The organism is Actinomyces bouchesdurhonensis (assembly GCF_900128465.1).
GTDB lineage: Bacteria > Actinomycetota > Actinomycetes > Actinomycetales > Actinomycetaceae > Pauljensenia > Pauljensenia bouchesdurhonensis.
Window position 1 is genome coordinate 1 of record NZ_LT635863.1, and the last position, 57,671, is coordinate 57,671.

At 62.4% G+C, this 57,671-nt stretch carries 43 protein-coding genes and 8 pseudogenes (1 of these 51 running past the window's edge); 34 read left to right on the plus strand and 17 right to left on the minus strand.

Annotated features, from left to right (window positions below):
- Window positions 1-122 (plus strand): annotated as a pseudogene (locus BQ7477_RS12920) (IS30 family transposase); the annotation flags it as partial.
- 327 nt (window positions 123-449) lie between these two features.
- Here BQ7477_RS12920 and BQ7477_RS12925 read toward each other — a convergent pair.
- A pseudogene (locus BQ7477_RS12925) lies at window positions 450-1,226 on the minus strand (site-specific DNA-methyltransferase); the annotation flags it as partial.
- Window positions 1,227-1,333: 107 nt separating this feature from the next.
- Window positions 1,334-2,254, minus strand: coding sequence for a hypothetical protein (locus BQ7477_RS01065; protein WP_129582455.1), 921 nt, complete (start codon window positions 2,252-2,254; stop codon window positions 1,334-1,336).
- Between the two features lie 299 nt (window positions 2,255-2,553).
- On the opposite strand from BQ7477_RS01065, the pseudogene BQ7477_RS01070 reads away from it, so the two are divergent.
- Window positions 2,554-2,940 (plus strand): annotated as a pseudogene (locus BQ7477_RS01070) (DUF6318 family protein); the annotation flags it as partial.
- 203 nt (window positions 2,941-3,143) lie between these two features.
- Here the strand turns inward: BQ7477_RS01070 and BQ7477_RS01075 are convergent.
- Window positions 3,144-3,389, minus strand: a complete 246-nt coding sequence (locus BQ7477_RS01075) for an Lsr2 family DNA-binding protein (protein ID WP_159430568.1) — start codon at window positions 3,387-3,389, stop codon at window positions 3,144-3,146.
- A 381-nt stretch (window positions 3,390-3,770) separates the two neighbouring features.
- Between BQ7477_RS01075 and BQ7477_RS01085 the strand changes: the two genes are divergently transcribed.
- The 6 genes and pseudogenes from BQ7477_RS01085 (at window position 3,771) to BQ7477_RS01115 (ending at window position 11,378) form a co-directional block, all read left to right on the plus strand.
- On the plus strand, window positions 3,771-6,701 hold the full coding sequence (locus BQ7477_RS01085; RefSeq protein ID WP_073982493.1) for an AAA domain-containing protein: 2,931 nt from the start codon (window positions 3,771-3,773) through the stop codon (window positions 6,699-6,701).
- 288 nt (window positions 6,702-6,989) lie between these two features.
- The gene (locus tag BQ7477_RS01090; protein ID WP_073982494.1) at window positions 6,990-7,874 is read left to right on the plus strand and encodes a DUF6318 family protein; all 885 of its coding nucleotides are present in this window, start codon (window positions 6,990-6,992) and stop codon (window positions 7,872-7,874) included.
- Between the two features lie 523 nt (window positions 7,875-8,397).
- Entirely contained in the window at window positions 8,398-8,850 is a 453-nt protein-coding gene (locus BQ7477_RS12725) for a hypothetical protein (RefSeq protein ID WP_338072936.1), read from the plus strand.
- Window positions 8,851-9,154: 304 nt separating this feature from the next.
- Window positions 9,155-9,433 (plus strand): annotated as a pseudogene (locus BQ7477_RS01105) (hypothetical protein); the annotation flags it as partial.
- A 99-nt stretch (window positions 9,434-9,532) separates the two neighbouring features.
- The gene (locus BQ7477_RS01110) at window positions 9,533-10,420 is read left to right on the plus strand and encodes a DUF6318 family protein (protein ID WP_073982497.1); all 888 of its coding nucleotides are present in this window, start codon (window positions 9,533-9,535) and stop codon (window positions 10,418-10,420) included.
- Window positions 10,421-10,841: 421 nt separating this feature from the next.
- Window positions 10,842-11,378: a hypothetical protein gene (locus BQ7477_RS01115; protein WP_338072937.1), complete on the plus strand. Its 537-nt coding sequence runs from the start codon at window positions 10,842-10,844 to the stop codon at window positions 11,376-11,378.
- Between the two features lie 129 nt (window positions 11,379-11,507).
- Here BQ7477_RS01115 and BQ7477_RS01120 read toward each other — a convergent pair whose 3' ends face one another.
- Window positions 11,508-12,380: an EamA family transporter gene (locus BQ7477_RS01120; protein WP_073982499.1), complete on the minus strand. Its 873-nt coding sequence runs from the start codon at window positions 12,378-12,380 to the stop codon at window positions 11,508-11,510.
- Window positions 12,381-12,526: 146 nt separating this feature from the next.
- Between BQ7477_RS01120 and BQ7477_RS01125 the strand changes: the two genes are divergently transcribed.
- The gene (locus BQ7477_RS01125; RefSeq protein WP_234968607.1) at window positions 12,527-13,537 is read left to right on the plus strand and encodes an EcsC family protein; all 1,011 of its coding nucleotides are present in this window, start codon (window positions 12,527-12,529) and stop codon (window positions 13,535-13,537) included.
- A gap of 126 nt (window positions 13,538-13,663) precedes the next feature.
- Complete coding sequence (locus tag BQ7477_RS01130; protein ID WP_073982500.1) at window positions 13,664-15,151, plus strand: alpha-amylase; 1,488 nt, start codon at window positions 13,664-13,666, stop codon at window positions 15,149-15,151.
- Window positions 15,152-15,250: 99 nt separating this feature from the next.
- Here the strand turns inward: BQ7477_RS01130 and BQ7477_RS01135 are convergent, their stop codons facing one another.
- Window positions 15,251-16,069: a type III secretion system chaperone family protein gene (locus BQ7477_RS01135; RefSeq protein ID WP_073982501.1), complete on the minus strand. Its 819-nt coding sequence runs from the start codon at window positions 16,067-16,069 to the stop codon at window positions 15,251-15,253.
- Between the two features lie 123 nt (window positions 16,070-16,192).
- On the opposite strand from BQ7477_RS01135, the gene BQ7477_RS01140 reads away from it, so the two are divergent.
- A complete protein-coding gene (locus BQ7477_RS01140) occupies window positions 16,193-17,269 on the plus strand; it encodes an EcsC family protein (RefSeq protein ID WP_234968608.1) in 1,077 nt (358 codons plus the stop codon).
- A gap of 37 nt (window positions 17,270-17,306) precedes the next feature.
- Here BQ7477_RS01140 and BQ7477_RS01145 read toward each other — a convergent pair whose 3' ends face one another.
- Window positions 17,307-17,804, minus strand: coding sequence for a hypothetical protein (locus BQ7477_RS01145; protein WP_073982502.1), 498 nt, complete (start codon window positions 17,802-17,804; stop codon window positions 17,307-17,309).
- Between the two features lie 4,339 nt (window positions 17,805-22,143).
- Between BQ7477_RS01145 and BQ7477_RS01160 the strand changes: the two genes are divergently transcribed.
- From BQ7477_RS01160 to BQ7477_RS11810, 3 genes and pseudogenes are all read left to right on the plus strand, one after another.
- The gene (locus tag BQ7477_RS01160; RefSeq protein ID WP_234968609.1) at window positions 22,144-22,776 is read left to right on the plus strand and encodes a GNAT family N-acetyltransferase; all 633 of its coding nucleotides are present in this window, start codon (window positions 22,144-22,146) and stop codon (window positions 22,774-22,776) included.
- 1,493 nt (window positions 22,777-24,269) lie between these two features.
- Window positions 24,270-25,712 (plus strand): annotated as a pseudogene (locus BQ7477_RS01165) (glutamine synthetase family protein); the annotation flags it as partial.
- A gap of 441 nt (window positions 25,713-26,153) precedes the next feature.
- On the plus strand, window positions 26,154-26,375 hold the full coding sequence (locus BQ7477_RS11810) for a hypothetical protein (protein ID WP_159430569.1): 222 nt from the start codon (window positions 26,154-26,156) through the stop codon (window positions 26,373-26,375).
- A gap of 182 nt (window positions 26,376-26,557) precedes the next feature.
- On the opposite strand, the gene BQ7477_RS01170 is transcribed toward BQ7477_RS11810, so the two are convergent.
- Both BQ7477_RS01170 and BQ7477_RS01175 read right to left on the minus strand, forming a co-directional pair.
- Window positions 26,558-27,136: a 1-acyl-sn-glycerol-3-phosphate acyltransferase gene (locus BQ7477_RS01170; RefSeq protein WP_073982506.1), complete on the minus strand. Its 579-nt coding sequence runs from the start codon at window positions 27,134-27,136 to the stop codon at window positions 26,558-26,560.
- Window positions 27,137-27,181: 45 nt separating this feature from the next.
- Entirely contained in the window at window positions 27,182-28,036 is an 855-nt protein-coding gene (locus BQ7477_RS01175) for a D-hexose-6-phosphate mutarotase (RefSeq protein WP_073982507.1), read from the minus strand.
- Between the two features lie 227 nt (window positions 28,037-28,263).
- Between BQ7477_RS01175 and typA the strand changes: the two genes are divergently transcribed.
- A complete protein-coding gene (gene typA / locus BQ7477_RS01180; protein ID WP_073982508.1) occupies window positions 28,264-30,186 on the plus strand; it encodes a translational GTPase TypA in 1,923 nt (640 codons plus the stop codon).
- Between the two features lie 20 nt (window positions 30,187-30,206).
- Here the strand turns inward: typA and BQ7477_RS01185 are convergent, their stop codons facing one another.
- On the minus strand, window positions 30,207-30,482 hold the full coding sequence (locus BQ7477_RS01185) for a putative acetyltransferase (RefSeq protein WP_234968610.1): 276 nt from the start codon (window positions 30,480-30,482) through the stop codon (window positions 30,207-30,209).
- A 103-nt stretch (window positions 30,483-30,585) separates the two neighbouring features.
- On the opposite strand from BQ7477_RS01185, the gene fdxA reads away from it, so the two are divergent.
- Window positions 30,586-30,927 carry a ferredoxin gene (gene fdxA / locus BQ7477_RS01190; RefSeq protein WP_073982510.1) on the plus strand — a complete coding sequence of 114 codons (342 nt, stop codon included), beginning with the start codon at window positions 30,586-30,588 and terminating at the stop codon, window positions 30,925-30,927.
- Between the two features lie 19 nt (window positions 30,928-30,946).
- The gene (gene dapC, locus BQ7477_RS01195) at window positions 30,947-32,089 is read left to right on the plus strand and encodes a succinyldiaminopimelate transaminase (RefSeq protein WP_073982511.1); all 1,143 of its coding nucleotides are present in this window, start codon (window positions 30,947-30,949) and stop codon (window positions 32,087-32,089) included.
- Between the two features lie 65 nt (window positions 32,090-32,154).
- Here the strand turns inward: dapC and dapD are convergent, their stop codons facing one another.
- Window positions 32,155-33,111, minus strand: coding sequence for a 2,3,4,5-tetrahydropyridine-2,6-dicarboxylate N-succinyltransferase (dapD, locus tag BQ7477_RS01200; protein WP_073982512.1), 957 nt, complete (start codon window positions 33,109-33,111; stop codon window positions 32,155-32,157).
- Window positions 33,112-33,155: 44 nt separating this feature from the next.
- Window positions 33,156-33,851 carry a Maf family protein gene (locus tag BQ7477_RS01205; RefSeq protein ID WP_073982513.1) on the minus strand — a complete coding sequence of 232 codons (696 nt, stop codon included), beginning with the start codon at window positions 33,849-33,851 and terminating at the stop codon, window positions 33,156-33,158.
- A 226-nt stretch (window positions 33,852-34,077) separates the two neighbouring features.
- Between BQ7477_RS01205 and BQ7477_RS01210 the strand changes: the two genes are divergently transcribed.
- The 5 genes and pseudogenes from BQ7477_RS01210 to galE all read left to right on the plus strand — a co-directional run bounded on the left by BQ7477_RS01210 (window position 34,078) and on the right by galE (window position 38,682).
- The gene (locus BQ7477_RS01210) at window positions 34,078-35,112 is read left to right on the plus strand and encodes an adenylate/guanylate cyclase domain-containing protein (protein WP_073982514.1); all 1,035 of its coding nucleotides are present in this window, start codon (window positions 34,078-34,080) and stop codon (window positions 35,110-35,112) included.
- A 96-nt stretch (window positions 35,113-35,208) separates the two neighbouring features.
- Window positions 35,209-35,886, plus strand: a complete 678-nt coding sequence (locus BQ7477_RS01215) for a response regulator transcription factor (protein WP_073982515.1) — start codon at window positions 35,209-35,211, stop codon at window positions 35,884-35,886.
- A gap of 23 nt (window positions 35,887-35,909) precedes the next feature.
- Window positions 35,910-37,241, plus strand: a complete 1,332-nt coding sequence (locus tag BQ7477_RS01220) for an ATP-binding protein (protein WP_073982516.1) — start codon at window positions 35,910-35,912, stop codon at window positions 37,239-37,241.
- A gap of 33 nt (window positions 37,242-37,274) precedes the next feature.
- Window positions 37,275-37,535: pseudogene (locus BQ7477_RS11235) on the plus strand (5-(carboxyamino)imidazole ribonucleotide synthase); the annotation flags it as partial.
- Between the two features lie 151 nt (window positions 37,536-37,686).
- Window positions 37,687-38,682, plus strand: coding sequence for a UDP-glucose 4-epimerase GalE (galE, locus tag BQ7477_RS01230; RefSeq protein WP_073982518.1), 996 nt, complete (start codon window positions 37,687-37,689; stop codon window positions 38,680-38,682).
- A gap of 967 nt (window positions 38,683-39,649) precedes the next feature.
- Here the strand turns inward: galE and BQ7477_RS01240 are convergent.
- From BQ7477_RS01240 to BQ7477_RS01250, 3 genes are read right to left on the minus strand one after another with little or no spacing between them, the layout of a single operon-like run.
- Window positions 39,650-40,987, minus strand: a complete 1,338-nt coding sequence (locus BQ7477_RS01240; RefSeq protein WP_200783444.1) for an LCP family protein — start codon at window positions 40,985-40,987, stop codon at window positions 39,650-39,652.
- Window positions 40,980-41,450, minus strand: a complete 471-nt coding sequence (locus tag BQ7477_RS01245; protein WP_073982520.1) for a DUF2304 domain-containing protein — start codon at window positions 41,448-41,450, stop codon at window positions 40,980-40,982. The genes BQ7477_RS01240 and BQ7477_RS01245 overlap by 8 nt, the downstream gene beginning before the upstream one ends.
- Window positions 41,447-42,127 (minus strand): glycosyltransferase family 2 protein, encoded by a 681-nt coding sequence (locus tag BQ7477_RS01250; protein ID WP_200783445.1) that lies wholly within the window; start codon window positions 42,125-42,127, stop codon window positions 41,447-41,449. Before BQ7477_RS01250 ends, BQ7477_RS01245 begins: the two co-directional genes overlap by 4 nt.
- Before the next feature lie 111 nt (window positions 42,128-42,238).
- Here BQ7477_RS01250 and BQ7477_RS01255 point away from each other — a divergent pair.
- Window positions 42,239-42,562: pseudogene (locus BQ7477_RS01255) on the plus strand (LbetaH domain-containing protein); the annotation flags it as partial.
- Window positions 42,563-42,657: 95 nt separating this feature from the next.
- On the opposite strand, the pseudogene BQ7477_RS01260 reads toward BQ7477_RS01255, so the two are convergent.
- Window positions 42,658-43,515: pseudogene (locus tag BQ7477_RS01260) on the minus strand (LCP family protein); the annotation flags it as partial.
- A gap of 48 nt (window positions 43,516-43,563) precedes the next feature.
- Here BQ7477_RS01260 and BQ7477_RS01265 point away from each other — a divergent pair.
- Both BQ7477_RS01265 and BQ7477_RS01270 read left to right on the plus strand, forming a co-directional pair.
- Window positions 43,564-43,782 (plus strand): hypothetical protein, encoded by a 219-nt coding sequence (locus BQ7477_RS01265; protein ID WP_420884427.1) that lies wholly within the window; start codon window positions 43,564-43,566, stop codon window positions 43,780-43,782.
- Window positions 43,779-45,350 carry an aminotransferase class I/II-fold pyridoxal phosphate-dependent enzyme gene (locus tag BQ7477_RS01270; RefSeq protein ID WP_268753690.1) on the plus strand — a complete coding sequence of 524 codons (1,572 nt, stop codon included), beginning with the start codon at window positions 43,779-43,781 and terminating at the stop codon, window positions 45,348-45,350. The genes BQ7477_RS01265 and BQ7477_RS01270 overlap by 4 nt, the downstream gene beginning before the upstream one ends.
- Before the next feature lie 52 nt (window positions 45,351-45,402).
- Here BQ7477_RS01270 and BQ7477_RS01275 read toward each other — a convergent pair whose 3' ends face one another.
- Both BQ7477_RS01275 and BQ7477_RS01280 read right to left on the minus strand, forming a co-directional pair.
- Window positions 45,403-46,986 (minus strand): DUF2142 domain-containing protein, encoded by a 1,584-nt coding sequence (locus tag BQ7477_RS01275; protein ID WP_234968611.1) that lies wholly within the window; start codon window positions 46,984-46,986, stop codon window positions 45,403-45,405.
- Between the two features lie 38 nt (window positions 46,987-47,024).
- Window positions 47,025-48,173 (minus strand): glycosyltransferase family 4 protein, encoded by a 1,149-nt coding sequence (locus BQ7477_RS01280; RefSeq protein WP_129582458.1) that lies wholly within the window; start codon window positions 48,171-48,173, stop codon window positions 47,025-47,027.
- A gap of 91 nt (window positions 48,174-48,264) precedes the next feature.
- Between BQ7477_RS01280 and BQ7477_RS01285 the strand changes: the two genes are divergently transcribed.
- From BQ7477_RS01285 to BQ7477_RS01325, 9 genes are all read left to right on the plus strand, one after another.
- Window positions 48,265-49,383 (plus strand): glycosyltransferase family 4 protein, encoded by a 1,119-nt coding sequence (locus tag BQ7477_RS01285; RefSeq protein ID WP_234968612.1) that lies wholly within the window; start codon window positions 48,265-48,267, stop codon window positions 49,381-49,383.
- Window positions 49,380-50,483 (plus strand): glycosyltransferase family 2 protein, encoded by a 1,104-nt coding sequence (locus tag BQ7477_RS01290; RefSeq protein WP_234968613.1) that lies wholly within the window; start codon window positions 49,380-49,382, stop codon window positions 50,481-50,483. The genes BQ7477_RS01285 and BQ7477_RS01290 overlap by 4 nt, the downstream gene beginning before the upstream one ends.
- A 74-nt stretch (window positions 50,484-50,557) precedes the next feature.
- Window positions 50,558-51,832, plus strand: coding sequence for a rhamnosyltransferase WsaF family glycosyltransferase (locus BQ7477_RS01295; RefSeq protein ID WP_073982522.1), 1,275 nt, complete (start codon window positions 50,558-50,560; stop codon window positions 51,830-51,832).
- Entirely contained in the window at window positions 51,825-52,751 is a 927-nt protein-coding gene (locus tag BQ7477_RS01300; protein ID WP_073982523.1) for an NAD-dependent epimerase/dehydratase family protein, read from the plus strand. Before BQ7477_RS01295 ends, BQ7477_RS01300 begins: the two co-directional genes overlap by 8 nt.
- Window positions 52,741-53,709 (plus strand): glycosyltransferase family A protein, encoded by a 969-nt coding sequence (locus BQ7477_RS01305; RefSeq protein ID WP_073982524.1) that lies wholly within the window; start codon window positions 52,741-52,743, stop codon window positions 53,707-53,709. The genes BQ7477_RS01300 and BQ7477_RS01305 overlap by 11 nt, the downstream gene beginning before the upstream one ends.
- 31 nt (window positions 53,710-53,740) lie before the next feature.
- Window positions 53,741-54,676, plus strand: a complete 936-nt coding sequence (locus tag BQ7477_RS01310; RefSeq protein ID WP_073982525.1) for an ABC transporter permease — start codon at window positions 53,741-53,743, stop codon at window positions 54,674-54,676.
- A gap of 5 nt (window positions 54,677-54,681) precedes the next feature.
- Window positions 54,682-55,851 (plus strand): ABC transporter ATP-binding protein, encoded by a 1,170-nt coding sequence (locus tag BQ7477_RS01315; RefSeq protein WP_234968614.1) that lies wholly within the window; start codon window positions 54,682-54,684, stop codon window positions 55,849-55,851.
- Window positions 55,852-55,977: 126 nt separating this feature from the next.
- Window positions 55,978-56,985, plus strand: a complete 1,008-nt coding sequence (rfbB, locus tag BQ7477_RS01320) for a dTDP-glucose 4,6-dehydratase (RefSeq protein WP_073982527.1) — start codon at window positions 55,978-55,980, stop codon at window positions 56,983-56,985.
- 58 nt (window positions 56,986-57,043) lie between these two features.
- A protein-coding gene (locus tag BQ7477_RS01325) for a glycosyltransferase (protein WP_084795596.1) crosses the window boundary here: on the plus strand, window positions 57,044-57,671 show its 5' portion. Its footprint extends 293 nt past the window's final position; 628 of the gene's 921 nt are visible here — the first part of the coding sequence; its start codon is at window positions 57,044-57,046; the stop codon falls past the right edge of the window.

Consider the following 57,671-nt stretch of genomic DNA (forward strand, 5'->3'; position numbering starts at 1 on the left):
TCACCAGCCACCAACCCTACCTCGACGCCATCGCCTACGAACTGAACAACTGCCCCAGAGCCACCCTCGGCTACCGCACCCCAACAGAAGCATTCAACGAACTCATTGCTACCACCCATTGACACCGCCAAGTCATCGGTTTCGCGCGCAATCTTCTCTCTACTCCATCTATAAGCATGATATTTATGCTTTCCATTGCTATTTGCATGCGGAGGGATCTTTGCGAAACCGGAGTGAAGATGACTGTTGGATACATCTTCGGTTCTTACTTCACCAGTTTCAGGGTTGAAATAGATGTCAAAAACGAGATTCGGGCGAGTCTCTTCGTTAAAAGCAGAATTAGTGTTGTAAAGCTCATTCTTGACAACAAAGGCACCCTTTTCATCAGTTAGCACCTCGTAGTTGAATCCCTTGTAAGTATCTGGCATAAGTCGTTTGAGCTCCTGGCCCGACGCCTTAAATTCAGGTACGAACGAGGCAGACCGCGCATAACACAGGATATACTCCTTGGTTATAGCCGCTCCAGACTTGGAGATTTGTCGACCCTTGAGATTCGACACCCAAGTAAACGTATTGAGACGATTTGCCTCTCCAAATACTTGGTTGCACAGTGAAACCAAGTTCTCAAGCTCATGATCGTCAATAGAGATGAAAATTGCCCCATCCTGCGCAAGAAGATCGCGAGCTAGTTTCAAACGCGGATACATCATGTTGAGCCAGTTCGAGTGAAAACGGCCAGCTGATTCGGAGTTCGTAGAAAGTTTGCCGTGTTCGTCGGCTTGACCCGCAAGCTCCAAGTATGAGCCAATTGAGTCAGAGTAATCATCGCTGTACACGAAATCATTACCCGTGTTGTAGGGCGGGTCGATGTAGATCATTTTGATCTGCCCGTAGTAGTGCTTCTGCAAGACCTTGAGGACTTCGAGGTTGTCACCCTCGATGAACACGTTTTGGGTGGCGTCCCAATCTACAGAGTTCTCTTTGTCGGGCTTCAGGGTTGCCGTCGTCGGTGTTTGCGCTGCACGGATGGCTTGTGCCTTGCCCGGCCAAGTTAGACCGAATCTCTCACGGGCGTCATCAACATCGACTCCGAGGATGGTTTTAAGCTTCTCGATGTCAACTTTTCCGTCCGCCACGACTTCCGGGAACAGTCGAGCGAGTTTGTTCGCCGCCTCTGTCGTGAAATCGGGTGTTGTGCCCGGAACTTGACTGATCGTATCTGACATGAATTGCTCCGTTGTTTAAACGGCTGAAGTCTTGCCCCACTATCATCGCACACGGTTGTCCCCGCGCGGACAGCCGCGCGGGGACAGCACCATGATCGTTGCTAACGCTAGCTAAGCCAGGTCGGCTGAACGTAGCGGAAGAGAACGACAGTCACGGCTGGCACGCAGGCAAGCAGCAGGGCACCCAGAATGTAGTGCCAGCCAGGAACGGGAAGATGATCGATAAGCCAGGCGCTGACGCTACCCGCGCGACTCGTTGCAAGTCGGCGCTCACAGAACTCTCGAATCATCATGCCAAGAGCAAAGAAGCAGAGCACAGCCGTCACGAGCATCGCCATGAAGACCACTGAGACATAGGGGAAGGCACGCTCAGCACTGAGTAGATCGAAAGCCTCAGCGAACGGTACCAGCTTGTCGTCGCCGGTTGCTTCAGACAGCATTCGACTGAGATCCGGGATCGACAGGCTGGACTTTCCTGTAGACAGGATGAAACACGACCAGTAGGTCGCGTAGGTGGACGTAACCGCCAGAAAGCTCGCGACGATGGAGGAGCGAAGAGGCTTCGACACGCGCCTACTCCGCAAGGATAGGCCTGCAGTCAGCAACGACATCGTCATCAAGAACACGGAAGTGATCACGAGGAGACCCACCAGAATCTCGTAGTACCTCATGAGGAAGATAGCAATGACGACGAAGGCAGCAAAGCCAAGCCCAATCATCAGCCACATGTCCCCATCGCTAGTCTCTCTCCCCCGCTGACTATCGCCGGCGACATTCACGTACACAGAGTTGTCGTCGCCAATATGGGCATAGTTCCCATCTCCAGCAACCGTGATGACATCACCATTTGCAGCCATCACCTGTTGGGTTACGGTGCCTCCTCCTGATGCTGTAGGTTCCGGGGCCACAGAGACATCCGGTACCAATCTCGCCAGAATGATCCCGGAGACAACACCGGACACAACACCGATCACAAGTTCAACAATCCAAGACACGATCTTTCCTTTCTTATCGATCACGTTCTTCATCGACAGCATCTGACTGTCAAGCAGAGAGTATGGGTAGCCATGCACATCTGCGTACACGCGTCAAACACCAGGCTTGTACTCGCTGCTCAGCGAGGAGATACCCACGTCCAAAACCAGGAATTTCACTTCCCTCCGCACATCCGTGCGGTTCTGGGAATGCGGGTGGGAGGATTTGCGTGATCGTTACGCAGCATTCTTAGTATTTCGTGTCGGTTCTACGCGTACCCTTATTAGAAGAGGCGCGCTCCCAAGGGTGGGGTCGCGTCGGAGGACACCTCACCGTGGCGGGCACACACACCATGAAGGTCCCACCCCCATCCGAGCAACCCGTCACCGAGGAAGAAGATCAGGCCTTCCTCACCCCATCATCACGCCGCAAGAAGCGCTCCCTAGCAGCCAGGAGAGCAGCACTACGCCCGTGGGTAATGAGTATCGGACTCACCGTACTGGTGGCTGTGGCAGCTGTTGGTGCCTACACGCTGGCTGCGAGCATCGCCTCGTGGAACGATCATCCCAGCACCGTGGCAACACCCACCGTGCGCCCCGCGCCCATGCCGTCAGCATCGAGCGAACCCGCCATGTCGGGCGGCTACGAGATCGGCCCCGACGGAGTCCTCGGGCGCCCCACCGAGTTCGGTGCAGAAACGTACACAAAGTCGGAGCTACCTGAAGAAGCCAAAGAAAACAGGCTCTTCCGAGTTGAGTGTGAGTGACCGGGTGTTCGTCGGGGGTTGCGGGTAGAGGTCGAGGTCCTTGCTGCTGAGCGGACTTCCACCCATGCCGTCATCACAGAACGCGAGCAGATCCCCACAAGAGCAGGCACCAGGCATCGATACGGATTCGCATTCACAGCCGTTCGCGGATTCCGCCATCAAGTAATTGTGGCAGCCTAGTAGCCCCGCGCCCACTCTCGCAGCGCCGCTTCGACAACCTCGGACGCATTGTCGTATCCGTCGTAGGTCGCACGTAGCATCGCCGCCTCGTACACGTCCTCGTCGATGCGCACCGTGACCTCGACGATCGGCACTCGAGGAGCGACTCGCTCCACCGCGTCCGGCTGCTGCCCCAGCCTCGCCCCGACCGTCAGGCCGTTTTCCTCCGCCCACCGCCGGATTTCGGCGTTCTGTTCCGCCATGCTTGTATCGTCACGCTTCGTCATAGTCATATGTGTACACGAGGGTCGAGCATCCGTCTCACGACACACCCAGCACCCCACTCGTCGTCCACGACCCGGGGACCAGCCACGACCTCGTCAATCCTCGTGCGCCTCGGGCTGGCGCTCGACGTCGCGCACCCACTCGCGCACCGCGGCGCGTAGGCCACCGCCCCCACGTACCCGAGCGCAGCGCCCACGACCAGTCCAACCAGGAGAAAAACAAGTGACATACCCATAGCGCCACGATACGGAGCGCCATGCACATCTGCGTCCAGCACGCGTGCCGGGTGGGTGTCCAACAACCTACCGCCCGAGTGATAAGTCACCTATCCTGGACGTAAAACTCACTGGGGGAGGGGCATGAAGTCCGTCGATCCGCGCACAATGCACGTGCTGATTCACGACGAAAACACGCACCAATGGGAGGACCGTACGTGGAAAATCGCGACAGCCAGACGCGAGCGAGACCGAATCGTCATCACGTACACAACCAGCACGCGCGAATACCACTACGGCGAAGACCGGGCACGCCTCTACGACCAAGTCGAACGTCACGACATTGACGCCCTCGACGAGGTCCGCGTGCGCGGCAAGCGCTGGAACAACGTCGAGTCCCTCTGGACACTCCGCCACCCAGGAAACCCGGACGATCCGCGCTACACGCTGGCGTACCGCACAGCCAACGGGGAACTCACCTTTCGACGCTACAGCACCCCCGAAGTGCGTGTCACGTACGCGACCCCACAGGAGCGGCAGCTCGCCGCCACCCTCAACTACGTCCGCGACGAAGTGCGCGCGCAGGCTCGACGCGCCGGGGCGGCACTCGACCCGAACGCCCGGTACCCCAAATGGGTGTGCGCCACAGGCATACTACCCGAAGCGATCCTCGCCAACGTATGGGAATGGCTCAGGCAGGCGCCGCGAGGGTCCGCGCTCGAAGCGTTCCTCGCAGGCACCTGCTCCACGAAAACGGGCGCGAGCGACCGCCTCATCATGCCCTTCCACTCCAACATCGACCAACGCAACGCTATCCGAGCCGCCCTCACCCGGCAGATCTCGATCATTGAAGGCCCACCCGGCACGGGGAAAACACAGACGATCCTCAACCTGATTGCATCGCTCATCGCGCAAGGCAAAACGGTCGGCGTCGTCGCGGGCGCCAACTCCGCGGTGGATAACGTCGTGGACAAACTGACGGAAGAAGGCTACGGATTCCTGGTAGCCAGCCTCGGCTCCAAGGAACGCATCGATGACTTCCACCGGCGCGAGGGTATCCTCGAGCAGAAGCGCGAGGCCTGGATGCAGACGGCGACACACGCGACGGCGAGAGCACCCGCCCGCGTCGACGAGGCTGGGCTGCACGCCGACGAACAACAGCTTCTCGCCCTATGGCAGGACGCGCGCAACATCCCCCAGCTGCGAGCAGACCTGTCCGCGACCCAACGCGAGCACCGTCTCTTCGACGAAAAAGTACGCGAGAGCCGCCACCCGCTCCCCGATATTTCCCGACTGCCTGTCCTGCGGCGTGGCTCCGACACGATTGCCGACCTACTCGCCCTCGCCCGGTGCGCACCGAAGCCCAAGCACAGCCCCCGAGGAATCGTTGAACGGGTCCGCCGCTACTTCACATACGGATCCTTCAAAGGCGTTGACCTGGCAGACACGGATGTGCAGTCAGCGCTCCAAGCAGCCTTCTATCACGCACGCGAAAGCGAACTGACCCACCGTATCGAGGAAGCGGAGGACAGAGTTGCCCGCCACGGCCTCGACGAGGTGAGTGCACGCTACCGTCGCCGCTCCCGCGAGACCCTGGACGCCGCACTCCAGGAACGTTTCGAACGCCAGCGCCCGACCCGCCTGAGTCCAACCGCGCGACTGAACGAGCAAACAGACATCCTCGTGCGCACCTACCCGGTCATCGCATCCACCTGCTTCTCGATCCGCAACAACCTGGCCGAAGAAACGCTGCTCGACTGGATCATCATCGACGAATCCTCCCAGGTCCTGCTCCCCGAGGGCATGGCCGCGCTCAGCAAAGCACGCAACGCCGTCGTCGTCGGTGACGCCAAACAGATCGGCCCGATCTTTCGGGGGTGGGACGAGAGCACGCGCACGCCTCCCGACAAGCGATTCGACGTGCGATCAGTGTCGCTGCTTGATTCCGTCACAATGATGGCACAGTCCGCGCAGGCACCCAGCACCCTGCTCAAGGAACACTACCGCTGTCACCCGGCGATCATCGAATTCTGCAACCGCATGTACTACGGCGGTCAGCTCATCCCAATGCGCGTGCCCAGCGCACACGCACCTGATCCGCTCGCCATCGTGTACGCGGCACCCGGGAATCACGCGCGGCGCGCCCCGCGCGGCAGCGGCTTCTTCTCGCAGCGGGAAATCGAAATCATCGCCCAGCTGGAGGAGATGCACCTCATACGCGAGGGGATCGGCGCAGACGACAAAGACACGTCCGGCGACTTCGTGCTGGGGATCGTGACCCCGTTCCGGGCTCAGGCGACGAACTTGAACAACCGCATCCTGGCGGATGCTGGGGGCGGAGGCCATGCTCGGTGGCTGGCCGAAACCGCGCATAAGTTCCAGGGGCGCGGCGCGGGCACGGTGGTCCTGTCCACTGTCCTCAACTCTGATGACCGGGCGGGAGCGAGCGGGTTTTATGATGCGGACTCCATGACGAACGTGATCGTTTCGCGTGCGAAAGACCGCCTCATCGTCGTGACCGCGCACGGCGGCGTCCGCCTGAGCCGAAACATCAGGACACTGCTCGATTACATCGAAATGTACGACCCAAGCGCCGTCGTCCAGTCCGACATCGTCTCCATTTTCGATGTCCTCTATAACGCCTACAGCGCGTCGCTCGAACGTTACTCGCGCGCCAAGTGGGCCGACCGTCGGCGCTCGCCCGCCGAGAACATTGCCGACCAATGCCTGCGCGAGGTGCTCGCGCAACCTCAGTACGCTCGTTTCTACTTTCATATCGAGGAGTTCCTCAAAGACATTCTGCCCAATACGCGCCGCCTGAATGAGGAACAGCGCGCCTTCGTGTTCACCGATAGTGCGCTCGATTTCAGCGTGTACTCGCGGGTGACGCACAAGCTGGTCCTCGCGATCGAAGTTGATGGCTGGGCGTATCACGGCAACGATGAGGCCCAGCGCAAGCGCGACGCTCTCAAAGATTCGATCATGGGCGCGTACGGTGTGCCCGTCCTGCGTTTGCCGACGAATGGCTCGGGGGAGGAGCGCCTCATCCGCGAGGCACTCGACAAGCTGCTCTGATCGGTGGTCGGCACCCGGTGATCGGTGGTCGGTGTCCGATTGGTGGGATGTGTGACAGCTGCGTTTGCTGCCCTGTGGTTCTCCTGCATCCGCGTTTGACGAGGTCGGGGTTCGGTTGTGGGGGTGGGTGCACGTTCGTGCGGGTGAGGTGGGAGAATGTCCGACTGTAGTTACAACGTATTCTTATTGTTATGTGTTGTCTCCGCACGTAGTCTTGCGTGATAACAGGGCACACTGTCGACGATGGTGGTGTGCCAGAGGACACCTCGTTGTGGAGGTTGAGAGGCCATGATGGTTCCACCCCTCTCGGAGCGTCCCGTCACCGACGAAGACGAGGAACAGTTCCGAGCCGAATCCGCCCCCCGCAAGTACACGCTGCGTCGGCGGTGGGCTGACTACCGCGCCGAGGTCAAAGCGCGGCGCCCCAAGGGCGCGCGGGCCCGCGCACGGGCGTGGCTGCATGTCGAGCCGTTCTATTGGGGGATGCGCGTGGTCTACGTGGCCCTCGCCGCGGGCGCGGTCTTCGCCGTGTACATCAACGGGGTCGCCGAGGGCTGGTGGCCAGCATGGGGCGAAAGGCCAACCGTCGCAGCCACCACCACCCCGCCCATCAACCCCGCACCCACTGCCTCGGCCACGGCCTCCACCGAGGCGGCGATGTCCGGCGGCTACCAAATCGGCCCCGACGGCGTCCTCGTACGCCCCGCCGAACACGCAGCATCCACCTACACCAAACCAGAACTACCCGAGGAGGCCAAAGAGAACACCGAAAGAGGAGCAGAACTCGCAGCCGAGCACTACCACGCGCTCCTCACCTATGCCTGGAATACAGGTGATACGTATCCCCTCGAAGACATGTCCGAAGATGGAGATGATCTGAGGGACTTCTATATCAGTGCAATTCACGAACTATACGATCATGGTTGGGCGTACGACGTGACATCAAAGGTGACAAGTATCGTTTCCGTTGAGCCTATTACGGAAGGGAAACTTGGAGCTCAGGCGAACACCGTCGCAGTGGTATTCGGCGTGACTTCAAGCAATGGGGTCAGATGCGTTGGACAGAAAACTAGCGTCGAGAGCAATGAGTACAATTCGACCTTCGCATACTATGTAACCTGGAAGAATGAGCAATGGGTCATTACTGGCGGGAGTATGGCTCGTGAAGACTAGCAGTAGGACGCGGTTGACGTGTTCATTTCTGGCAGGATTTCTTACTCTTTGCGCAAATGCAAACTCTGCTATGGCAGCAGACATTTTTGCGCCGCCAAGTGCGGGCTGTGACAATCTCATGGGACAAAGTACGAATCTTTGCGTTCAGGGGAATCGAGACACTCTTGGCGTTTATTTGCAAGAAGCGGTCGATGCTCACTCGTCTGGGCAATCGTCGAGTGTTGGTTCGTCGTCTGTGGATGCTCAGCGTAGTCAAAAGACGGCTGATTCTGTGCCTGATCCTCGTGCATTGGCGTATGAGGAGTGGGCGCGATGCAAGGCGTCAGCTCCAGGAACGGGACCTAAGGGCAACGCTGCCTCCAGTACGAACTACGACGACGCGTGTCCTCTCCCTCCAGCAGCACAGCACGGCAACGACCACGACCAAGATCCCGGTCGGCAGCCCACGACGGAAGAGATTCTTTACGCGGCGGCGGCCATCATCCACGCTGACGGGGCCGGAATCCATAAACTTCCCCCCGACGTGTCATATACGAACAGATTCATCCCCACGATCGTCTCGGTCACGAACCCTACCCAGACCCACGTGATTAATCTGTTGGAACGCGATATTCCGATCACGTTGACGGCGACGAACTATGAGTATTCCTGGGGCGATGGGACCCCCAACACGGTGACCACCTCCCCGGGCCTGGCGTGGGAGAAGGGCATTGACCCGAACAATGACCCGCGTCTCATCCGCCACTACTACACCCCACCCCAAGGCTGGCGCTCCATGCTCGATGGCCCCTACCCCCACGAAAACCGAGAAATCACCCTCACCACCACCTGGAGCGGCACAGCTACGAACCCTTTCACGGGGGAGACCCAGACGATCAACGGCCTGGTCACCACCACCGAAACAACAGGCCCCTTCCCCCTATCCCACCTCGTCATCAACAACACCGACACCTGGGAAGAAAAACAAGGACACTAACCAACACCAGTGTTTCACGAGGTGCGCCCCGTGAAACACCAGCTCAGAAACAACACGAGAAACAACACGCGACGCAGGCACAGCAAAGGAGCACACGCCATGATGGTTCCACCCCTCTCACAGCGTCCCGTCACCGACGAAGACGAGGAACAGTTCCGAGCCGAATCCGCCCCCCGCAAGTACACGCTGCGCCAAAGGTGGGCCAACCACCGGGCGCAGGCACGACGCAATCGGCCTGCGGGAGTGAAGGCTCGGGTGCGAGCGTGGATGGACGCCGACATCGTGGACTGGGGCATCCNTGGCGTGGGAGAAGGGCATTGACCCGAACAATGACCCGCGTCTCATCCGCCACTACTACACCCCGCCCCAAGGCTGGCGCTCCATGCTCGATGGCCCCTACCCCCACGAAAACCGAGAAATCACCCTCACCACCACCTGGAGCGGCACGGCCACCAATCCTTTCACGGGGGAGACCCAGACGATTAACGGCCTGGTCACCACCACCGAAACAACAGGACTCTTCCCCCTATCCCACCTCGTCATCAACAACACCGACACCTGGGAAGAAAAACAAGGCCACTAACCAACACCAGTGTTTCACGAGGCGCGCCCCATGAAACACCGGCTCACCGCCAACACGAGAAACAACACGCGACGCAGGCACAGCAAAGGAGCACACGCCATGATGGTCCCACCCCTCTCGGAGCGTCCCGTCACCGACGAAGACGAGGAACAATTCCGCCGCGAGTCGGCGCCGCGTAAGTACACGCTGCGTCGGCGGTGGGCTGACTACCGCGCCGAGGTCAAAGCGCGACGCCCCAAGGGCGCGCGGGCCCGCGCACGTGCGTGGCTGCACGTTGAGCCGTTCTATTGGGGGATGCGCGTGGTCTACGTGGCCCTCTTCGCGGGCGCGGTTTTCGCCGTGTACATCAACGGGGTCGCCGAGGGCTGGTGGCCGGCCTGGGGCGAAAGGCCAACCGTCGCAGCCACCACCACCCCGCCCATCAACCCCGCACCCACTGCCTCGGCCACAGCCCCCACCGAGGCGGCGATGTCCGGCGGCTACCAAATCGGCCCAGACGGCATCCTCGTACGCCCCGCCGAACACGCAGCATCCACCTACACCAAACCCGAACTACCCGAGGAGGCCAAAGAGAACACAGAAAGAGGAGCAGAAGCAGCTGCCGAATACTATCTTGCCGTGGCTACCTATGCCTGGAACACGGGTGATACTGCCTACCTTACCGAGCTTTCAGATCCTGAGAGCGGTTTTGCGCGCTCTCTCATTCAGAAGATTAATAATGACTATGTCAACGGGTGGACATTCGGGCATACGCTCACAATTGAGCATGTCTACATTCTTGAGTCAGTTCCCACCAATGGCGCTGATGTGACTGAGCATACTATTGGGATGAAATTCAGTGCGCGAGCCGTGGATGGTACTAAGTGTATTGGTCAGAAGATCGTGACTAGGAATGATGAGTATCAAACAACTATATCTATTTTGATGACGTGGAGAGACGGTCATTGGATTCAGACGCAGGGAAGGGCTGAAAGTCGTGAAAACTGAGCAAAAATGTCGCAACATGTTGGCTGTTGTGATGGTCTCATTCATGTGTTGTGGTGGTATCGTCCCGGCAGCTATTGCTCATGAGTGGGATGGAATAGGTAATGATTCTGGCTATTCGAACCATGAATGGGATCATCTCGCAGAAACAGACGGAGCTGACGGAGTGAAGGTAACTAATGACGAAAGGTGGGGTGGAGTATCGTCTGCGAATCCTTCAACTAACGCCCAGCAAACGACACTCAGAGACGATGTAGCGCATTACTCAAACGAAACAGAGCCGAGCTCTGATGCGCAGACGTTTATGTCCGGGCGTATCTGCGACGGGCAGGCGCATATGATGGAGATGCCGGATGGGAGGAGCGTTCCGTACGCGTGCACTCCCATGTTCCAGGGGGATAGTGCGCCCGCAGCTCCTCAACAGGTGCCGACGACTAGGGAGCTTTTGTACCACGCTGCGACCGTTGTGCGAGCTGATGGTGCGGGTTTGCGTAAGCGGCCCGACGGTGTGTCGTACACGAACCGGTTCGTCCCCACGATCGTCTCGGTCACCTCCCCTGCTCAGACCCACGTCATTAATCTGCTGGGCCGCGATATTACGATCACGTTGACCGCCACGAACTATGAGTATTCCTGGGGCGATGGGACCCCCAACACGGTGACCACCTCCCCGGGCCTGGCGTGGGAGCAGGGCATTGACCCGAACAATGACCCGCGTCTTATCCGCCACTACTACACACCGCCCCAAGGCTGGCGCTCCATGCTCGATGGCCCCTACCCCCACGAAAACCGAGAAATCACCCTCACCACCACCTGGAGCGGCACGGCCACGAATCCTTTCACGGGGGAGACCCAGACGATCAACGGCCTGGTCACCACCACCGAAACAACAGGCCCCTTCCCCCTATCCCACCTCGTCATCAACAACACCGACACCTGGGAAGAAAAACAAGGACACTAACGGAAGCTTGACGGTGAACCGCGCTACAATCTGCCGCCTCGAATGCGTGAAACACGCGTGAAACAGACGAAGGAGGGCGAGAACGAAACCGCGTGGCCAGGCGACGGCAGCTGAAAGTGCCAGGCGCGCCTATGCGATCACCATGGCTGCCGTACCCGCACACATCAGCACGAGACCACCCAAGTAACGGCGCGTGAAACGCTCGTGAAACATCATGGCGGAGAAGACAACAGTCACCAGGATCGACAGCTTGTCGATGGGCACCACCACGGAGGCTGGCCCCTCTTTCAACGCATGGTAATAGGCAAGCCACGACGCACACGTAGCAGCACCCGAAGCCACAATGAAGGCCAGCTCGCGCACGGGGATCACCCCAACTTCACGAATGCGCCCCTGCCCAACCACTATCACCCACGCCATCGCCAGAACAACGAGCGTGCGCACCGCCGTCCCCAGCGTCGGATCAACCCCCGAAATCCCGACCTTTCCGAGAATCGACGTGAGCGCCGCGAACAGAGCGGACGCGAGCGCGTACACCAGCCAGCTGCCACCCCCGCGCAGCGCACGAGGCAGGCCCGACAGGTCGGAAGGCTCGACCATGAGGAGCGTTCCCACCGTGATCGCCATGATCCCGGCCGCCCCCCACGCGCTCACCGGCTCGCCCAGCAGGACCAGCGCCAGGACGATCGCAAGCACCGTCGACAGCTTGTCGATGGGAGCCACCCGAGACACGTTCCCCCGCGCCAGCGCCGCGAAGTAGCACAGCCACGAGGCGCCGGTCGCCAACCCGGACAACACCAAGAAAACCAGCGAGCGCCCATCAATGAAAGCGACACCGGAGGCTGTGCCGGTCAGCGCCGCCATGCCCCACGCCCCCGCGACCACCACAACCGTGCGCAGCGCCGTCGCGACCGTCGAGTTCGTCGTCGCGACCCCGGCCTTTGCCAGGACGGCAGTCAGCCCTGCGAACAGGGCTGACAGGGAGGCAGCGAGAATCCACATACGACCAGAGTATGTCCGTTCCCGACGTCCTCGCACCCGAGCAAAATGACGGTGTGTCATGCGTGCAAAATCGAAGAAAAAGTAGGTTATAGTTGTCGCGTATCCGGGCCTCGTGGTGAGGTGACAACGGAGTGTAAAGGAACGACATGTGGGGCAGTCCCAACAAACCGGGCTCTCATGGTGAAAACGTTGGAAATGGGGGAGAGCTGCAGCGTGAAACAAGTGGTGGGGAGTTGACGGCAGCTCAACGGAGCGAGGCTGAACAGCATGCGGTCGAATTCCTGAAGAAGGTCGTGCGCGTGCCCGGCGTGCGCATCAATCGCGACGACTTCCTGCGCCAGGAACTGCGTGAGCGTGGCGTGCCCGAAGAAGTGATTCGGAGGGCGATCGATACCAACCCTGCCTTTGCTGGCATCCCGCTAGCTGAACTCGATAGGCTGGCTGAGCAAGTTATCTCCTACGAGACAAACAAGTCCGCAGCAATATCCTTTGCTGCGGGAATTCCCGGTGGATTTGCGATGCTCGGGACGATCCCTGCTGATGTTACGCAGTACTACGTGCATGCTTTCAGGATCGTGCAGAAGCTTGCATACCTCTACGGATGGCGTGAATTACTCGGAGCGAAGGAAGAGGTGGACGAGGAGACGATTGGTATCATCGCCATTTTCTTTGGCGTGATGCTCGACGTTGAAGAGGCAGCTATGTCTCTTTCCTCTTTCGCCAGTTCGACTGTGATGGACACAGTCAAAAAGCAAGTGACCAAGCAGTTCCTGATGAAGACCTCGTGGTATCGGGCTGTCAAAAAGACCCTGCAAATGATCGGCGTCAATCTGACCAAGAAGGCCTTCACTCAGGGATTCTCGAAGGTGCTCCCCGTCATTGGCGGCGTTGTGTCGAGCGGCTTGACTTATATGTCGCTTCAGTCGCAGTCATCTCGACTGAAGAAGCATCTGCGCGAGCTACCTCCTCCCGCAATTGAGGTCGAGATGTGGAAGCGGGCCATCACGACAGCGAACTCTGTTGAACAAGAACAGAGCATCGTGGGCGCTACTGATGCGGCTTTCCAAGGGAGAGTTGGGATTGCTGCGGTTGGTGTGGTGAGCGCAGCATCGGGTGTCACCAGCGGTGTCAAGGGCCTCTTCGGGCGCCGCAAGTAACGACATCACCAACGAGGCCGGGACCGCGCTCAGCGTGACGCTTAGCCACGGCCTCGTCCCGGACGTGTTTAACGCACCACTGTTTACACGACTCGCCCGCCCCGAGGAGGGCAAACCTGCCACCATATGCGGGTGAGCGACACGAAACAGATGCCCCTGCACTCCTCGACGCAAGAGGCAGGGCCCCTGATGCTGCAGGCCTTCGCGTGGGACATGACCCCCGACGCGAGCCACTGGCGCTACCTCGCCCAGCACGCGCAAGCGATCGCGGACCTGGGCGTCACCATCATCTGGCTACCGCCCGCCTACAAAGGAGACTTCGGCCTCGACGACGTCGGCTACGGCGTCTACGACCTGTACGACCTGGGCGAGTTCGACCAGAAGGGCACGATCCCCACGAAGTACGGCACGAGGGACGAATACCTGGCCGCCATCGACGCCCTGCACGAGGCGGGCATCGCCGTGTGTGCCGACATCGTCCTCAACCACCGCATGGGCGCGGACGCGACCCAAACCGTGCGCGCCACCCCGATCAACCCGCAGGACCGCCACCAGGCCCTCGGCGACCCCGAAACGATCCAAGCGTGGACCCGCTTCACGTTCCCGGGGCGCGGCGGCGCCTACTCGGACTTCACGTGGGACTGGACGTGCTTCCACGGCATCGACTGGGATGAAGCCACGCAACGCAAGGGCCTGTGGCTCTTCGAAGGCAAGCACTGGAACGAGTCCGTCAACACCGAGTTCGGCAACTTCGACTACCTCATGGGCTGCGACGTGCACGTCACCGATCCGCGCGTCAGCGACGAGCTGGACCGCTGGGGCCGCTGGTACGTTGAAACAACCGGCGTCGACGCGCTACGCTTGGACGCCGTCAAACACGTCGGCTCTGACTTCTACGCGCGCTGGCTCGAAGACCTGCGTACCTCCACGGGCCGCCTGCTGCCCGCCGTCGGCGAATACTGGAGCGGCGACGTGCGCGAACTCGAAGCCTACCTGCACGAAGTCCCCAACGCCATGCTCTTCGACGTGCCCCTGCACTACCACCTGCACCAGGCCTCGGTCTCGGACGGAAACGTCGACCTGTCGCGCCTGTGGGAGGGCACGCTCACGGCGTCGATCCCCGAACTGTCCGTCACCTTCGTCGAAAACCACGACACGCAGCCCGGACAATCCCTGGCCTCAACGGTCGCCTCCTGGTTCAAAGCCGCCGCCTACGCGCTCATCCTCCTCAACGAGGCCGGGGTGCCCTGCGTCTTCTGGGGCGACCTCCTGGGCACCCCCGAGACCGGCGACCTGCCCGCCGTGCGTGAGCTCCCGATCCTCATGGGCGTGCGCTTCCGCGCCGCGATCGGCCCCCAGCACAGCGCCTTTGACGACCCGGACGTCGTCGGTTTTGCCCGCGAAGGCAGGGCGGACGTGCCCGGCACCGGCTGCGCCGTCATCCTCTCCGACCGCCGCGCCGCCGAGAAAACCCTGTACGTGGGCGCCCACCACGCGGGCGAAGAATGGGAATGCCTCATCGGCGGCCACCCGCCCGTGCTCGTCGCCGACGATGGGACACTCACGGGGGCCGTCAGCGACGGAGGCCTGAGCGTCTACGTCCCGCGAATCTGAACGTCTACGTGCCGCGCATCCCAGCGTTAGGGAACCCCGGCCTCGTCGATGTGACCGGGCCAAGGGTTCGTGACAGTGCGAGCCGACGCGGCACGCGCTCTACTCGCTCGTGCCGCCGAGAGCGGGGATACGCTCAATCTCCTCTTTGAAGAAGGTCTCCGCAGCAGAAATGAAACGCTCAAGACTAATGTCGAGCTGCGCGTCGGTCAAGCCCATGCGCGCGGTCACAAACTGCTCCGCGCACAGGCGCTGGGTACCGTCATCAAGCGATGACACGTAGGCCTTAGGCCAGGTGGTAACACTGTTCCAGTCGTTACACGCCTGAAGCAAACGCGGGCGAAGGTCCATCGACACTTCCTCACGTACAGCACCCCACATACTCACGTCCGTGCCCTCGTTAACAACCGAGAATATGTAGAACCCGTTGCGAAAACCGGTGTGCAGACGGCTGCCGTTGATCTCGTAGGCATAGTCGTTGCGCTTGAAAAAGTCTGTGATCCTCTCAATCGTCACCGGTCGGACGATCCTGCGGCGATCAAGTGCCCGCTTGCACTGGTCAATGAGTTCCGGCGCGTGCTCATTACCGGGGTCCATCGCGATGCACTGCTCGAGGTAAGTGAGCGCGCTCTCTTCCTCATCCAGCCAGTACAGTGCGCAGCCGATGCGGTAGTACCAGACCGGGTCGGCCATCCCCTCCGCTTCAATGCCTCGCAACAGATCAACAGCGTGCGAGATGTGCTCGCGAAAAGAATCCATGTAAGGCTGCGCATAGTTAATGTAAGCGCGCGCGAGAAGGCCTGTCAGCTCGTAGTCAATCGACTCCGGCGGTTGGCGTTCAATGAGCGCAATGATCTTCTGATGTTCGTTCTCTTCGTGCAAATCATTAATTTGCGCGATGAGTTCTGAGCGCGATTCCACGGATGTTCCTCCATCGTGAGGCCACAAATATTGACGCGAACCTAAGCATAACAGGGGTGAACGCAGACACGAGCCGCGTCAATGCTCGTCGCTGTGTAGGGTTACATCGTGAACGAAACCGGCATGAATGACAGCCCGATGAGCAACGAGTCGCGTGCGCGCATGAGCGCCGACGACGCAGCCCAGTGGGAGGAAATTCAACAGTGGAAAGCTGCGCAGGTCCGCCCGACGCGCCCGCGCGTCATTTCCCAGCGGATCCGTTCAACAGCGCTGGCGCCCCTGGGGAAGGTGGCGGCTGTCGCACGTAAGGTTCCCGGTGGGGATGCGATCACTCGGGCGGTTTCGTCTGCCGCGTTGGGCCTGGTGGACCTGGCAGCATCTGCGTCCGAGGCGTCGGTGCGTCGCAGGCGCATCCTGAAGGCGTACCGTTCGGCCGGTTATCGCGTTGAGCGTGTGACGGACATTCGCAGCCTGAGCCTCGCGCAGATTCGTGCCATCAAGCCTCGTCTGAACCTCGCCTACTCGGGTAGCGCAGCCGCTGAGGGCGCGGTTAGTGGCGTGTTCGCGTCGGGCGGTTCAGCTGCTGCTCTCCTCGGCATGGGCGTGGCTTCAGCTCCCGGAGTTGGCGTCACGACCTCCGCGATTGCTCTCGACATCGTCACGTTTTTAGCTGCGGCAACGCGTCTCGTGTCTCACACGGCCGCCTATTACGGCTACGACACCGTTGACCCAGCAGAAAACCTCTTTTCGACGATGGTTCTCTCCCAAGCGATCGACCCGGAGGGGGCGGGACGTGAATTTGTCCTGGAGAAGCAAGCGACGATGCTTGCGTTCAATAAGGTGATGCGTGACCTCGCTAAGCGCGGACCCATGGATTCCGTGGGAAACAGCGCGATTGCCGCCGCGTTGAACTCTTTGTTCTCGGCGTTGGGTGCTCGTCTGGTCGGCAGGAAGCTCGCGCAGATCGTCCCGGTTGCAGGCATCATCGTGGGCGCTGGTCTGAACGCTTCCCTCATGCGCACCATCGGCGACACAGCCGACCACCTGTATCGCGAGCGTTTCCTCGTCGAACGCTACGGGCACATTGACGAGGCCGGGGATACTCCCTCGGGCACCGTGAGCGTCACGCTGGCCGACGACATCAGAGCCGACATTGCCCGCTACGTGGAACTCGCGCAGGCCGAGGGGCGGTCGCGTTAGCGACTGCCCCTCGGCTTTGTTGAGGTGGCCGGTTGAGTTAGCCGCGCGAATTCCAGTTTTGCCAGCCGTTCCAGTCGTCGTCTTGAGCGTCGACAGCGATGATTGGCACGCGTGTGGCTGCGTCGCGTTCGTCCACCTCCGGAAGGGTCGGCTTAGTTTCCTCGTCGCGTTCCTTCTTGGAGTGCCTGGACCAGGGCCAGCGGCGGCGGCGCTTCGTTTCGTGTCCCTGCTCGCGGCGCGCTTCATCGTTCCATGAGAACTCCGTATTCCAGTTTTCCTGGAACGCGGCGGGCATGGGCGGGGCCTGCGGCGGCATCGCTGCGGGGGAAGCGACCTGCTGCGCTTCCTGTGGGGGTGCGATCACGGAATCGAAGTCCTGCAGCTGGGATACAGCGTAATGACCAGCGGGTTCCGTCTCGGTCGCCGGGGCTTCCACGGGTGCGATCGTGTCACTATCCATCTGCTGCTCGGGAACCCGATCGCTGGCCTGGGGCGCATCCCAGTTGAAAGCTGAGAACGTGGGGATCTGCGGCATCTGCGCGGTCGTCGGTTCCGGGTCTTCGACCGGCATCGAGTACGAGGCCTGGGCCGGTTCTGGCTGGCTTGCGACGGTCGGCTCGGGTGCGGGTTGCGGAGCAGCGTACGGCTCCGGCTCGGGTTGCGGAGCAGCGTACGGCTCCGGCTCGGGCTGCGGAGCGACATGCGGCTCGGGCTCGGGCGTGACGATCGGCTCGGGTGCGGGCTGCGGAGCGACATACGGCTCCGGCTCGGGCTGCGGAGCAGCGTACGGTTCCGGCTCGGGTTCGGGTTCTGGCACGATGAATGGCTCTGGTTCCGGCTCGGGCTCGGGCGCGATGGTCGGCTCCGGTGCGGGCGTGACGGTCGGCTCGGGCGCGGGGTGCGGAGCAGCGTACGGCTCCGGTTCGGGTTGCGGAGCGACATACGGCTCGGGTGCGGGTTGCGGAGCGACATACGGCTCGGGTGCGGGTTGCGGAGCAACGTACGGCTCGGGTGCGGGCTGCGGAACGACATACGGCTCCGGCTCGGGTTGCGGAGCAGCGTACGGCTCGGGTGCGGGTTGCGGAGCAGCGTACGGCTCCGGCTCGGGTTGCGGAGCAGCGTACGGTTCCGGCTCGGGTTCTGGCGTGACGGTCGGCTCGGGTGCGGGTTGCGGAGCAGCGTACGGCTCCGGTTCGGGCGCTATGACTGGCTCGGTCTTCGGGATGGTGACCGGTTTAAGTGTCGGGACGGGGATTGACACGGGGGCTTCAGTCGCCTCGGGTGCGGGTTGCGGAGCGACATACGGCTCCGGCTCGGGTTCTGGCGTGACGGTCGGCTCGGGTGCGGGCTGCGGAACGACATACGGCTCCGGCTCGGGTTGCGGAGCAGCGTACGGCTCCGGCTCGGGTTCTGGCGTGACGGTCGGCTCGGGTGCGGGTTGCGGAGCGACATACGGCTCCGGCTCGGGTTGCGGAGCAACGTACGGCTCCGGTTCGGGCGCTATGACTGGCTCGGTCTTCGGGATGGTGACCGGTTTAAGTGTCGGGACGGGGATTGACACGGGGGCTTCAGTCGCCTCGGGTGCGGGCTGCGGAGCAGTGTACGGCTCCGGCTCGTGCGTGACGGTCGGCTCGGGCTCGGGCGTGACGATCCGCTCCGGCTCGGGCTGTGGAGCAGCGTACGGCTCCGGTTCGGGTTCTGGCGCGATGAATGGCTCTGGTTCCGGCTCTGGTGCGGGTTGCGGAGCAGCGTACGGCTCCGGTTCGGGTTCTGGCGCGATGAATGGCTCTGGTTCCGGCTCTGGTGCGGGTTGCGGAGCAGCGTACGGCTCCGGCTCGGGCTGCGGAGCGACATACGGCTCGGGTGCGGGTTGCGGAGCAGCGTACGGCTCGGGTTCGGGCGTGACGGTCGGCTCCGGTTCGGGCGCTATGACTGGCTCGGTCTTCGGGATGGTGACCGGTTTAAGTGTCGGGACGGGGATTGACACGGGGGCTTCAGTCGCCTCGGGTGCGGGCTGCGGAGCAGCGTACGGCTCCGGTTCGGGCTGCGGAGCGACATACGGCTCGGGTTCGGGTTCTGGCGCGATGAANTTGTGAGTCTGTGCGTGGTCCCTTGATCTGTCACGGTGGGGCGTGGGCAGGTCGTTTGCGGCGACGGTATCCACCGTGCCAGGCCACCGGCGCGCCACCGGCTGCGCCAGTGGCTGCGCTACCGGCGGTGCTACGAGTGGTAGCGCATGACTCCCGCCCGGTGAGTTTTCCATGAATGTCGCATGCAATTCCCCCGACACTGTGTCGCGCCGCGCGTCCATATCGTTGGAATTGCAACGTTTGTAGATACTGTTGAAAGTTCACCCAATCGAATTGCATGCGAAACTGCTGTGAGCGCGCTAGCTGCCTGCGTTCCTCGCCGCGCGCGTGGACCCGTGCGTGACTTGCCTGCCGATGACTGCGCCACCAAATGGGGGGAATTGCACCATTAGGGGCGCGACACGCCGGCGACACGCCGAAGGGAGGCTTCTAATGCTGCAAAACCCCCACCATTACCCCTGGTGTCATGCTCCCTCACCGGTGCAGGACTNTTGCGGAGCAGCGTACGGCTCGGGCTCGGGCGTGACGATCGGCTCGGGTGCGGGTTGCGGAGCAGCGTACGGCTCGGGTGCGGGTTGCGGAGCAGCGTACGGCTCGGGTTCGGGCGTGACGGTCGGCTCCGGTTCGGGCTCGGGCGCGACGGTCGGTTCGTGCGGAGGGAGCGGAATAGCATCGGACACAACAACCGGCTCAGGCCCAGGAACATTGAGAGCTTCGGACCCGGGGAAGGGAATGGTTTCGCTGTCAGGGAACCCATGGGCTGCAGGCTCGGAAGCCGACACAATCTCGGTCCTGGAAACGACAATCTGTTCCTGCCTGGGTGCCGAGAAGGTCGCCTGAGGACTATCGAAGCTGTTCTCGCTGGACGCGTGAGGGAGGACATCGAAAGGACGCGAGGATGCGTGGGTACCCCCTGGGGGCGGGAAGGCAGCCCGGATTTGGTTCGCAGAGGGAGGACCCCACGGTGCATTGGGCTGAGGTGGTGTCACAGAACCCGAGCGACGAGTAGACCCAGCTGGCGCACCCAATGGACGCACCTGCATTCCCTGCGGGGGCTGCATCGGCATACCCTGCGGAGGACGCAAGGGCATCCCCTCCGGCGGGCGCATCTGCCCCGGTGCGACCGCATTCGGCGCTTGCGTGGTCCCCTGGACAGGGCGTTCAGGGAATACCGCCGGGCGGTGACCGCCACGAGAACGCTTCCGCCGGGGCTGCTTCATCGGCTGAAGCACAGCATCGGGTGTCGGTTGAGAAGACGCGGGGCGCGATCGCGGTACCCATACGAAGCCGGTTTCGCGAGGAGTTAGATGAGCGGTGGGAGCGTCCGTGCCGGGAGCAGAAAAACGTGATCCGTCAGCAGACGAACCTCCTTGATTCGTGGAAGCAGGAGGCGTGGGAAATGAGGGGGGTTCGATTCCGTTGCGCCGGGATTCTGGGGAAGGGGTATTGGGCTGCAAGGGGTCCTCGATTTCGATACGTCGGGAATCTTCGGTGGGGACGTGAGGCCGTGAGTGACATCCACTCTCGTTACTCATGGGGTCTTCAGAAAGTGAAGGAGGTGTGCAGTAAGGCTCATAGTCGGTACGCCACAGTAGAGGAGAGGGCCGTGCATGAACGAGTGACGCAGCTCCTTCCATACTGGGGGAAGACGAAGGATGCTCGGCATCTTTTGATGTCGCCTTGGCGTTAGGTCCGCCCCCTGGCTCAACCGAAGGCTCTGCTCGCGGCTCGGCGCTCAGCTCGGCCTGCGCCTCGTCCTTCGGCTTAGCCTTCTCCTCAGACTTCTTCGCCCGCACGGCGTAGACAGCGAAAACAGCGACCAACACGACGACAATCAAACTGACGATGAGTCCGATCAAAAGTCCGAGCGACGGACCAGCCGAGGCAGCCGTGTCGGGGTTCTGTGTCGAAGTATCACCGTTGGTACCCGGCAGGGGGGTGGCGCCCCACGGATTCTTCAATGCGTGGGACGAGCCTGCACTGGAGCGGTCACCGCCGGCGGCCAACGTCCCTCGGACTGTGATGACGTCAGGTACGGAACGATCCCACGTGACAACGGTGAACGACCTGTTTTCGTAAGCCATCGCAGAACTGGCAGCACCAGCAGTCGAAGACAACACGTCCCCCTCGACGCTGAGCGATACAGATGTCGTCGTGAGGGAATCCCCGAACGTCTTGCGGTACTCAGTCAGGGTGTGATCTGTGCGTGCTGTCAGAACATACTCGCCAGTGTCGTTGATAGTGAACTCGGATTCATCCTCCGCTCGCGTGTACATGAGCTGCATGTGGCAGATACTGACGCCGTTGCGCACGACAAACTCGACGCGGTGGTCGGTGGAGTTGCCCTCATAGGGGGTGCATACTGAGTCAGTCATGACCCCCGAGGTATCAGTGATGGTCAGCGTATCGACGAGCTGACCATCCTTAGTGAGGACGAAAGCCTCCGACAGCGTCAATGCGTCAGCGGCGTAGGACCCTAACGGCAGGGTCGCCACGCTGAGCAGTGCCCCGAGCACGACGCACAAGGCGCGAAAGAGACGCATCCATCCTCCTGATATGAGTCACTCGATTATCGTCCGTTCGCACATGCAAAGCAAAGAGGGGTCCCAAGTCTGGATTTGCCTGACCGTTCGTCAAACAAAACGCGTGAATATGTCAAAGAAAAATCCCCTTCACTGACAAGGTGAGATGCAGGTGTATCGCGTAGTATGACAACTGCCTACCTGTGGTCAAGTTTTCGACCTTGTTGGGAGGTGTACTCTGATATAACAGTGGAGGATTACCGTGAAGTGCCGCCCTGCAACCAGCGCAGATGTTGCTGAAATGACGCGGATTATCACCGAGGGGTTTCTCGATTATCCGTTCCATGTCATGCTCAAACCCTATCTCTACCGGTCGGAGCGTTACCCTCAATGCCTCTCAGTGCTCAATCAGATGTTTGTCAAAGCCTATATAGCGAGCAGAAATGCCCTTGTTGTCGAGGAGAATGGGCACGTCATCGCGGTAGCACTCATGCATGATCGAAAGGTCGGTTTCTGGCGTAATTTCTTCAGCGGTGGTCTGTGTCTCTTCCGCTATGCAAGTCCTCGACTCATCGCGGACCTCACTCAGGTTGCGGATCAAGGTGACCAGGTTGCCATCGATAACGGAGACTTTGACTGGTACCTCGAGATCCTGTCAGTCGATCGACGTATGCATGGTCGAGGCGTGGGGAGGTGGCTTGTCGCCAAAGTCCTGCCGGACTTTGTGGCAAAGCGTGGGGGCCGAGCCTATGGGTTCGTGACATCGACGGAAGCTAACGCGCGTTTCTATGCGAACGGCGGTTGCGAAATGCTCGATCTTGTTGAGGTTCGAATGAGGGAACAAACCTGTCCGATCTGGGCTTTCCAGCGCCGAGCCGAACTGCTCGACACCTGAGGGGATTTCGCCCCCAGTGCTCGCTAGCTGACGGTTGTCAGAACTCGCGTCGACGGTCGAATTATGGTGTGACATCGTGCACATAATGTGCGAGTGGTGGGGTCGAAGGCGCGATCCTCGTAGTTAGAAGCTGAGCGATTGATAGAGTCATGTGTAAGCCTGCCAAGCGTGCGACGCGTAGGTGCCAATACCTGAGATGCGTGTCGAGCATCCATTGACCTATAGACTCTGATTTGCCCCCATTTCTTAAGCATGGGATTAGGAATCCGAGGAGTGAGCGTTGCAGCATTATGAGCGCTTCACAGTTGGGGTGCACAGTGGTGCTGGCATGGGGTAGGGGCCTGCCAGATGACGTGCGCGTGGGCGAGCCCGCTAGTGTGCACAGGCCCAGGGGCTGGTGCAGGATCACGGGATGGTGGTGCTGTGTTTGTCACGGTGACTGCGGCGGGATCCTGAGAGTGTGTCTCACTAGCATCGTTCAAGGCCTGTGGCCTTTCGAAACAATTGGGTTAAGGGACAAAGCGTGTTGGTTGTGTGGTGACTTTTCGGCTTGTTGGTGCAGGAAAGTTGGTGTTGGAGGTGGTTGTTAAATTGTGAGTCTGTGCGTGGTCCCTTGATCTGTCACGGTGGGGCGTGGGCAGGTCGTTTGCGGCGACGGTATCCACCGTGCCAGGCCACCGGCGCGCCACCGGCTGCGCCAGTGGCTGCGCTACCGGCGGTGCTACGAGTGGTAGCGCATGACTCCCGCCCGGTGAGTTTTCCATGAATGTCGCATGCAATTCCCCCGACACTGTGTCGCGCCGCGCGTCCATATCGTTGGAATTGCAACGTTTGTAGATACTGTTGAAAGTTCACCCAATCGAATTGCATGCGAAACTGCTGTGAGCGCGCTAGCTGCCTGCGTTCCTCGCCGCGCGCGTGGACCCGTGCGTGACTTGCCTGCCGATGACTGCGCCACCAAATGGGGGGAATTGCACCATTAGGGGCGCGACACGCCGGCGACACGCCGAAGGGAGGCTTCTAATGCTGCAAAACCCCCACCATTACCCCTGGTGTCATGCTCCCTCACCGGTGCAGGACTGCCCGGCGGGCGCCGATAAACGCCTGTGGGAAGTCGCCGGCAATGACAAGGGGACGACAGGCGGCCAGCTCCCAGGCGACGCTTGTTGCCGATGGGGCGTTACACCCGATCGGGAAGATTCAACCCCAACTGATCACGTGCAATCCTCCCAATCAGATGCAATCCTCCCTAACGGGTGCAATCCTCCCGATGGGGCGCATCCCGTCTGAGGCGCTGCGACGCGAGTGTGCCAGCCCGACACCTCGCCGCCGACGCCGGGGGCCGAGCCGCGACCAACACGTTTTATCCTTTGACTCAAACATTCGCTCGCCTGCTCGCGTCATGTCTTGCTGTGCCGTCGGATGAGGGTCCTGGAAAGTGGTAGTGTGAGTCACAATGACGGATACCAGTCATGCTCAACGAGGAGTTTGAGATGCTCTCAACCGACACCGTTTCCCTCAGCCCAAACCCGCTTGTGCAGGCCCTCAGAAAGCCAGCGAAGGAGCTGACGAAGGCCGACATCATCGGATACATCGAAGACAACCACATCCCGATGCTGAACCTTCGCTACGTCGGGGGAGACGGTCGGCTCAAAACCCTGAACTTCGCGATCCAATCCAAAGCACACCTCGATCGGGTCCTCACGCTCGGCGAGCGCGTCGACGGGTCGTCTCTCTTCACCTTCGTTGAAGCCACCTCCTCCGACCTCTACGTCGTCCCTCGTCTATCGACCGCCTTCCTCAATCCCTTCTCATCAATCCCGACCCTGGAGTTCCTCTGCAATTTCTACGATGTGAGCGGCGCCCCCCTGGCCTCGGCGCCACAGGAAATCCTCCGCAAAGCCCAACGTTCCCTCCAGGCGGAAACAGGCTGCACACTCGAGGCACTCGGTGAACTGGAATACTACCTCTTCTCCCCGCAGGACCCCCTCTTCCGTGTCGAACCCCAGCGCGGCTACCACGAATCCGGGCCATTCTCGAAGTGGGAGAACGTGCGTACACAGGCCCTTTCACACCTGGTGAGCATGGGTTGCGCCGTCAAATACGCGCACTCCGAGGTCGGCAACTTCGTGTCAGATGGACGCCAGATGATTCAGCAGGAGATCGAATTCCTGCCCGTTGATGTGTGCGAGGCAGCCGATCAAATGGTTCTGGCCAAGTGGGTCCTGCGCGAGGTCGCGCACTCCTATGGCATCGAAGTGTCATTCTCCCCCAAGATCGCCGTCGGACAGGCCGGCTCCGGCATGCACTTCCACACGCGACTCGTCAAAGACGGCGTCAACCAGTTCTCCACCGGCGCAGGGCTCACTGAGGACGCGCTGAAGGTTATCGGCGGGTATCTCACGCACGCCGCATCGCTGACCGCCTTCGGTAACACCGTTCCCACCTCGTTCCTGCGACTCGTGCCCCACCAGGAGGCGCCGACGTCAATCTGCTGGGGTGACCGCAACCGCTCAGTCCTGGTACGCGTACCACTCGGGTGGCAAAACGTCGATGACTCGATGTTTCGCGACGCGAACCCGAACGAGCCACCCATCCGTGGCCTGCCCAACAACTCGCAGACGATCGAGCTGCGCAGCCCAGACGGATCGGCAGCCGTTCATCTCCTGCTCGCGGGCGTCACCGTTGCAGCAAGGCTCGGACTCACGCAGCCAGGCATGGCGGACTACGCGCGTTGCCGCAAGGTAGACGGTGATGCCTCGCAGACCCCCGGCCTCGACCGACTCCCCTCCTCCTGCTTCGAAGCCGCCGGGCGTCTCCTGGCCCAGCGCGAAGACTACGAGGCGTTGGGCGTCTTTCCCGCGGGCCTTATCGACTCGTGGGCATCGCGCCTGGTCGAGCTGGGTGACGTGCACTTGCGCGACGACCTGGCCGACTNCGAGCGCAGAACCCTCAGGTGCGGACCGGGCGCAGGCATAGGGGGAGGAGGCCGTCCGCGCATCCAGTGCTGCCTCACGCTGGGCGGCGCGCAGGAACGCGTCTCGCTCGAATTGCGCGTCGGCGCTTGCTTGACGCGACCGACCGACCCGACGCGCAATTGCGCCAATGAAAGCGAGGACAACGACGCCACCGGTTATTGCCACGATCAGTGCCAACGATGAGAGTAAGCCACCTCCGCGTGGTTTCTGGGGAGCGAAGGGGAGCGCCGCAGCCGGGGATGGCGAGGAGGCAACATCCACAGCGCTGGGATCGACCGTGCCTGTAGCGTTCACGTCCTCGTTCACATTGAGCCACGTCACTGTGCTTGCGTCGGTTTTCGTGGATGCGCCCGCGGATGTGATGGCCCCCCCGGCGGAGGCCTCGACGATCGTGGAGGCATGCGCGACCAGAGTCACCGAGTCGATGGTGGCAACAGCTTCAGGGGTGGAAAAGCCCTCCAGCAGGGACGCCGACACGGAATGGAAATGGAAGACACCGCCGTCGTCGATCGTAACGACCTCGACGCCGGCATCTTCCAGCTCCCACGTGAAATGACAGCCCGTGACACCGTCCACATCCGTCAGTGTCGCGGAGGAGGCCTGTGCGCCCGCTCCCATTGACTGGCACTGCTGCGCAACGAGGGGCACAGCGGTCGATAGTGTTACCTCGTGGGTCGCGAACTCGCCGGGCGTGATGTCATACACCTCCACCAGGTGAATCGGCGTCGGCTGGTCTGCGACAGCTGGCGTAGCCCCAAAGCTCAGTGTCAGTGCCCCAGCCGCACTTAACAATCCGCGGAACCTCACTGGTTCTCGTCCTCGGCTCGCAGGCGCGGAACCGACGTATTCGCTGGTTTGACTCCTACCTTGCCCGCGTAAAACGCGCGGATCACGTCCATGTCGGCTCGCACGTCTCCCGTCAGGCGATACGTCGGCCCCCACCCGAAGGTGTGTGTGGTGCGGTCGATGAAACCGAACTGAATCGGTACGTCCGCCTCCATGGCGATGCGGTAGAAGCCCGATTTCCAGAACTCGCGCGGTGAACGGGTGCCCTTCGGTGTGATGCACAATGTGAACGTGTCGGCTTCACGAATGCGGGTCGCCACCTGCTCCACCAGACCGTGAGCTGCGCTACGCTCCACGGGGACCGCGCCGATCTTTTTTACGAACCAGCCGAGAACCGGGGCTTTGACGACCGAGTCCTTGACCAGGAACGAAAAGCTGCGACCGCTCTTCCACATGGATACGGCCATGAATACGCCGTCCCAGTTCGACGTGTGCGGGGCGCCGATGACGATGACCTTCTCGGGCAACGGCTCGGTCGTGAGCTTCCAGCGCGACATTGTCAAGTAGGCGGAAGCGAGAACGCGGGTGAGAGCCATGGTGGCCTTTCTGTTGTAGCTGCGCTCAATCCTACCTGCGCTGCTTCAGTCGAGCGCCTCCACGGCAAGGCTCTGTGTCATGATGTGAGGATGGCCTGGCCACAGTGTGAGCGCCCGTTCGCGCACGGCGGCGGTTTCGACGCACACGAAATACTGCCACTCGTCCGTGCCGACATCGCTCATGGTGGCGGCTGCCTGTGCCCAAGGGTTCCACACGATCGTGGAGCCGGAGCCGTTCTTATCGACGATGATGCGTCGGTCCAGCTTAGGGTCGGTGACGCGGACCTGCTGTGTTGTCGTATAGACGCGGTCCGTTGGCCCCACGAGGTTTAAGTCTCCGCGCTGGGTGGCGTAGCGAGCGCGGACTTTGTCGAAGTAGCGGGCGCCATCTAGGCCCTCAATGGTCACGTCCTTGATGTCGCCGACATGAAGGTAGGTGTGCATCGCTGCCTCGATTGCGAAGGGGTGATCATCGTCGTTCGTCAGGCTCAGGCTCATGTGCAGCTCGGAACCGGCGCTCACGTCCAGGCGTGCGCACAAGGAGTGGGGGTAGAGCGCTGACGTTTCACCCGTGTGGTGTAGTTCAAAAGAGAACGAGGCTGGGGTAGTGTCTGCGGGATGGGTGGCGGATAGGAGGGTCCACGTCGAGGTGCGGGCGAAGCCGTGGGGGCCTGCCCCCGCTCCCGGTCGCGCCGGAGAATCTTCTGGTCCGCCAAACCAGGGTAGGCACAGTGGGACTCCGCCACGAATTGCCCGCGTGCCGTCCATGACGGCGCGGGAGGACAGCCACAGGACATCGGTGTCCCCGGTGGGACGCCACGACAGAAGGTGTGCGCCGAAGGGTGAGATGCGTGTCGAACAGGATGGGATGGATGCGGAGAGTGTGGCGATGTCTGTCATGGTTATCAGTTGAGTGTATGGGTGGTTTCTCGGCAAATAGACCGAATGGTTCGTGTGAGTGGATAGATGACGTGGTGGATGTCGCAGGGTGGCGTGCGCGTTGGCTCTCCGTATGCCGATATTCTGGAGAGGTATGTGCGTGGAATCGGTCAGTTGATCGATTTTGAATGGGGCTTCTGTGCTCCATTACACGCAATAATAGGTGTCCACATTTGAGGAGTCCAGATATGTCCACGCGTCCCGACCTGCGAAACGTCGCGATCGTCGCACACGTCGATCACGGGAAGACCACGCTGGTTGACGCAATGCTCTGGCAGTCAGGAGCGTTCTCTGAACGCGACACGGTTGAAAAGACCGGTGAACGTGTCATGGACTCCGGAGATCTCGAGCGAGAAAAGGGAATCACGATTCTCGCTAAGAACACCGCCGTCCACTATCGCGGCCCCGCCGCGCAGGCCCTCGGCCTGGCTGGAGGCGTCACCATCAACGTGATCGACACCCCCGGACACGCTGACTTTGGCGGGGAGGTCGAGCGCGGCCTGTCCATGGTCGATGGCGTGGTCCTCATGGTCGACGCCTCCGAAGGTCCGCTGCCGCAGACCCGCTTCGTGCTGCGTAAGGCCCTCCAGGCACACCTGCCCGTCATCGTTGTCGTCAACAAGGTTGATCGTCCCGACTCTCGTATCGACGAGGTTGTCTCTGAGACGACCGACCTGCTGCTCTCGCTCGGCGAGGACCTCATGAACGAAGGCGTCGACATTGATGTGGACTCCCTCATGGACGTCCCCGTCATCTACGCCTCCGCTAAGGCCGGCAAGTGCTCCCTGGAAAACCCGGGCGACGGCCAGCTGCCCACCGAGAACCTCGAACCGCTCTTTGAGACGATCCTGAGTCGTATCCCCGGCCCCAGCTACGACGAGGACATGCCGCTGCAAGCGCATGTCACCAACCTGGATGCTTCGCCCTTCCTGGGGCGGCTCGCGCTGCTGCGCATCCACAACGGCACCCTGAAGAAGGGCGCCGATGTGGGCCTGGCCCGCCACGACGGAACCATCCAGCGCGTCCACATCTCCGAGCTGCTGGCCACCGAAGGCCTCGAGCGCGTGTCCACCGACTCTGCGGGTCCCGGCGACATCGTCGCCGTCGCCGGCATCGAGGACATCATGATCGGAGAGTCACTCGTCGATCTCGAGGATCCGCGCCCCCTCCCGCTTATCACGGTCGATGACCCGGCCATCTCGATGACGATTGGCATCAACACCTCGCCGATGGCCGGTCGCGTCAAGGGCGCCAAAGTCACGGCCCGCCAGGTCAAGGACCGTCTCGACCGCGAACTCATCGGCAACGTTTCCCTGAAAGTCCTGCCCACCGAGCGCCCCGACGCTTGGGAGGTCCAGGGTCGAGGCGAACTCGCCCTGGCGATCCTGGTAGAGCAGATGCGCCGCGAGGGCTTCGAACTCACCGTCGGCAAGCCCCAGGTCGTCACGAAGGAAATCGACGGGGTCCTCAGCGAACCCATGGAACGCATGACGATCGACATCCCCGAAGAATACCTGGGTGCCGTCACGCAGCTCATGGCTGCCCGCAAGGGCCGCATGGAGACCATGGCAAACCACGGCTCCGGTTGGATTCGCCTCGAGTTCGTCGTCCCCGCCCGCGGCCTCATCGGCTTCCGCACGCGCTTCCTGACCGAAACGCGCGGCACCGGTATCGCCTCGTCCATCGCTGACGGCTACGCGCCCTGGCAGGGCACCATCGAGCAGCGCCTCACCGGCTCCCTGGTCGCCGACCGCGCCGGCCAGGCCACGCCCTACGCCATGACGAATCTGCAGGAGCGAGGCTCCTTCATCGTCGAACCCTCCTCCGAGGTCTACGAAGGCCAGGTCGTGGGCGAAAACCCGCGCGGCGAGGACATGGACGTGAACATCTGCCGTGAGAAGAAGCAGACGAACACGCGCAGCGCCACCGCCGACGTGTACGAATCCTTGACCCCCTCGCGCAAGCTCACCCTCGAAGAATCCCTTGAGTTCGCGGCCAACGACGAGTGCGTCGAGGTCACCCCCGAGGCCGTGCGCGTGCGCAAGGTCGTCCTGGACGCCCAGGAGCGCTTCAAGATCGCCGCCCGCGAGCGTCGCGCCAATAATCGCTGACCCTCGACCCCCGCCGCCCGCTACAGGGCCGGCGGGGGAGGCACACGCTTACCCGTCACCATCGTGGCGGCATCCACCCGAACTGGCCCCCGCCTCGTCGCAACCGTGACGTGCGTGGGGGCCACCTCCAGAGCCTCGCCCAGGGCGTCGTGCAGGCCGTCTGACAGGCGGTAACGGATGACGATTCTCTGACCGACCTCGAAGCGCATCCATGGCAGATCTGGAATTGTGCGAGGCGCGCGTGCGGAAATTTGCTCTCGCGCGCCGCCACCTGCGCTCTGATCGTTTGGCGCCATAGCGCCATTTTCCGGGGAATTGAAAACGGAGGGTGACTCGGGGCTACTCATACGTGAATAATAGAATCAACGAGTCTTTAGAACTGACCAGGAGGAACGCCTCATGACCTACGTCATCGCGCAGCCCTGCGTGGACGTCAAGGATCGCGCGTGCGTGGACGAATGCCCCGTCGATTGCATTTACGAGGGGGAGCGCACGCTCTACATTCACCCCGAGGAGTGCGTGGACTGCGGCGCGTGCGAACCCGTGTGCCCCACCGAGGCCATCTTTTACGAAGACGACCTGCCCGATGAGTGGTCGGACTACCTGCGCGCCAACGCCGATTTCTTCAACGAACTGGGCAGCCCCGGCGGCGCCCAGAAGACGGGCGTCCAGGACTACGACGATTCGATGATCGCAGCGCTGCCGCCTCAGAATGAGGAATGGAAAGCCGAAAACATGTGACAGTCGATAGGGTAGAGGTATGACTGAAAGCCTGCCCCGCCCTCTTGACCTGCCAGAATTCCCCTGGGATCAGCTTGCGCCCGCCAAAGCGCGTGCAGCAGCGCATCCCGGGGGAATCTGTGATCTGAGCGTCGGAACCCCCGTCGATGACACCCCCGACTTCATCCGTGAAGCCCTCTCCGAGGCCTCCAACGCGCACGGCTACCCGACGGTTATCGGCACAACCGAGGTGCGTGAGGCAATCTTGGCCTGGGGCGCGCGCCGCGGCATGGTGGACGTCGGCCCAGGTGGCGTGATCCCCACGATCGGCTCCAAGGAAGCTGTCGCGTGGATCCCCTTCCTGCTCGGCGTGCGACCGGGCGAGAAGGTCCTGGTCCCCGAGGTCGCCTACCCGACCTACGACATTGGCGCTCGCCTGGCCGGAGCCACTCCCATCCCCGTCGATCCGACAAACCCCGATTCCTGGCCCGAGGCCGCCCTGGTCTACTTGAACTCGCCCGGCAACCCTGACGGCCACGTCATGAGCAAGGACCAGCTGCGCGCTGCCGTCGCGTGGGCGCGCTCCCACGGCGCCGTCATCGTCTCCGACGAGTGCTACGCAGCCCTGCCCTGGGCCGAACCATACGTGAGCGAGGGGGTCCCCTCCCTGCTCGATGCGCAGGTGTGCGACGGCGACGCGAGCGGTCTCATTGTCTTGTACTCCCTGTCCAAACAGTCCAACCTCGCCGGCTACCGCGCTGCCCTCCTCTACGGAGACCCCGCCCTGGTCGCGCCCATCGTGACCGTGCGCAAGCACTCCGGCCTCATGGTCCCCGCACCCGTCCAACACGCGATGAGCGTCGCCCTGGCTGACACGGAGCATGTGAAGACCCAGCGCGCCCTCTACGGTGCGCGTCGCGCACTTCTCCTGGACGCACTGACCGACGCGGGCCTCAACGTCGACCCCAACAGCGCCGCCGGCCTCTACCTGTGGGTCGCCGACCCCGCTCACCCCACCGACTCCTGGGCCCTCGTGGACCGTCTGGCCCAGCTCGGTATCCTCGTCGCCCCCGGAGACTTCTACGGCACAGCCGCCCGTGGGCGTGTCCGCGTGGCCCTGACGGCCTCCGACGAACGTATAGCAGCAGCAGCCGAGCGCATCCGCGAGGCCTGGGCGCACTGACCCCGCACCGACACAACGAGGCCGGGACCACATGGCGCGCCCCGGCCTCGTTCCCTGTGCGGACGTCAGTTCGACGCGTGCAGAGCGTCGTTGAGTTCGATGCCCACCACGCCCGCGCGGGCGATCGCCTCGATGCGGCCCGTCTGGGAGTTGCGGCGGAAGAGGATATTCGACGCCCCCGACAGCTCGCGCGCCGCGATCGTACGCGGTTCGGCCTCGCCGGCAGAATCGATGAGCGTCACCTTCGCGCCGGCGGTCACGTACAGGCCCGCCTCGACGACACAGTCGTCGCCCAGCGCGATGCCCAAGCCCGAGTTCGCGCCCAGGAGGCAGCGTTCGCCCAGGCGCACGCGCTGCTTGCCGCCGCCCGACAGGGTGCCCATGGTGGAAGCGCCGCCGCCCACGTCCGAGCCGTCGCCGATGACGACGCCCTGCGAGACGCGGCCCTCGACCATCGAGCGGCCCAGCGTGCCCGCGTTGAAGTTCACGAAGCCCGCATGCATGACGGTCGTTCCCTCGGACAGGTAGGCGCCCAGGCGCACGCGCGTGCCGTCGGCAATGCGTACACCCTGTGGCAACACGTAGTTGACCATCGGGGGGAACTTGTCGACGCCTTGCACGGTCACGGGGCGACCGTCGCGGGCGCGCAAGCGCAGGCGCGTAGCCTCGAAATCGGCGACGGCACACGGTCCGGCGTCCGTCCACACGACGTTGGGCAGCACCGCGAAAATGCCGTCCAGGTTGATCGTGTTGGGCACCACCAGGCGGTGGGAAAGCAAGTGCAGGCGCAGGTAGGCGTCTTCGGTCGAGGCGGGGGCCTCCGTCAGGTCAACCGTCGTGGTTACGACGACCGTGCGCACGCGGCGCGCTTCGTCCACGCGCTCCAGGAGCGCCAGCGAGGTCACGAGCTCGTCGTCAGTTCCCGCATCGCCCAGATGCGGGGCAGGGTACCACGTGTCGAGAGTCGTTCCGTCCAGGGTGATCGTTGCGAGGCCGATGCCCCATGCAGTGCTGTTGTCCATGCCCCTACAGTACGGGGCGTGCGCGCGTCGTTTCGGGGTGAAACTCAGCGGCGCGGTGTATCCCACAGGTTGGGCCAAAACACTCCGAGTTCGCATGCCATCGAGCGCAGCAGAGGCAGAGAGATGCCGACGACCGAGTGATAGTCACCCGTCACCCCGTCAATGAATGGGCCGCCCAGGCCGTCCACTGTAAAAGAACCCGCCACGTGCAGCGGTTCGCCCGTCGCCACGTAAGCGTCAATCTCATCATCTGAGATGTCTCCGAAGTGAACCAGGGTTGAGGCAGAGCGCGTGATCTGTGCGGTGACCTCTCGCTGCGGGCACTGCGTTGACGAGGCCGGGGCCAGAAGGGCGAGCGAGTGGCCCGTCCACAGGGTGGCGGTCGTGCGGCGCATGGCCCTGATGCGCTCGCGGGCCACCTCGGGCGTGTGGGGCTTGCCGAGCATGTGGCCGTTGATTTCGAGCATCGAGTCGGCGCCAACAACGAGGAGGGTATTTTCTGTGGGGAGTTCTGTATCGCCGCGAATGAGTGCCTCGCAGACGTTCGTGCACTTGGCGGCGGCGAGTGCGCTGACCTCGTCTGCGGGTGTTGTTCTCCCCCCTGTAAAGGCGCGTCCGCCGGGCAGCGCTGAGAGGACGGCGTCCTCGTCGACGGCGGACACGATGACGATCGGCGTGATGCCCGCCGCGATCAGGGTGGCTCGGCGGGCTGGTGACGCGGAGGCGAGAACGAGACGCATGGGATCATTGTGAACCATGGTCGCGCCTAGGTGCAGCGAAGCTGAAATTTGGTGCAAAAAATCGGATTGTCGCAGGTAAACGTGCAAATCGCTGGTGCAAAAGACAGTAGCCTACTACAATTGCCAGTGTGTGAGGTCATATTTTGATGTGACCTTAGAAAGTGATCTACTGTACTGTTTATTCGCTGATGTGGTGTTGAGTCAGCCTGACGAGGAGGGAAACGCGATGGATGAGCGTGGTGCATCGTCCCATGCAGCTCCCGATGACCTCACTGCAACCAGCTACGTTCCTCGGCTGCTCGGTGGTCATCTCACATACTCTGCCCGTGACCTCTCAGAGGCGACGGGCACTCCGATCGACCGTGTCGTGCAGTTCTGGATCGCCCTGGGCTTCCAGGCGCCCGATCCTGATGAACCGGTATTCTCCCAGCGTGACCTTGACGTGTTTGGCAAGTGGCATGACCTGGTCGAATCCGGCGCCATCGACACGGACACCTCTCGCTCGCTCCTGCGCGCGAACTCACACCTGGCTGACCGGCTGGCGCTATGGCAGTACGAGGCCCTGGTCGAGGATTCCTCGCGGCGCCTCATGCTGGACGATACGACGGCTCGGATGTACGTCCTCGATCATATGCGCGAGTACATTGATGTCTTCCAGGAGATGTTCGTCTACTCCTGGCGTCGCCAGCTCGAGGCGACGCTGTCACGCTTCGATCGTGAGGTCTCTCAGCGCGGACACGAGGAACGCCACAGCCGTTTCCCACTCAACCGGTGCCTCGGCTTCGTGGACATGGTGTCTTACACGTCGTCCTCCACGATTCTTGGAGACGCCCTCGTCGGGCTCATTGAGCGCTTCGAGGAACAGAGTCGTACCGCCGTCATCGAAGAGGGTGGCCGCGTCGTCAAAATGATCGGCGACGCCGTCCTGTACATTGCGGATGATTTACCCACGGGCCTTCGGGTGGCAACCGCGCTCATTGAGCGACTCAACGCCGACGATGAAATGTTGCCGGTGCGTGCGTCTTTCGTGCGCGGAGACGTGTTCTCTCGCTCCGGTGACGTGTTTGGGCCGACCGTCAATCTTGCGTCTCGCCTCGTGGACATTGCTCCGGTTGGGAAGATCCTCACTGACCCTTCTACCGCCGCCGCAATTGCAGCGGGCAAGGGCGGCGAGGGCTACGGACTCGAAGAGTTCCCCACCGCGGACTTGCGCGGTTTTGGTCCGGTATCACCCTACTTGCTGTCGACCGCTGTCGCCTAAGAGGCCGCTTTTATGCCCGTCGGGTGGCCTGTGACCGCCTGCCGCGATGGGTCAAGAAAGGTGAAAGTTTTGGTTCGGAATTGCTAAGATGAGCGTGTGACTACAGTTCTCCTCGTTGAAGACGATCCTGCCATCTCTGAGCCCCTCGCTCGAGCCCTGGGCAGGGAAGGATACGACGTGCGTGCGCACGGAACGGGCGGCGAGGCCCTTGCTGACATGCGCGGCGTCGATCTGGTCGTTCTGGATCTCGGCCTGCCCGACATGGATGGCCTGGATGTTGCTCGCGAGATCCGCGCGTCTGGAAACCACGTCCCGATCCTGATCCTCACCGCACGCACAGACGAAGTCGATATGGTCGTCGGCCTCGACGCGGGCGCGGACGACTACGTGACGAAGCCCTTCCGCCTTGCTGAGTTGCTCGCCCGCGTGCGGGCCCTCCTGCGCCGCCAGGTCGCCGAACCCTCCGAAGGCGAGCTACGCGCCCAGGACATCCGCATGGATGTCGCCGCCCATCGTGCCTTCGTTGGTGACGTGGAGTTGAGTCTGACGGCCAAGGAATTTGACCTGCTGCGCGTCCTGCTGCGCGAGGCCGGTTCCGTCGTTGCGCGAGACACGCTCATGCGTGAGGTTTGGGGATCCGATCCGACCGGTTCGACCAAGACCCTCGACATGCACGTGTCCTGGCTGCGTCGCAAGCTCGGCGATGACGCCACCGATCCGCACTACATTACAACCGTGCGTGGTATGGGCTTCCGTTTCGAGAACGCGCGCTGAACCAGCGCTAAAGGGGTGCCGCCATGCGCGAACGCGCGGTGAGGATGATCGTCTCCGTCGTCGCCGTCGTCTGCCTCCTCATGGGCCTACCCGGCGCCTTTTTCGCCTCAGTGTCCATCTGGTCCTCTGAGCAGCGTGACCTGGAGGTAACTGCCCAGCGCATCGTCCAGAGCATCGACAGGCGCAGAGCGGCAGGGGAGAGCACCGACCCCGATGCGCTGTCTTTGCTGGTCTCGGATCAAGCCGACGATCGCGGCGGCGAGCTAGACTACCGGATCTTGATTCCCGGCGAGAACCTCGTGACCCACGAGGCCGAGATTCCTGGACGAACGCTCTCAGCCTTTGCGGAGTCACCCAGCGGCGTCAGCGTCCAACTGACCTTCTCCGCGTCGCGTGCGACCGCCCGCATCGTGTGGGCGTGCGGCATGTTCGGCATCGGAATGATCACCTCCATGCTCATCGGCCTGCTCATGGCCCGCTCGCTGTCCCGATCTCTGTCAGCGCCCCTCATCTATTTGGCTGCGCAGGCCGAGCAGATCGGTTCGGGGGGCGTGCGCGCCCGCGTTGAAAAGTCTGGTATCGAAGAGATCGACCTGGTCTCCGAAGAACTCGCGCGCACTGGGGAACGCATGGCCGGACGTCTCGCCGCGGAGCGGCAGGCCGCTGCAGATGCCTCCCACCAGCTGCGGACCCCTCTCACGGCGCTGTCGATGCGCCTCGAAGAAATCGAGTACATCTCCACGGAGGAGGAAGTGCGCGCCGAGGCCCGCACCTGCCTCGAACAAGTCGAACGCATGACCAACGTCGTCTCAGAACTTCTCGACGTCTCCAAGCGCGAAAGCGGGGGAGGAACTGAGGCAATCCATATCCTCGAGGTTTTCAACACCGCTCGCGAGGAGTGGGAGGACCAATTCGCGGCAGCCGGTCGCACGCTGGTTTTCCTTGACGAGGCCGAGCGTCCCATCCTGGCCGACGCCGGCAAACTCGGCCAAGTGCTGGCCACCCTCATCGAAAACTCGCTGCGCTACGGTGGCGGCACCACGCGCGTGTGGGCTCACGCGGGCTCCTCCAAGCGCGGTGTCATCATTGAAGTCAGCGACGAGGGAGAAGGCATCGACGAGGAGCTTGCCCCAGACATTTTTGAAAAAGGGGTATCCGGTCACGGCTCGACGGGTATCGGATTGGCTCTCGCCCACGATCTAGCCCAGGCGATGGGCGGACGCCTCGAACTCAAATCCGCTATTCCACCGGTCTTTACCGTGTCCGTGGCGGCGATCCCAGCTTCCCTGGACCCCGACCGCGTCATGCCCGAAGGCCCTCTCATTTCCATGGGACGCCGCTCGCGTCGCTTCTAGGAGCACGGTAGATTGGGACGCGTGGAACGCGATATGTTGACTCCTCCCACCGTTGCCGTTATCGGCGGCGGACAGCTGGCACGCATGATGCAGGAGAGCGCCATCGCGCTCGGCATTAATCTTCGTGCCCTCGTCGAGGCCGACGACGGTTCGACCGGTCTGGTGACCGTCGACAAGGCCGCCGGGAGTCCCTCAGACCTTGACGCCATCCGCGCGCTCATTGACGGCGCGGATGTCCTCACTTTCGAACATGAGCATATTCCCGCCCAGACAATGGAGGAAGCGGCGCGCGTCGTNCGCCATGCGCGACTTCCAGAAGGACCTGCGCGACGTGGCCACCGCCAAGGGTGCCGCGCTTGCGCAGCGCGTCTCACGCCCGCTCTGAGCGATACCACAAGCCACTCGCAGGTAGCAGCGAGGACCCGACGCGTCGTATCCTAAGCCCATGAGTATTCTCGTTTGTGGTGGCGCCGGCTACATTGGCGCCCATGTCGTCCGCCTCTTGCGCCAGCGCGGTGATCGCGTCGTCGTCGTCGACGACCTGTCCACCTCGAACGCCGCCCGGGTTGGGGATACACCCCTGGTTCGTCTCGACGTCGCCACGGACGACGCACGTTCGATCCTGTCCAACCTGATGGTGGACGAGGACGTCACCGCGGTCATTCACTTCTCCGCACGCAAGCAAGTCGGCGAATCTGTCAAGCGCCCCACCTGGTACTACCAGCAGAACATCGGTGGCATGGCGAACGTGCTCGCCGCAATGGAGGACACGGGTGTTGACCAGATGATCTTCTCCTCCTCGGCTGCCGTCTACGGCATGCCCAACGCTGAGGTCGTCACCGAAGACATGGCTGGCCACCCCATCAACCCCTACGGTGAGACGAAGCTGATCGGCGAGTGGATGATGGCCGACTGCGAGCGCGCTTGGGACCTCAAATGGATCGGCCTGCGTTACTTCAACGTCGCCGGCGCGGGCTGGCCCGACCTGGCTGACCCTGCCATCATGAACCTCATCCCCATGGTGTTGGACCGACTCGAGCGCGGAGAAAGCGCAAAGATCTTTGGCGCGGACTACGACACTCCCGACGGCACGTGCGTGCGCGACTACATTCACGTCTTGGATCTGGCGGAGGCTCACATCGCGGCCCTCGATGTGCTCGCCGAAGGCCGTCAGCCGGACCACCACACCTACAACGTCGGCACGGGCCTTGGCACGTCCGTCCAAGAAATCATCGACGGCCTGCGCCGCGTCATCGGCTGGGACTTCCCCGTTGAGGTTCTCGGTCGCCGCGCGGGTGATCCGCCCAAGCTCATCGGCGACCCGCTGTCCATCGGCGTCGACCTGGGCTGGAAGGCCAACAACGGTCTCGACGAGATCCTCACCTCAGCCTGGGAAGGCTGGCAGGCAGGGCCGCGACCGATTACCGTACCGGGCGCCTGAGTACCCCTTCGCAGCGTTGAACCCCGGGCCTCATGTCCCGTAGGAGGGAACGAGGCCGGGGCTGTCCGCGTGCGAGTTAGCGGACCCGCATTCGCGGTGGTGGCCCCCGCTCGGAGCAGGTATGCATGCACGTCGATCGGGTGAGCGTTCAACCACGCTCACAGACGTCGCAATACCAACGATACGGATTCGCGGTGCGCACAAGCCCCGAGGCAATTGCGTGCGCAAGCAAGAGAGCCTGTCCGACAGGGAGCCTCGCGGCACCGCCAGCGGCACCGCCGACGTGTCGCGGCCCGGCCAACTGGATGCCGTCGACGATGGGAACATAGGCCTCGTTGAGCAGCGGAACACCAGAAAACCTCGACTCGCCCAACAGGAGGACACCCCACGACAACCTAGCGCATAACCAACCCCGAAGAAGACACAACGATGACACCACTCCACAGGACTTGACCGACTTTCCCGCATGGACAAGCTGAAAAGTCGCTACAAATCCAACGGGCTTTGGACCTCCTTCAAGTTGGCTGCCACCAACTACAACANGGGGCGCCGAGCGGTGCAGGGGTGGGGCGCTGGGGTTGCCCCACCGTGAACTGACGAGGCCCGTTGCCTGACGGCGCATAGGCGTTCGCCCCACCGGGGCGCGGTGCGCGGGCAGCGTTGGTCGAAGTCGGAGCGTAGGACGGCGGATTCGTTGCTGTCGCTGGCTGATAGGAAGGCGGAGCCTGCTCGTGGGTCGCTCGCCTCGGGAAAATCGGCGCGGAATCGCGCTGAGGCTGGTCCAGCGTAGGGGGCATCAACGGGCGCGAGGCACCTGCCTCGTCCTCGGAAATCCGCCACATCTGCGGTGCGATGGCCTCCGGCGGGGGAGTAGGGGCGCCGGAACGGGCCTCCTGTCCGATCATGCGAGCATCATCGGAGCCGGGGCGGCGGCGTTTCGGGTCGGGTGCGAACGAGGGAGGAGTGCTCATTTGTCTTTCGGCGGGCAGCTTTCGGCGTTCTTCTCGGCGGCGGCTTGGTTCGCCGCATTGTTAGTGACGGACGCGGACTGCTCAGTGTTATCGGCGGGATTCGTGGTCGAGTCACCATTCGAGTCGTCGCTCGGGCTGGTCGTCGTGTCGTCCGTGGGCGCCGGCGAAGGCGACGCAGTGGCTGCGGTCGGATCCGGGACCACCAGCTGAGCCCCGTTGCCGTCCGTGTACGTCGTGCCAACGGGCAGCCCCTGGTCGTTCTTCAGGGCATTCCACACGTTGCGGGCCATAGGCTCGGAAGCAATACGGCGGTTCGGATCCCAGGAGGGCTCCTCAACGGGCATGGTCACAAACTGAATATTCGCCCGCTCCGTTTTAGATAGGACGTTCAGGAGCAGCGTCAAGTCCGCCCGCGCGTCACCCAGGTTGGACGAGACATTAACGGAGGCGATAGCAGCCTGCAGGAACGTCAAGAGAGCGCCGGAATCCGTCACATAGTCTTTCGACTGGATCTCGCGTAGCATGGCGGAAATCAGCTGCTGTTGGCGACCGATACGTGAAATATCGGAGCCGTCGCCCTGGCCCTTACGCGAGCGCATGTACGCCAACGACTGGGTGCCATCCAACTTCCAGCAGCCCGCGTCGATGAAGAGACTGGCGGACTCGTCCTCGATGCGCTCGGGAATGTTAAACCAGATCCCACCGAGCGCGTCGATCATATTGATGAAACCAGCGAAATTAACGACCATGAAGGCATCAATCGGCATCCCCGACATTTTTTCCACGGTCGCCTTCACGCACGCGATGCCGGGTGCAATGTCTTCGTCGGTATTGCCGCCGTCAGCGCCATAAAACATGGCGTTGTTGAACATCTCGTTGCTCATCGGGTCGCTGGTCGACCCGTCTCGGTGCTTACACGAGGGAATATCCACAAGGGTGTCGCGGGGGATCGAGACGACTTGGACGCGTGAACGATCGGCGCTGACATGGATGACCATCGTCGAGTCGTTGCGCAGGCCCGGCACCTCGTCTTCATCGCCGGCCCCAATGTTGCCGCTGGCGCCATTTCGGGAGTCCGTGCCGACGACAAGAATGTTGATGGCACGTCCCTCGAAGGAATCGGGAGTGGCCTTGTTTTGGCCATCCGACACGTAGGCGTTGATGTCGACGACTCGGTCAGCGAACTGAGCGGTCAACCTGGCGTAGAGGAATCCCCCCGTTGAGGCGACAAAAAGCACGCCCGCCATGAGGACGGCGAGTGCGCTGCGCAGGAGGCCAAACCGCCCGAAGTTGACAGCCGAGTGCTGGATCGGTCGAAGATTCACGTTACTCATCAGTTGTAACCATATCGTTATCCCGGTTGTTTGTCGGAGAATGCGGCCCCGAAGCGGCGTGTTCCACTTCCGCGCGACGTCTCATTCCATTAGTCGAAGGAATGCCATCTTCCGATCGACCATCAGGAGGACACACACGTGAGAGCGCCAGCGAACGGGCGAGTGACGCCATGCGTGCCTCCATGCGCGCCTCGCGCCGGTAGGCGGTGACCATTTGCGCGATCGAGGCGACCACCAGGCCGTAGACGATCAGATTCACCCCACGATCGACGCCGATGGCGCGAGCCAGCGTGTTCGCCAGCGGAGGGTAGGCGATAGCGACGATGGCGCCGGCCACGAGAAAACCGATGCCGATACGACGCAGGGCAAGCGAGGAAGCAGACGACACGGGACGAAGAAGCCACCACACGGTGGCTGCCAGCGAGAGGAGCAGGAGAACCCGGATGAGTAGGTAGGTGCTCATCGATCCCCCAGTGCCAGGTCGACGACGATATTGACGGAATTGAGCAGCGGTTGTCCCTTGGCGCGCGAATAGTCGGTGTAAGAGATCGTGACGGGGTGTTCGGCGCCGGGAAGACCGCACGCGGCCAGCTGAGAGACGATCTGCGAGGCATGAGCCATACGCGCGTGGGTCAGGTGGACATGGGTGAGGGCATCAGCCCGTATCACGCGCAGGCCATTGTGCGTGTCTGTCAGGCCCATGCCCGTGCGGGCGCGTGACACCAACGCCCCGAGTCGCAGCATGATGCGCTTGAACACCCCTATGGCACCGCCGCCGCCCTGAAGAAAACGCGAGCCGAGCACGAAGGCCAAATCCTCCGCGCGTGCCCGATCCACCATCGCCGCAGCATCGGCTGGATCATGCTGGCCGTCGGCATCAAAGGTCACAACGTAGCGTGCCCCGCGTGCCAACGCTGCCTCAAAGCCGGTTTGCAGAGCCGCGCCCTGGCCGAGATTAATCGGATGCGTGGCTGTGTAGGCTCCCGCCGCGCGCGCGATCGCGGCAGTGTCGTCGCTGGAAGCATCGTCGATGACGAGGACGCGGGGGAAAAAAGCGCGAACGCCAGCGACGACGCCCCCGATGACGGGCGCCTCGTTATACGCGGGGATGACAACCCACGCGTCGGAACGCTGCTGCATTGCTCCAGTGTCGCACATCAGCAAGTCAGCGCGCCTATAGTGTTGCTATCTGGTGGGATTGAGCGCCCAGCGAGCGTGTCAGCGCTCGTGGGAATACGCGAGGGAGATACCGTGATCGAGTCCAGTGCCGACGTGGCACCCAGCGCGCAGGTCGCGCCCAGCGCGCGCGTATGGCACCTGGCACAGGTGCGTGAAGGTGCGTCAATTGGCGAGGAAACGATCATTGGACGCGGCGCCTACATCGGTGAGGGAGTGCGCGTGGGGGCGCGCTGCAAGATCCAGAACCACGCCCTCGTCTACGAACCCGCCTCGCTCGCCGACGGCGTGTTCATCGGCCCTGCCGCCGTCTTGACGAACGACCACTGCCCGCGCGCGATCAACATGGACGGAACCCTGAAGGCAGCCACGGACTGGACACGCGTGGGGGTCACCGTCGNGCTTCGTCCTATGACCCCACGGTCGCGTCCGGCGGTCCGGCTGGCGCCCACCGGGCAGAGCGCCTGAGCGCTCACGGTGCGCTGCCGCCCGCGTCAGAAGCCGTCGACCTGGTTAAGGTCGGAGGTAGCGAGCGTACCCGCGCGAAGCTTCGCGAAGAAATCGTCCGCGGTCGTGTCTCGCAGCAAGACCGCTGAGGCTCCCGCGTTCGTCGTAAAATTCAGCGATTCGATCGGCGGAACACCCATCATCTGCGAGGAAGAAGCACTACGCAGCGCCAGTACCAAGGACGCGACTGTGGCAACAGAAGAATCCTCGTCAACCGTGAAAGACTTCGACCCAGCGCGCTCCACGCGCAGCGTCTTCGCCGGATTAATGAGCGTTGAGGGCGATGCAGCGGAGGCAATGACTTTCGAAATCACCTGCCGTTGGCGTTTAGTACGACCGATGTCGCCCTCCGGGTCCTGATAACGCATACGCGAAAATTGCAACGCGGTGGTGCCGTCGACCGTGTGACACCCGGCGGTCCAATTCAAGCCCGAGTACTCGTCGTTAGCATCGTGGTCGTAGCACAGCTCGACGCCACCGACCGCATCCACCATGTCAGGCACGGCACCCATACCGATCTGGACGAAATGATCAACAGTGAGACCCGTGAGCTTCTCAACTGTTTCAACGAGCAGCTGCGGACCACCGTAGGCGTAGGACGCGTTGATCTTATCCCACCCGACCCCGGGGATCTCCGCGTAGGTATCTCGCGGGATCGACAAGGCGACAGCCTGGCCGTTCGGTGCGACGTTGACCAGCATAATCGAGTCGGCACGCTCGGAATCGTTGAAACCATCCTTCACGGCGCCGTCCGCACGCGAGTCGGAACCCGCGAGCAGGTACGTGGTTCCCGGCGTGTCTGCGCCACCGGACAAGGCCGTCACGCGACCCATGTTCGTGTTTGCGNCGCGGGTGCCGTCGTCACGCGCGACGTCGCCCCCTACGCCCTCGTCGTGGGTGTGCCAGCCCGACGCGTCGGGTGGGTCGGTGAGGCCGGTGTCCCCCTCGTACCCACCGAGAACACGAACGAGGCCATGGAACGTCAGTGGGTGTGCCCGGCAACGGGGCGCCGCTACGTCGAGCGAGACGGCACCCTCTCACCCGAGGAAGCCCAGGCCTCGTCCCCGAATACCGCTGAGGCGCCCGACCAGACCAGTGAGGAACACCAGTGACCCATCCGTTCATCCCGCCCGCACGCCCGCTCATCGGCGAGGAAGAGATCGAGGCCGTCGCCGCCGTCATGCGCACCGGCATGATCGCCCAGGGACCCCAGGTCGCCGCCTTCGAAGAAGAGTTCGCCGCCGCCCTCGTGCCCGGGACCAGCGCCGTCGCCGTCAACTCGGGAACCTCCGCCCTACACCTGGGCCTTCTGGCCAGCGGAATCGGACCGGGCGACGAAGTCATCGTCCCCTCCTTCACCTTCGCGGCCACCGCCAACTCCGTGGCCATCACAGGCGCCACCCCGGTGTTCGCCGACATCGACCCGCTCACCTTCACTCTCTCACCCACCTCCGTCGAAGCCGCGATCACGCCGCGCACACGGGCCATCATGCCTGTCCACCTCTACGGCCACCCCGCGCCCATGGACGCGCTCCAGGCGATCGCCGACGAGCGCGGCCTCATGCTCTTCGAGGACGCCGCCCAGGCCCACGGCGCCACCCTGCGCGGGCGCGCAGTCGGCACCTTCGGCACCTTCGCGGCCTTCTCCTTCTACCCGACCAAAAACATGACCAGCGGCGAAGGCGGCATGGTCACCTCACGCGACCCCGGTATCATCCGCGGCGTGAGGCTCGCGCGCAACCAGGGCATGGAGACGCGCTACGCCAACGAAATCGTCGGACTCAACAACCGCATGACCGACATTCACGCCGCCATCGGGCGCGTGCAGCTCACCAAGGTCCGCGCGTGGACGCGCGCGCGTCAAGGCAACGCCGCATTCCTGGACGCCCACCTGCGCGGCGTCACCGTCCCGCATGTCGCCCCCGGCGCCACCCACGTCTACCACCAGTACACGATCCGCGTGGGAGAAGACCGCGACGGATTCGCCGCCGCGCTGCGCCAGGAATACGGCGTCGGCTCGGGCGTCTACTACCCGATCCCCAACCACGAACTGCCCTCCCTCGCCCGCTTTGCCCCCGAGGTGGAGCTGGTCGCCACACGCGAAGCCGCCGACCAAGTGCTGTCCCTGCCCGTCTACCCCTCCCTGACGCCCATCNGCATCAGCGACGTCGGCGTCGTCAAGGACCTGGCCACGCACGACGTGGACCTGGCCGCGTGGGTGGCCGGCGCCCCCTACGAGGCCATCTACGCGCGAACATCCACCCGTTCGGGGCGCCCCCACGAGGACATGATGGTCGCCTCGGGCGTTCTTCGTGGCGGCATCCTCGTCAACCACCTCGTCAATTGGCTGACCCCCTTCAAGGACCGCACGACCATCGTGACGGGGGAGCGCGGCGCGCTCGTCGCCGACACCGCGATGGGGGACCTGACCTTCTACGAAAACGGCCACGCGCCTCTCCAATGGGACGCCATCGCCGCGTTTCGCGGGGTCAGCGAAGGCCAGGTCGTGCGCTACGCGCTCACCAAACGCGAACCTCTCGCCGTCGAGCACGAGCGCTTCCGCGACGCGATCCTCGGCATAGGAGCCGAGCACGTCACCATGGACGACGCCCTGGACAACTTGCGCGTCGTCGAGGCCATCCTGGCTTCCGCTGCCTCGGGGCACAGCGTGAACCTGTAGGAGACTCCCGCGATCTGCAGCCCGCCGACGCTGGTGCCCCAGGCGTGATCAGTCAGTCGTCGGCTTCCACGACCGCTAGCTTGTTGCCGACACCGTCACGCGTGAGGACAAGCGCGAGAACCGTGGCAGACACGAAACAGACGGTGCCGATAAACCACACCATGTTCGCCCCGACGGGGGCACCTTTCCACCACCACGACGCGGACTCACTGAGGTTAAACACCATGTTCGCCGAGCCGTGCGTGTAACGCAGCAGCAGCAGAAAGTGGGCCCAGAAAGCCGCGACGGACGCAAAAATTCCGATCGTCACCAGCTGTGAGCGCGTCACGGAGTCCTCGCGTCGTTCCATCGTCAGCATGAAGAAGATCAACACGACCCACAGAGGCATCATGTATCGAGGCTGGTAGGCGGCTACGTTGTCGATACCCTGGATAATACCGATGACGATCGGAACCCCCGCCATCGCTCCCACCAGCATGAGCAAGGTCATTCCCTTACGCCACGACCAGGCGCGCATACCAATGATGAACACGAAAGCGGCTGTGAACAGAGCAAGCGTCGTCACCGAGCCGTCATAGTTCACGTCCATCCAGCCGGGTCCCCATCGGAAGCCGTAGAAGCCCGCGAAGTACTGTGGCAGGGAGGACACATTGAGACCGATGAGCTGGGTGAGAGAGGGGCGGGGACCGTCAATCGACGTCAGCTGGGAGGTCGCGACGTTCGTCGAGCGCATGATGACGATCCCGACGACGGATGACACGAGTGCGAGCGCGGCCTCCGGCCACCGGGTGCGGCTCCACCGCACTGCGAAAACCAGGGCGACGGAGACAACGAACAGGAAGAAAGCTGAATCGCCGCGCGACGTGCACGACAGGACGGCTCCGAGGCCTGCCAAGCCGATGAGCGCCCAACGTCGCCATCCGCTTGAATGAGTGGCGCACCATAGGCCGGCTGCGAATGCGAAAACACCGGTGAAAGCCCACGAGGAAGGGTTGTTAGAGGCAATGAAATAGATGCCCATCGGCGTCCACCCTGCCAGCAGCGACAGAGCGTACGAGCGGCGCAAGACGGTCGGCATGAACGCGCCGATCGCCCCGAGGACAACGACGGCAATCATGACGTTAATGATGCGCATAGTCACGCCCGCGCGGGCAGCGTTATGGCCGATGAAGTGATGGTGGAACTGGTAGTAGCCCCACGGGTAGTTGCCATCATCCCAACGATCCGTCACCATCGTGACATCGTCGGAGTTATTCAGGGAACACGCAGCGGAATCTTCGCCGCGAAACGCGTAGCAGGCGACGCGCCTCGACGACACGGTCTCGGGAACGTAGGGACCGTAGGTTCCGCGCTCCGTGTAGCCCGTCGAGCATCCGGACGCGGACAGCGGGGGAGGACACCAGATCGAACCTAAGTGGTAGTCGTCATCCGGCGAGCCGCCGAGCGGAGAAGAGAGCGCCCAAGAGACACCAACTCCACACACGCACAGGACGAGAGCGATGACTCCCAGGACACGCCAGGTGCCTCGTGGCAACCCGACGCGATGAGTGTTGGCCAAATGCTGCGCCGGTGCCTTCTCAGCGCGATCGGACGCGGGAGAAAAATCGCCATCCTGGGGGAGATCAGTTGTAGTCATAGAAGACAATCCTTGGGTTGAACGCATACGGTCGGGGATCAGTGGCTTGCTGCTGCGCGGAAAGCCTGTGCGTGGACACGTGCTGCTCGCTCCCAGGTGAACTCCTCGGAACGTTCGATAGCTGCCTGCCCCAGCCGCGCGCGTCGCGCAGGATCATTCATCAAGTCTGTGAGGCCGTGGGCAATCGACTCGGGTGTGATGTCGCAGTACGCGACGGCGTCTCCACCGACCTCGGGCAGGGAGGTCAGGCGAGTCGTCAGCGTCGCTGCCCCGCAGCTCATCGCCTCCAGGACGGGCAGGCCGAAACCCTCCGCGATAGAGGGGTACGCCAAGACGAGGCAACCGGAAAGGAAACCGGGCAGATCCTCCAGGGGCAAGTAGCCGGGACGCAGGACCGTAAGATGGGTGGGAACGGTAGCCAACGCGGGATCGATGTCCTCGTCCCAGCCTTTTCCGCCGGCCAAGACCAGCGCGGGAGGATCCGCCAGGCCCGAGACGGCCTGAACCCAACCGCGAACAAGATTCGGGACGTTCTTGCGCGGCTCGAGGGTGCCGAGGAACCCTATATACTCCCGGCCTTCCAACCCAAGAGCCTTCTTGACACGGTGGCGCTCAGCGTCGTCGACGGGGTGAAAAATCGAGCGGTCCACACCGTGGTAGGCGACGTAGAACTGCGACGCATCCCCGCCCGCGTACTTAATAGTCTCATCGCGCGTCGCCTCAGATGGTACGACGAGCGCCGAGGCGCGCCGGATCGCACGACGAATCGCGAAAGTGAAGAACTTCTGCTTCACGCGCGAATGCGCCTTGGGGTGAGAAAAGAACGTCGCGTCGTGCAACGTGATGACGACAGGAACGCCAGGGAACTGCGGGCAGGTGTAGTGGGGGGAATGTAAGACATCGGGACGCACCTTGCGGATGAGCGAAGGCAACCCCGTCTGTTCCCACGCGAAACGCAACGGACGAGACTCGAAGCGTGTAGAAATCGGGATGATACGGGCGCGGGGGAGTTTCGTGGCGAAATGCTCCGCGTCGCGCTCTTGCACCGCCATGGTGAGATCGACGCCCTGGGCCTCCAATTCGGGAACCAGATCGTCCACGTAGCGGCCAACTCCGCCCAGGTTCGCCGGGATCGCGGTGGCGTCCATGAGGACGCGAACGGGTTTGGACGAGAGGGAGGAAGGCATAATGGTCTCCGGTTCTAGCGATTGACACTTCCATTGTATGCCACGACGAGGATAGACAGACGCTGACATGCATCTCAACTATCCTGTAGCCATGAGTGTGCGCGTCGCAATGGTAGTCGAGCAGATGTGGCAACCCGTCCCCGGTGGGTCGGGGCGATACATCGTGGAGGTGGCCTCCCGCCTGGCCCCACAGGGGGTGCGCACGCTTGGTATCGCCGCCCGCCACGGCGCTTGTGAGCCTTCCCCGCAGGACGTCGGGCTGACAATCCCAGTTCTCAACTCTGCGTTGCCTCGGCGCGCCCTGTACGCCGCGTGGGACCGCCTGGGCAAGCCGAGCCTCGACCGTATGATTGGTTCGCGCTCAGGTCACGCCCCTGACGTCGTGCACGCGACCACCTGGGCGATTCCCCCGACGAGGCACCCGCTGGCTGTCACCGTCCACGACGTTGCCTTCCTACGTGACGCCAGCCATTTCACCGCCCACGGTGCCGCCTATTTCGGTCGCGCTCTTGACATCACGAAGCGCCGTGCCGACGCCGTCATCGTCCCCTCCGAGGCCACGGCGGCGGACTGCGTGGAGGCAGGGATCGACGAGTCTATCATCACCGTCATCCCCCACGGTCTAACCCACACTCCCGTCACGCCCCAGCAGATTGAGGATTTCCGCGCCCGCCACGCTCTCACGCGCCCCTACATCCTGTGGGTCGGCACGCGCGAGCCACGCAAAAACCTACCGACGCTGCTGCGCGCCTACCGTGCCATGGCCTCGTCCTCGGACATCGACCTGGTCCTCGTCGGCCCCGCCGGATGGGGGCAGGATCCTGAATGGGGGGACCTGCCCGCCGACCGGACCCACATTCTCGGGCGCCTCGACGACGCCGACCTGGCCTGCGCCTACGCTGGCGCGCGAGTCTTCACCTTCCCCTCTATCTGGGAGGGATTCGGACTGCCCGTCCTGGAAGCCATGGCGCACGGGACGCCCGTCGTGACCAGCGCCGACACCTGCATGGCGGAGATCACCGGCACCGACGCTGGGCTCCTCGTCCCAGCCACCGACGCCTCTGCTCTGGCAGACGCCCTCGAGGCCGCCGCTGGAAGTGAACACGACCGCCTGGCTCGCGCCGGCCTCGCCCGAACAAACCACTACACGTGGGAGGCTTCCGCCGCCGCTCACGCCCGCCTCTACGAGTCCTTGGCAGGTGCCCGATGAACACCGACCTGCAGGCGCGGCCAAGCGCCCGGGTCGTCCTGGTCAACTGGAAAAACGCTCCCCTCACCCTGCGCGCCGCCCGCTCGATCGTTCCACAGCTGCGCGTCGGCGACCGCCTCGTCATCGTTGACAACGGCTCCGAGGATGACTCTCTCGCAGTTCTCGACGCCCACCTACCCGAGCTGCTCACTGGCTTGCGACGCAGCGAATCGGGTGATGGAGCCGCGACAGACATCCCCATCGAGCTGGTGAACGCGGGTGTCAACGGCGGATTCGGTGCCGGCGTCACGGCGGGTGCCGCGGGTCTGAGCGAGGACGCCCTCGTGCTCCTCAACAACGACGCCACCGTCCGTGAGGGCTTCCTCGACGCGCTTCTAGCCCCACTGGGCACCCCCGACGTGGGAGCCACGACCGCGCTCATTCTCCTCGCCGGGCGCTACCGTCACGCACGTGAAGACGAGGCCCAGGCACTGAGCGGAAACGGTCCCACGCGCTGGGTGCGCCAGACAGACGAGGAAACAATGCAGAGCGAGGGCACCGTCCTGGTCAACTCGACCGGCAACATCGTCGACCGCGCAGGCAACGGCCAAGACCGAGACTGGCTGTGTGAGGCCAAAGACCTCGACGCCGCGCCCGACGTGTTCGGCCTGTGCGGGGGAGCGTGCGCAATCCGGCGCGACGCCTGGGAGAAAGTCGGCGGCATCCGCACCGACCTGTTCATGTACTACGAGGACACAGACCTGTCCTACCGGCTCCGCGAAGCCGGATACCGTGTGCGTTTCGTGCGCGAGGCCGTCGTCGACCACGAGCACGCCGCCTCCTCGGACGCAACCTCACCCATGTTCACCCGCGTCAACGCGCGTAATCGCCTCATCGTGGCGGTCGAACACGCGCCGTGGCCAGTGGTCGCACGTGCCCTGGTCCGCTCACTGGCCCGGGCTGTGCGGGCAGGATGTCGAGGCCCGGTCGCGCACGGGGTCGCACAGGGACTCGCCTCGTTTCCCGCCGCGCTTCGTGCTCGACGCGCGCGGAAGGCGAGGCGTGATGGGACTCCCCGGCGCGTAGGCGCCACTACAAAGAAAACGCTGGAAAGTGAGTAATGATACAGCGTTGCGGGTAGGGATGGGTCACTCCTCGTCCGAGTCCGCACCATGCAGGCGCTAAACTGTCGAGCATGACACAGACGAATCCGCTGGTGCGTAAGTTCGCAAAGGGTGCCTCCTACTTCAAACGATACGGGGGCCGAATGACGGTCGCTCGTCTCTTGCAGGGCATGGGGAATAAGATCGCCAACTCCGCCAAGGGAAAAGGCAAGGGACAGTACCCCCTCGGGATGCTCGTCAAATTCTCGGATGCCGCCGCCGTGGACTGGGTGAGTGAACCCCACTGGAAGAAGAACCCTCGCTCCCTCGGATCCGGCCCCTACGTCACCGCGTGGATCATGTCTCCCCCCGGAGAATCCTCGGGAGGCCACCAGAACATCTTCCGTTTCCTGTCCTACCTGGAGGCCGCCGGTCACCAGGTGAAGATCTTCCTCTACTGGTCGCAGTCGATCCCCGTTGACGCCGAGCGCGTGCGCGACATGGTCGAGCGCTCGAACAACTACCCCTCCTTAAAGGCCTCCTTCGCCCTCTATGACCCAGCTGTCGGTGTCGGAGACGACGTGGACGCAATCTTCGCGACCGGCTGGGAGACCGCATACCCCGCATACTTGGACCGCTCGAACGCGCGCCGATTCTACTTCGTCCAGGACTTCGAACCCTCGTTCTATCCCGTCGGCTCAGAAAACCAGCTCGCGGAGAACACCTACCGCTTCGGATTCGAGGCCTTCACCGCCGGAAAGTGGCTGGCCCGCAAACTGCACAAAGAATACGGGATGAGGACCCACCCCTTCGACTTCGCTGCCGAATTCTCACTCTACAAGCGCACGAACGACAAACGACGCGCGGACGTCTTCTTCTACGCTCGCCCCGTGACCATGCGTCGAGGTTTCGAACTTGGATGCATGGTGCTGGCCGACGTCAAGAAGCGCCGCCCCGACATTCGCATTCACATGGCGGGCTGGGACGTGTCAGAGTGGAAAGTCCCCTTCGAGTACGAAAACCACGGCGCACTCACGCTCGAAGAACTCTCCCCGCTGTACAACCAGTGCGCCGCGGCCCTCGTCATGAGCCTGACAAACCTGTCGCTGCTCCCGCTCGAGTTGGCGTCATGCGGGACGATCCCCGTCGTCAACGATGCCCCCAACAACCGGCTCGTCTCTGACAACCCCCATATTGACTACGTACCGCTGTCGCCCGGCGCCATGGCCACGGAAATCATTCGCATCGTGGATGCACAGGACCAGGTGGCCCGTTCGCGCGCCGCCGCGGAGTCCGTGAAGTCGCTCAGCTGGGAAGACTCGGGACGCACGTTCGTCGCTGATTTTGAGGAGGCTATGAATGCCTAACATCCTGGTAGTCGGAGGTAACGGGTTCCTCGGATCCCACCTGGTCGATGCCCTTGCCGCGCAGGAAGGAACGTTCATCCGTGCGTTCGACATGTTCGGCAACGGAGAGCATTGGACAGCCGCGGGAGTCGAAGCATTCGACGGTAATTTCCTGAACATCGACGACATAACGCGCGCCGTGACAGGCATGGACGTGGTCGTACACATGCTCTCGACCACAGACCCCGCCACGGCTGAAAATGACCCGACGCTGGATGTGCGCACGAACATTCAGGGCAGCATCGATCTGTTCCGCGCGTGCGTCGAAGCCGGCGTGTCTCACGTGTACTACGCCTCGAGCGGCGGCACGATTTACGGCGACCAAAACAAGGAGAGCTACGGCGAGGAGGACCGCACGCTGCCGGTATCGCCCTACGGCATCGGCAAGCTCACCATCGAGAACTACATGCGTTTCTTCGCCCGCAAATACGATCTCAACTCGACATCGCTGCGCATCTCCAACCCCTACGGGACCAGGCAGAACCCGCACAAGCGCCAGGGCATCATCCCGATCTTCCTGCGCCACGTTCTCAACGGAGAAGCGCTGACGGTCATGGGGGACGGCTCCATGTTCCGCGACTACATCTACGTGGAGGACTTTGCCACCATCGTCTCCACGATGATTCACCGCGGGGCGACCCGTTCCGTCTACAACATCGGATCGGGGTGCAAGACCACCGTCTCAGAGATCGTCGCCTCTATCGAGCGCGTCACCGGGACGACACCGGAGATTGAGCACGTTCCCACGCCCTCGACCTATCTCCTCGGCTCCGTGCTCAACACGCAACGCGTGAACAAGGAATTTGGTCCCTTTGAGATGACACCGCTCGATGAGGGCATCGAGAAAACATGGCAGGAGATCCAAACGCATGGTTACTAAATCTGACTACGTTGAGGCCAATGATGCCACGCTCGACGCGAGCGTCGTCATCCTGACCTACAACGGTGAGCAGCACATCGACGAAATCCTTGCATCGCTGACCACCCAGCGTTTCGACGGCACTTACGAGATCCTCGTCATCGACTCCGGGTCGACCGACTCGACCCTGGACATCATCGCTAAGTACCCGTCCGTGCGTCTGGTCCAGATCCCCAATAGCGAGTTCGGGCATGGTAAGACCCGCAATCTTGGCGCGCACCTGGCCAAGGGCCGTATCGTCGCCTACCTGACGCATGACGCCACTCCGGCCTCGGACCGGTGGCTCCACGAGATCACCGCGCCCTTCGGTATTTCTGAGCGCATCGTCGCCGTGATGGGCGCCCAGATTCCCCGGCCCGATGCCTTCCCACTGCTGCGCTACGAAATCAAGGGCGTCTTCAATGGCTTCGGCCCGGGATTTGGAACCACCCTGTTCTACGACGACGACTTCATCCAGGATGAGGGTGTGCGCAACGCCGTCACTTTCTATTCCGACGTGAACTCGGCCGCGCGCAAAGACATTCTGACGGGCGAGGTACCCTACCGTGACGTCTCCTACGCCGAAGACCAGCTCTTGGGACGCGACGTGATCGCAGCCGGATACATCAAGGCCTACGCGCCGCGAGCCGCCGTCATGCACTCCAACGAGATGACCGTCTCCGAATATGACGACCGCATGTTTGAGGAGACCCAGGGGCTGCGTGAGGTAGGCATCGACGTCGCCCTGCCCTCTATACCCACGGTCGTGCGCATGGTGGCGACCGGAATCCTCAAGGACGCCCTGCGTCTTGCTCGCGACCGCGAGGTCGGCAAGCGCCGTAAGATCAGCGGTTTCTTCCTCAATCCCGCCTACCACGTGCAGAAGTGGAGGGGCGTGCGCAGGGGCGTTCGCTCGCCGCTCAAGCGCTATGGTCAGTAAGGAACCGAACGGTCAGATATAGTGAGTTGGTATGACTGAATCTACGACCTCCGCCCCCGGGTCCTCCCTCGCGCAACGAGTGGCGCGCATCGAGGCCCAACCCTTGCGAGAGCTGGGTGACAAGAGCGGTCTGTGGGCTGGCACGAAAAGCGCAATCGACGATATTTGGCGTCGCCGTGAGCTTCTCCGCCTCCTCATCAACCGCGAGCTGAAGGCGCGCTACAAGGATTCGAATCTCGGATTCATCTGGTCGCTGTTCAAGCCCCTGTCGCAGCTGTTGATTTACTTCATCGTCATCGGCCAGTTCCTGGGCGCTTCTCGCGGAATCCCCTATTTCGCGATCTTCGTCTTCACCGGGCTGACGGCATGGGGCTTCTTTCTGGAGGCGGTGACCGGGGGAACCGGATCGATCGTCGCGAACTCGGGCTTGGTCAAAAAGGTCTACCTGCCGCGCGAGATTTTCCCGCTCTCGACGCTGGGCACCTCGGCTGTCAACTCAGCCATCCAGCTGGTGATCCTGCTGGCAGCCATCGTTGTTACGGGGCAAATCCCCTCCCTCGCGTCGCTGGCATACCTGCCTCTCGCCCTCGTCGTCCTGGTCGTGTACGCAACCCTGTTCGGCCTTTTATTGTCAGCGTTGAACGTCTACATGCGCGACATCCAGCACCTCATCGAGGTCATCACCTTCCTGGCTTTTTGGGCATCGCCGATCGTCTACTCCTACAGCTACGTCCAGCGTGCCCTCGCGACGAACTACCCGGTGCTTCACGAGGTCTACCTGTCCAACCCCGTAACACTGGCAATCCTCGGGTTCCAGCGGTCCCTGTGGGCGGCTGGCGTCGATCAGCCATACCCCGCGCACCTCATGATCCGCCTGGCCGGCGCGGCGCTGATCGGAATCGTCCTCGTCTTCGGAGCGCACCGCATCTTTGCACGCCTCGAGGGTAACTTCGCTCAGGAGCTCTAATGTCAATGCCCGAAGTCGTCCGCGTCCAGGACGTATCCAAGGTCTTTAAGCTGCACCGCGACACCTCCGTCAAGGACCGCGTGCTGCATTCATCGCGTGCGCGCGTCAAAGAATTCCGCGCCCTCGATAATGTGAGCGTGGATGTCCGCCTCAACGAGTCAGTGGGTCTTATGGGCCACAATGGTTCCGGAAAGTCCACTCTCCTAAAAATCATGGGGTCGATCATTCGCCCGACGACGGGTCGCGTTACCACCCGGGGGCGTATGGCTGCGCTGCTCGAACTCGGTGCCGGCTTCCACCAGGACCTGACGGGTCGCGAGAACGTGTACCTGAATGCGTCAATTCTGGGGATGACGCGCGCCGAAACGGAGAAGTGCTTCGACGAGATCGTCGCTTTTTCCGGCATTGAACAGTTCATCGATACGCAGGTGAAGTTCTACTCCTCGGGAATGTACGTGCGACTGGCTTTCGCGGTCGCCGTCCACTCCAACCCCGACGTTCTCCTCGTGGACGAGGTGCTCGCTGTCGGTGACGAGCCCTTCCAACGCAAGTGCATGGATAAGATTCACTCCTTCCAAACGGAGGGGCGCGCGATCGTCCTCGTCTCTCATTCAGCGGAGCAGGTTGAGTCCGTGTGTACGCGAGGAGTTGTGCTCGATCACGGCAAGCTCGTTTTTGACGGCTCGACATCTGATGCTGTGCGCATCCTGCGTCAGGGATTCCAACGCGACGCGCAGGCCGCTCCGATCCACACGGAAGAGACTGGCCTCATTACGATCCGCGATATTTCGATGACGGACCAGGGCGGCGAGCCTATTCGTGTTGCCCGTACCGGTGATACGATCTGCATCCGCATGGATTTGACTGCGTCGAAGCGCATTGAGAACTGGGTGAGCGCTTTCTCGCTTGATACGAACCTGGGGCAGAAGCTGCACTACTACAACTCCCGGAACTCAGGTGCGACCCTCCCCGCCATTGAGGGTGACGCAACGGTTATCATCACCATTCCCACCCTCACCCTAGGTGAGGGCATGTATCGGATGAACGTGTCGATCGATGACGCGGGCGGCCAGCCCTACGCGCAGCGCGATGGGGCCTGGGACCTGGTCGTTCAAGGAAACGGAATCGGCTCGGGACCGGTGGCGCTGGATTCGTCCATCGTTGTCGAGTCCTGACGTGACTGCCACGCCATCCGGCGATCTCTCTTCAGTCCGTGCAGACGTACGGCATAATGGTGGCATAGTCGATCGCACTCGACACCACAACCCCACACGCCCCCGGGCGCGCAAAGGAGAAAACTCATGAAGATTGTTGTGACCGGCGGTGCCGGCTTCATCGGAGCGAATTTCGTTCATACGCTCCTTGAGGACCATCCGGATGTCGATGTCGTCGTCCTGGACAAGTTCACATACGCGGGCAACCGCGCCTCTCTGACCGATCTTCCGGCCGAACTCGCTTCGCGCCTGAGCATCGTTGAGGGCGATATTGCTGATGCTGACCTGGTCGACGGCGTCGTCGCCGGTGCGGACGCGGTCGTCCACTTTGCCGCAGAGTCGCACAACGACAATTCGCTGCTGGATCCTTCGCCCTTCATTCAGACGAACCTGGTGGGTACGTTCACGTTGCTGGAGGCCGTGCGTCGCCACAAGGTTCGTTTCCACCACATCTCCACGGACGAGGTGTACGGCGACCTGGAGCTGGACGATCCTTCGAAGTTTACGCCGACCACGCCCTACAATCCTTCCTCGCCCTACTCCTCGTCCAAGGCGGGTTCGGATCTGCTGGTGCGCGCGTGGGTGCGTTCTTTCGGTGTCGAGGCCACGATTTCGAACTGTTCGAATAACTATGGTCCCTACCAGCACATCGAGAAGTTCATTCCCCGTATGATCACCAATCGTCTGCGTGGCGTGCGTCCGCGTCTGTACGGCGACGGCCTGAACGTGCGCGACTGGATCCACGTGCGCGACCACAACACGGCCGTGTGGGACATCCTCATGAAGGGCCGCATTGGCGAGACCTACCTGATCGGCGCCAATGGTGAGACCAATAACCGCGACGTGGTTGCGATCCTTAACGAGCTGATGGGCTACGCTCCCGACGACTTCGATCATGTCAAGGATCGTCCGGGGCATGATCTGCGTTACGCGATCGATAACTCGAAGCTGGTCACTGAGCTTGGCTGGGAGCCCAAGTTTACGAACTTCCGTGACGGTTTGGCGGACACGATCGCCTGGTACACCGAGAACGAGGCCTGGTGGGCTCCCCTCAAGGAGGCCGTCGAGGCGAAGTACGCCGCCGAAGGGCACTGAGTCCTTGGGTAGCGTGACCCGAGACGACGGTCGGCCTCGCCCCCGCGTCACCGTCCTCATGGCCACCTACAACGGGATGGCCGAGGGCGGGGCGTGGCTGGATGAGCAGGTGGACTCCGTGCTCGCCCAGGTGGGCGTGGACGTGTCCCTCGTCGTCTCCGACGACGCGTCGACGGACGCGACGCGAGACCATCTGGAGCGTCGCGCAGCGTCCGATCCTCGTATCACGGTTCTTCCGCAGCGCGAGGGCGTTCCCGGTGTGACAGGTAATTTCTTGCATCTGTTCACGACTCACATTCCAGACGGTTCCTACGTCGCTTTCACGGATCAGGACGATGTCTGGCATGAGGACAAGCTTTCGACACAGCTCGCGCTCATGGCCTCCACGGGCGCCGATGTTGTTTCCTCCAACGTGAATTCCTTCGAATCGCTGCCGGGGGGTGGGGTGGGTGAGCGCCGCCTTATTCGTAAGTCGCAGCCTCAGCGGGCCTGGGATTTTCTCTTTGAGGCTGCTGGTCCCGGATCGACGTACGTGTTTTCTCCCGAGGCTCATCGCGCCCTCGTAGAGGTGATCGCTCGCCTCGACTATTCGCGCATTGGCGTGCATGACTGGTACGTGTACGCCCTGGCTCGTGCGATTGGCCTGACCTGGGTGATTGGCGAGGAGCCGACTTTGGAATATCGCC

Excerpts from the sequence above, each read along its gene's own strand:
- BQ7477_RS01295 (WP_073982522.1), top strand. The coding sequence starts at position 50,558 with ATGACACAGACGAATCCGCTGGTGCGTAAGTTCGCAAAGGGTGCCTCC.
- BQ7477_RS01075 (WP_159430568.1), bottom strand. The coding sequence starts at position 3,389 with ATGGCGGAACAGAACGCCGAAATCCGGCGGTGGGCGGAGGAAAACGGC.
- BQ7477_RS01245 (WP_073982520.1), bottom strand. The coding sequence starts at position 41,450 with ATGAGCACCTACCTACTCATCCGGGTTCTCCTGCTCCTCTCGCTGGCA.
- BQ7477_RS01305 (WP_073982524.1), top strand. The coding sequence starts at position 52,741 with ATGGTTACTAAATCTGACTACGTTGAGGCCAATGATGCCACGCTCGAC.
- BQ7477_RS01240 (WP_200783444.1), bottom strand. The coding sequence starts at position 40,987 with ATGAGTAACGTGAATCTTCGACCGATCCAGCACTCGGCTGTCAACTTC.
- BQ7477_RS01250 (WP_200783445.1), bottom strand. The coding sequence starts at position 42,127 with ATGCAGCAGCGTTCCGACGCGTGGGTTGTCATCCCCGCGTATAACGAG.
- fdxA (WP_073982510.1), top strand. The coding sequence starts at position 30,586 with ATGACCTACGTCATCGCGCAGCCCTGCGTGGACGTCAAGGATCGCGCG.
- BQ7477_RS01145 (WP_073982502.1), bottom strand. The coding sequence starts at position 17,804 with ATGCCGCAGATCCCCACGTTCTCAGCTTTCAACTGGGATGCGCCCCAG.
- BQ7477_RS01285 (WP_234968612.1), top strand. The coding sequence starts at position 48,265 with ATGAGTGTGCGCGTCGCAATGGTAGTCGAGCAGATGTGGCAACCCGTC.
- BQ7477_RS01300 (WP_073982523.1), top strand. The coding sequence starts at position 51,825 with ATGCCTAACATCCTGGTAGTCGGAGGTAACGGGTTCCTCGGATCCCAC.
- typA (WP_073982508.1), top strand. The coding sequence starts at position 28,264 with ATGTCCACGCGTCCCGACCTGCGAAACGTCGCGATCGTCGCACACGTC.
- BQ7477_RS01220 (WP_073982516.1), top strand. The coding sequence starts at position 35,910 with ATGCGCGAACGCGCGGTGAGGATGATCGTCTCCGTCGTCGCCGTCGTC.
- BQ7477_RS01065 (WP_129582455.1), bottom strand. The coding sequence starts at position 2,254 with ATGAAGAACGTGATCGATAAGAAAGGAAAGATCGTGTCTTGGATTGTT.
- BQ7477_RS01125 (WP_234968607.1), top strand. The coding sequence starts at position 12,527 with ATGTGGGGCAGTCCCAACAAACCGGGCTCTCATGGTGAAAACGTTGGA.
- BQ7477_RS01315 (WP_234968614.1), top strand. The coding sequence starts at position 54,682 with ATGCCCGAAGTCGTCCGCGTCCAGGACGTATCCAAGGTCTTTAAGCTG.
- BQ7477_RS01085 (WP_073982493.1), top strand. The coding sequence starts at position 3,771 with ATGAAGTCCGTCGATCCGCGCACAATGCACGTGCTGATTCACGACGAA.
- BQ7477_RS01110 (WP_073982497.1), top strand. The coding sequence starts at position 9,533 with ATGATGGTCCCACCCCTCTCGGAGCGTCCCGTCACCGACGAAGACGAG.
- BQ7477_RS01130 (WP_073982500.1), top strand. The coding sequence starts at position 13,664 with ATGCGGGTGAGCGACACGAAACAGATGCCCCTGCACTCCTCGACGCAA.
- BQ7477_RS01175 (WP_073982507.1), bottom strand. The coding sequence starts at position 28,036 with ATGACAGACATCGCCACACTCTCCGCATCCATCCCATCCTGTTCGACA.
- BQ7477_RS01280 (WP_129582458.1), bottom strand. The coding sequence starts at position 48,173 with ATGCCTTCCTCCCTCTCGTCCAAACCCGTTCGCGTCCTCATGGACGCC.
- BQ7477_RS11810 (WP_159430569.1), top strand. The coding sequence starts at position 26,154 with ATGCGCGACCAGAGTCACCGAGTCGATGGTGGCAACAGCTTCAGGGGT.
- BQ7477_RS01290 (WP_234968613.1), top strand. The coding sequence starts at position 49,380 with ATGAACACCGACCTGCAGGCGCGGCCAAGCGCCCGGGTCGTCCTGGTC.
- BQ7477_RS01185 (WP_234968610.1), bottom strand. The coding sequence starts at position 30,482 with ATGGCGCCAAACGATCAGAGCGCAGGTGGCGGCGCGCGAGAGCAAATT.
- BQ7477_RS01170 (WP_073982506.1), bottom strand. The coding sequence starts at position 27,136 with ATGGCTCTCACCCGCGTTCTCGCTTCCGCCTACTTGACAATGTCGCGC.
- BQ7477_RS01140 (WP_234968608.1), top strand. The coding sequence starts at position 16,193 with ATGAATGACAGCCCGATGAGCAACGAGTCGCGTGCGCGCATGAGCGCC.
- dapC (WP_073982511.1), top strand. The coding sequence starts at position 30,947 with ATGACTGAAAGCCTGCCCCGCCCTCTTGACCTGCCAGAATTCCCCTGG.
- BQ7477_RS01090 (WP_073982494.1), top strand. The coding sequence starts at position 6,990 with ATGATGGTTCCACCCCTCTCGGAGCGTCCCGTCACCGACGAAGACGAG.
- BQ7477_RS01275 (WP_234968611.1), bottom strand. The coding sequence starts at position 46,986 with ATGACTACAACTGATCTCCCCCAGGATGGCGATTTTTCTCCCGCGTCC.
- BQ7477_RS01205 (WP_073982513.1), bottom strand. The coding sequence starts at position 33,851 with ATGCGTCTCGTTCTCGCCTCCGCGTCACCAGCCCGCCGAGCCACCCTG.
- galE (WP_073982518.1), top strand. The coding sequence starts at position 37,687 with ATGAGTATTCTCGTTTGTGGTGGCGCCGGCTACATTGGCGCCCATGTC.
- BQ7477_RS01310 (WP_073982525.1), top strand. The coding sequence starts at position 53,741 with ATGACTGAATCTACGACCTCCGCCCCCGGGTCCTCCCTCGCGCAACGA.
- rfbB (WP_073982527.1), top strand. The coding sequence starts at position 55,978 with ATGAAGATTGTTGTGACCGGCGGTGCCGGCTTCATCGGAGCGAATTTC.
- BQ7477_RS01120 (WP_073982499.1), bottom strand. The coding sequence starts at position 12,380 with ATGTGGATTCTCGCTGCCTCCCTGTCAGCCCTGTTCGCAGGGCTGACT.
- dapD (WP_073982512.1), bottom strand. The coding sequence starts at position 33,111 with ATGGACAACAGCACTGCATGGGGCATCGGCCTCGCAACGATCACCCTG.
- BQ7477_RS01210 (WP_073982514.1), top strand. The coding sequence starts at position 34,078 with ATGGATGAGCGTGGTGCATCGTCCCATGCAGCTCCCGATGACCTCACT.